At 59.7% G+C, this 56,443-nt stretch carries 55 protein-coding genes (1 of these 55 cut by a window edge); 16 read left to right on the top strand and 39 right to left on the bottom strand.

From position 1 onward, the window contains the following. The 16 genes in view from K3180_RS08575 to ndhC are tightly spaced (at most 27 nt apart) and all read right to left on the bottom strand, a layout consistent with a single transcriptional unit that may run on beyond the window. On the bottom strand, window positions 1–777 hold the 5' portion of the coding sequence (locus tag K3180_RS08575; protein ID WP_221539961.1) for an NADH-quinone oxidoreductase subunit M. Its footprint begins 768 nt before the window's first position; only the first 777 of its 1,545 coding nucleotides appear in the window; its start codon is at window positions 775–777; its stop codon lies off the left edge, out of view. Then, a complete protein-coding gene (nuoL, locus tag K3180_RS08570; protein ID WP_221539959.1) occupies window positions 777–2,855 on the bottom strand; it encodes an NADH-quinone oxidoreductase subunit L in 2,079 nt (692 codons plus the stop codon). Before nuoL ends, K3180_RS08575 begins: the two co-directional genes overlap by 1 nt. Window positions 2,856–2,861: 6 nt before the next feature. Further along, window positions 2,862–3,167: an NADH-quinone oxidoreductase subunit NuoK gene (gene nuoK, locus K3180_RS08565; protein WP_221539957.1), complete on the bottom strand. Its 306-nt coding sequence runs from the start codon at window positions 3,165–3,167 to the stop codon at window positions 2,862–2,864. Next, complete coding sequence (locus tag K3180_RS08560; protein WP_221539954.1) at window positions 3,164–3,784, bottom strand: NADH-quinone oxidoreductase subunit J; 621 nt, start codon at window positions 3,782–3,784, stop codon at window positions 3,164–3,166. The genes nuoK and K3180_RS08560 overlap by 4 nt, the downstream gene beginning before the upstream one ends. A gap of 27 nt (window positions 3,785–3,811) precedes the next feature. After that, window positions 3,812–4,300, bottom strand: coding sequence for an NADH-quinone oxidoreductase subunit NuoI (gene nuoI, locus K3180_RS08555; RefSeq protein WP_221539952.1), 489 nt, complete (start codon window positions 4,298–4,300; stop codon window positions 3,812–3,814). Then, window positions 4,297–5,352 carry an NADH-quinone oxidoreductase subunit NuoH gene (nuoH, locus tag K3180_RS08550; RefSeq protein ID WP_221539949.1) on the bottom strand — a complete coding sequence of 352 codons (1,056 nt, stop codon included), beginning with the start codon at window positions 5,350–5,352 and terminating at the stop codon, window positions 4,297–4,299. Before nuoH ends, nuoI begins: the two co-directional genes overlap by 4 nt. After that, complete coding sequence (gene nuoG, locus K3180_RS08545) at window positions 5,349–7,373, bottom strand: NADH-quinone oxidoreductase subunit NuoG (RefSeq protein WP_221539947.1); 2,025 nt, start codon at window positions 7,371–7,373, stop codon at window positions 5,349–5,351. The genes nuoH and nuoG overlap by 4 nt, the downstream gene beginning before the upstream one ends. Before the next feature lie 2 nt (window positions 7,374–7,375). Beyond that, entirely contained in the window at window positions 7,376–8,026 is a 651-nt protein-coding gene (locus K3180_RS08540) for a hypothetical protein (protein ID WP_221539945.1), read from the bottom strand. Next, complete coding sequence (gene nuoF / locus K3180_RS08535) at window positions 8,023–9,315, bottom strand: NADH-quinone oxidoreductase subunit NuoF (RefSeq protein ID WP_221539943.1); 1,293 nt, start codon at window positions 9,313–9,315, stop codon at window positions 8,023–8,025. Before nuoF ends, K3180_RS08540 begins: the two co-directional genes overlap by 4 nt. Then, entirely contained in the window at window positions 9,315–9,458 is a 144-nt protein-coding gene (locus tag K3180_RS08530; RefSeq protein WP_221539941.1) for a hypothetical protein, read from the bottom strand. Before K3180_RS08530 ends, nuoF begins: the two co-directional genes overlap by 1 nt. Continuing rightward, window positions 9,458–10,126: an NADH-quinone oxidoreductase subunit NuoE gene (nuoE, locus tag K3180_RS08525; protein ID WP_221539939.1), complete on the bottom strand. Its 669-nt coding sequence runs from the start codon at window positions 10,124–10,126 to the stop codon at window positions 9,458–9,460. The genes K3180_RS08530 and nuoE overlap by 1 nt, the downstream gene beginning before the upstream one ends. Beyond that, a complete protein-coding gene (locus K3180_RS08520; protein WP_221539937.1) occupies window positions 10,126–11,343 on the bottom strand; it encodes an NADH-quinone oxidoreductase subunit D in 1,218 nt (405 codons plus the stop codon). The genes nuoE and K3180_RS08520 overlap by 1 nt, the downstream gene beginning before the upstream one ends. Then, a complete protein-coding gene (locus tag K3180_RS08515; RefSeq protein WP_221539935.1) occupies window positions 11,340–11,882 on the bottom strand; it encodes a hypothetical protein in 543 nt (180 codons plus the stop codon). Before K3180_RS08515 ends, K3180_RS08520 begins: the two co-directional genes overlap by 4 nt. After that, window positions 11,882–12,787, bottom strand: a complete 906-nt coding sequence (locus tag K3180_RS08510) for an NADH-quinone oxidoreductase subunit C (protein ID WP_221539933.1) — start codon at window positions 12,785–12,787, stop codon at window positions 11,882–11,884. Before K3180_RS08510 ends, K3180_RS08515 begins: the two co-directional genes overlap by 1 nt. An 11-nt stretch (window positions 12,788–12,798) precedes the next feature. Continuing rightward, window positions 12,799–13,350 carry a NuoB/complex I 20 kDa subunit family protein gene (locus K3180_RS08505; RefSeq protein WP_221539931.1) on the bottom strand — a complete coding sequence of 184 codons (552 nt, stop codon included), beginning with the start codon at window positions 13,348–13,350 and terminating at the stop codon, window positions 12,799–12,801. 4 nt (window positions 13,351–13,354) lie between these two features. Beyond that, window positions 13,355–13,729, bottom strand: a complete 375-nt coding sequence (gene ndhC, locus K3180_RS08500; protein WP_221539930.1) for an NADH-quinone oxidoreductase subunit A — start codon at window positions 13,727–13,729, stop codon at window positions 13,355–13,357. A 172-nt stretch (window positions 13,730–13,901) separates the two neighbouring features. Between ndhC and K3180_RS08495 the strand changes: the two genes are divergently transcribed. Next, on the top strand, window positions 13,902–14,384 hold the full coding sequence (locus K3180_RS08495; RefSeq protein WP_221539928.1) for a YbjN domain-containing protein: 483 nt from the start codon (window positions 13,902–13,904) through the stop codon (window positions 14,382–14,384). A 62-nt stretch (window positions 14,385–14,446) separates the two neighbouring features. Here the strand turns inward: K3180_RS08495 and K3180_RS08490 are convergent, their stop codons facing one another. Further along, window positions 14,447–15,877, bottom strand: a complete 1,431-nt coding sequence (locus K3180_RS08490) for a coniferyl aldehyde dehydrogenase (protein ID WP_221540037.1) — start codon at window positions 15,875–15,877, stop codon at window positions 14,447–14,449. 89 nt (window positions 15,878–15,966) lie between these two features. On the opposite strand from K3180_RS08490, the gene K3180_RS08485 reads away from it, so the two are divergent. Next, a complete protein-coding gene (locus K3180_RS08485) occupies window positions 15,967–17,163 on the top strand; it encodes a thiolase family protein (protein WP_221539927.1) in 1,197 nt (398 codons plus the stop codon). Between the two features lie 108 nt (window positions 17,164–17,271). On the opposite strand, the gene K3180_RS08480 is transcribed toward K3180_RS08485, so the two are convergent. Next, window positions 17,272–17,736: an SH3 domain-containing protein gene (locus tag K3180_RS08480; protein ID WP_221539926.1), complete on the bottom strand. Its 465-nt coding sequence runs from the start codon at window positions 17,734–17,736 to the stop codon at window positions 17,272–17,274. Between the two features lie 84 nt (window positions 17,737–17,820). On the opposite strand from K3180_RS08480, the gene K3180_RS08475 reads away from it, so the two are divergent. Next, window positions 17,821–18,846 (top strand): 2-hydroxyacid dehydrogenase, encoded by a 1,026-nt coding sequence (locus K3180_RS08475; RefSeq protein WP_221539925.1) that lies wholly within the window; start codon window positions 17,821–17,823, stop codon window positions 18,844–18,846. A 43-nt stretch (window positions 18,847–18,889) separates the two neighbouring features. Then, window positions 18,890–19,318 carry a nuclear transport factor 2 family protein gene (locus K3180_RS08470; protein WP_221539924.1) on the top strand — a complete coding sequence of 143 codons (429 nt, stop codon included), beginning with the start codon at window positions 18,890–18,892 and terminating at the stop codon, window positions 19,316–19,318. Window positions 19,319–19,364: 46 nt separating this feature from the next. Here the strand turns inward: K3180_RS08470 and K3180_RS08465 are convergent, their stop codons facing one another. The 7 genes from K3180_RS08465 to K3180_RS08435 all read right to left on the bottom strand — a co-directional run bounded on the left by K3180_RS08465 (window position 19,365) and on the right by K3180_RS08435 (window position 27,257). Next, window positions 19,365–20,153, bottom strand: a complete 789-nt coding sequence (locus K3180_RS08465; RefSeq protein ID WP_247710428.1) for an enoyl-ACP reductase FabI — start codon at window positions 20,151–20,153, stop codon at window positions 19,365–19,367. 39 nt (window positions 20,154–20,192) lie between these two features. Then, window positions 20,193–21,422: a beta-ketoacyl-ACP synthase I gene (gene fabB / locus K3180_RS08460; protein ID WP_221539923.1), complete on the bottom strand. Its 1,230-nt coding sequence runs from the start codon at window positions 21,420–21,422 to the stop codon at window positions 20,193–20,195. A gap of 9 nt (window positions 21,423–21,431) precedes the next feature. Next, entirely contained in the window at window positions 21,432–21,941 is a 510-nt protein-coding gene (fabA, locus tag K3180_RS08455) for a bifunctional 3-hydroxydecanoyl-ACP dehydratase/trans-2-decenoyl-ACP isomerase (protein WP_221539922.1), read from the bottom strand. A 137-nt stretch (window positions 21,942–22,078) separates the two neighbouring features. Further along, complete coding sequence (locus K3180_RS08450; RefSeq protein ID WP_221539921.1) at window positions 22,079–22,777, bottom strand: class I SAM-dependent methyltransferase; 699 nt, start codon at window positions 22,775–22,777, stop codon at window positions 22,079–22,081. Then, a complete protein-coding gene (prfB, locus tag K3180_RS08445) occupies window positions 22,774–23,901 on the bottom strand; it encodes a peptide chain release factor 2 (protein ID WP_221539920.1) in 1,128 nt (375 codons plus the stop codon). Before prfB ends, K3180_RS08450 begins: the two co-directional genes overlap by 4 nt. Before the next feature lie 74 nt (window positions 23,902–23,975). Continuing rightward, window positions 23,976–26,483, bottom strand: a complete 2,508-nt coding sequence (locus K3180_RS08440; protein WP_221539919.1) for a penicillin-binding protein 1A — start codon at window positions 26,481–26,483, stop codon at window positions 23,976–23,978. A gap of 63 nt (window positions 26,484–26,546) precedes the next feature. Then, window positions 26,547–27,257 carry an N-acetylmuramoyl-L-alanine amidase family protein gene (locus tag K3180_RS08435; RefSeq protein WP_345719451.1) on the bottom strand — a complete coding sequence of 237 codons (711 nt, stop codon included), beginning with the start codon at window positions 27,255–27,257 and terminating at the stop codon, window positions 26,547–26,549. A gap of 591 nt (window positions 27,258–27,848) precedes the next feature. Here K3180_RS08435 and K3180_RS08430 point away from each other — a divergent pair. Beyond that, window positions 27,849–30,554 carry an Rne/Rng family ribonuclease gene (locus K3180_RS08430; RefSeq protein ID WP_221539914.1) on the top strand — a complete coding sequence of 902 codons (2,706 nt, stop codon included), beginning with the start codon at window positions 27,849–27,851 and terminating at the stop codon, window positions 30,552–30,554. A 54-nt stretch (window positions 30,555–30,608) separates the two neighbouring features. Here K3180_RS08430 and K3180_RS08425 read toward each other — a convergent pair whose 3' ends face one another. Together K3180_RS08425 and K3180_RS08420 are read right to left on the bottom strand one after the other, a co-directional pair. Beyond that, window positions 30,609–31,211 (bottom strand): class I SAM-dependent methyltransferase, encoded by a 603-nt coding sequence (locus tag K3180_RS08425; RefSeq protein WP_345719456.1) that lies wholly within the window; start codon window positions 31,209–31,211, stop codon window positions 30,609–30,611. 71 nt (window positions 31,212–31,282) lie between these two features. Further along, on the bottom strand, window positions 31,283–32,074 hold the full coding sequence (locus tag K3180_RS08420; protein ID WP_221539910.1) for a nucleotidyltransferase family protein: 792 nt from the start codon (window positions 32,072–32,074) through the stop codon (window positions 31,283–31,285). 111 nt (window positions 32,075–32,185) lie between these two features. Between K3180_RS08420 and K3180_RS08415 the strand changes: the two genes are divergently transcribed. The 3 genes from K3180_RS08415 to K3180_RS08405 all read left to right on the top strand — a co-directional run bounded on the left by K3180_RS08415 (window position 32,186) and on the right by K3180_RS08405 (window position 34,896). Beyond that, on the top strand, window positions 32,186–33,322 hold the full coding sequence (locus tag K3180_RS08415) for a CDP-alcohol phosphatidyltransferase family protein (RefSeq protein WP_221539908.1): 1,137 nt from the start codon (window positions 32,186–32,188) through the stop codon (window positions 33,320–33,322). Continuing rightward, complete coding sequence (locus tag K3180_RS08410; protein WP_221539906.1) at window positions 33,319–33,750, top strand: HIT family protein; 432 nt, start codon at window positions 33,319–33,321, stop codon at window positions 33,748–33,750. The genes K3180_RS08415 and K3180_RS08410 overlap by 4 nt, the downstream gene beginning before the upstream one ends. A 411-nt stretch (window positions 33,751–34,161) precedes the next feature. After that, window positions 34,162–34,896 carry a hypothetical protein gene (locus tag K3180_RS08405; RefSeq protein WP_221539904.1) on the top strand — a complete coding sequence of 245 codons (735 nt, stop codon included), beginning with the start codon at window positions 34,162–34,164 and terminating at the stop codon, window positions 34,894–34,896. Here the strand turns inward: K3180_RS08405 and K3180_RS08400 are convergent. Continuing rightward, window positions 34,856–35,605, bottom strand: coding sequence for a phosphocholine cytidylyltransferase family protein (locus K3180_RS08400; protein WP_221539903.1), 750 nt, complete (start codon window positions 35,603–35,605; stop codon window positions 34,856–34,858). The two genes, K3180_RS08405 and K3180_RS08400, sit on opposite strands and share 41 nt — an antisense overlap. Before the next feature lie 106 nt (window positions 35,606–35,711). Here K3180_RS08400 and K3180_RS08395 point away from each other — a divergent pair, with 106 nt between their 5' ends. Continuing rightward, window positions 35,712–37,061: a lipopolysaccharide biosynthesis protein gene (locus K3180_RS08395; protein WP_221539900.1), complete on the top strand. Its 1,350-nt coding sequence runs from the start codon at window positions 35,712–35,714 to the stop codon at window positions 37,059–37,061. Between the two features lie 7 nt (window positions 37,062–37,068). Here the strand turns inward: K3180_RS08395 and K3180_RS08390 are convergent, their stop codons facing one another. Beyond that, window positions 37,069–37,710, bottom strand: a complete 642-nt coding sequence (locus K3180_RS08390; RefSeq protein WP_221539898.1) for an HAD family hydrolase — start codon at window positions 37,708–37,710, stop codon at window positions 37,069–37,071. 122 nt (window positions 37,711–37,832) lie between these two features. On the opposite strand from K3180_RS08390, the gene K3180_RS08385 reads away from it, so the two are divergent. The 3 genes from K3180_RS08385 to zapE are packed head-to-tail and all read left to right on the top strand — an operon-like array spanning window position 37,833 to window position 40,184. Then, window positions 37,833–38,615, top strand: coding sequence for a succinate dehydrogenase iron-sulfur subunit (locus tag K3180_RS08385; protein WP_221539896.1), 783 nt, complete (start codon window positions 37,833–37,835; stop codon window positions 38,613–38,615). A 4-nt stretch (window positions 38,616–38,619) separates the two neighbouring features. Next, window positions 38,620–39,075, top strand: a complete 456-nt coding sequence (locus K3180_RS08380) for a PaaI family thioesterase (RefSeq protein WP_221540033.1) — start codon at window positions 38,620–38,622, stop codon at window positions 39,073–39,075. Continuing rightward, window positions 39,072–40,184, top strand: a complete 1,113-nt coding sequence (gene zapE / locus K3180_RS08375; RefSeq protein WP_221539894.1) for a cell division protein ZapE — start codon at window positions 39,072–39,074, stop codon at window positions 40,182–40,184. The genes K3180_RS08380 and zapE overlap by 4 nt, the downstream gene beginning before the upstream one ends. Here the strand turns inward: zapE and K3180_RS08370 are convergent, their stop codons facing one another. From K3180_RS08370 to K3180_RS08360, 3 genes are all read right to left on the bottom strand, one after another. Beyond that, window positions 40,185–41,393 carry an ExeA family protein gene (locus tag K3180_RS08370; protein WP_221539892.1) on the bottom strand — a complete coding sequence of 403 codons (1,209 nt, stop codon included), beginning with the start codon at window positions 41,391–41,393 and terminating at the stop codon, window positions 40,185–40,187. Window positions 41,394–41,480: 87 nt separating this feature from the next. After that, window positions 41,481–42,707: a pyridoxal-dependent decarboxylase, exosortase A system-associated gene (locus tag K3180_RS08365; RefSeq protein ID WP_221539890.1), complete on the bottom strand. Its 1,227-nt coding sequence runs from the start codon at window positions 42,705–42,707 to the stop codon at window positions 41,481–41,483. Beyond that, window positions 42,704–44,230, bottom strand: coding sequence for an acyl-CoA ligase (AMP-forming), exosortase A system-associated (locus K3180_RS08360; protein WP_221539889.1), 1,527 nt, complete (start codon window positions 44,228–44,230; stop codon window positions 42,704–42,706). Before K3180_RS08360 ends, K3180_RS08365 begins: the two co-directional genes overlap by 4 nt. 123 nt (window positions 44,231–44,353) lie before the next feature. Between K3180_RS08360 and K3180_RS08355 the strand changes: the two genes are divergently transcribed. Continuing rightward, window positions 44,354–44,656 carry an acyl carrier protein gene (locus tag K3180_RS08355; protein ID WP_221539888.1) on the top strand — a complete coding sequence of 101 codons (303 nt, stop codon included), beginning with the start codon at window positions 44,354–44,356 and terminating at the stop codon, window positions 44,654–44,656. Window positions 44,657–44,659: 3 nt separating this feature from the next. On the opposite strand, the gene K3180_RS08350 is transcribed toward K3180_RS08355, so the two are convergent. From K3180_RS08350 to K3180_RS08325, 6 genes are all read right to left on the bottom strand, one after another. Further along, a complete protein-coding gene (locus K3180_RS08350; protein ID WP_221539887.1) occupies window positions 44,660–45,850 on the bottom strand; it encodes a class I SAM-dependent RNA methyltransferase in 1,191 nt (396 codons plus the stop codon). Next, window positions 45,847–47,256: an NAD(P)H-hydrate epimerase gene (locus K3180_RS08345; RefSeq protein ID WP_221539884.1), complete on the bottom strand. Its 1,410-nt coding sequence runs from the start codon at window positions 47,254–47,256 to the stop codon at window positions 45,847–45,849. Before K3180_RS08345 ends, K3180_RS08350 begins: the two co-directional genes overlap by 4 nt. A 38-nt stretch (window positions 47,257–47,294) precedes the next feature. Continuing rightward, window positions 47,295–49,151, bottom strand: a complete 1,857-nt coding sequence (gene ilvD, locus K3180_RS08340; RefSeq protein ID WP_221539882.1) for a dihydroxy-acid dehydratase — start codon at window positions 49,149–49,151, stop codon at window positions 47,295–47,297. Window positions 49,152–49,251: 100 nt separating this feature from the next. Then, on the bottom strand, window positions 49,252–49,977 hold the full coding sequence (locus K3180_RS08335; protein ID WP_221540031.1) for an N-formylglutamate amidohydrolase: 726 nt from the start codon (window positions 49,975–49,977) through the stop codon (window positions 49,252–49,254). Then, window positions 49,977–50,789 carry a 4-(cytidine 5'-diphospho)-2-C-methyl-D-erythritol kinase gene (locus K3180_RS08330; RefSeq protein ID WP_221539879.1) on the bottom strand — a complete coding sequence of 271 codons (813 nt, stop codon included), beginning with the start codon at window positions 50,787–50,789 and terminating at the stop codon, window positions 49,977–49,979. Before K3180_RS08330 ends, K3180_RS08335 begins: the two co-directional genes overlap by 1 nt. 7 nt (window positions 50,790–50,796) lie before the next feature. Continuing rightward, the gene (locus tag K3180_RS08325; protein WP_221539877.1) at window positions 50,797–52,443 is read right to left on the bottom strand and encodes an electron transfer flavoprotein-ubiquinone oxidoreductase; all 1,647 of its coding nucleotides are present in this window, start codon (window positions 52,441–52,443) and stop codon (window positions 50,797–50,799) included. Between the two features lie 82 nt (window positions 52,444–52,525). On the opposite strand from K3180_RS08325, the gene K3180_RS08320 reads away from it, so the two are divergent. From K3180_RS08320 to moaB, 3 genes are read left to right on the top strand one after another with little or no spacing between them, the layout of a single operon-like run. Further along, window positions 52,526–53,311, top strand: a complete 786-nt coding sequence (locus tag K3180_RS08320) for a hypothetical protein (RefSeq protein WP_221539875.1) — start codon at window positions 52,526–52,528, stop codon at window positions 53,309–53,311. Then, on the top strand, window positions 53,308–55,020 hold the full coding sequence (locus K3180_RS08315) for a lytic transglycosylase domain-containing protein (RefSeq protein WP_247710426.1): 1,713 nt from the start codon (window positions 53,308–53,310) through the stop codon (window positions 55,018–55,020). The genes K3180_RS08320 and K3180_RS08315 overlap by 4 nt, the downstream gene beginning before the upstream one ends. A gap of 12 nt (window positions 55,021–55,032) precedes the next feature. Beyond that, window positions 55,033–55,560 carry a molybdenum cofactor biosynthesis protein B gene (gene moaB, locus K3180_RS08310; protein WP_221539873.1) on the top strand — a complete coding sequence of 176 codons (528 nt, stop codon included), beginning with the start codon at window positions 55,033–55,035 and terminating at the stop codon, window positions 55,558–55,560. A gap of 121 nt (window positions 55,561–55,681) precedes the next feature. Here the strand turns inward: moaB and K3180_RS08305 are convergent, their stop codons facing one another. Next, window positions 55,682–56,245, bottom strand: a complete 564-nt coding sequence (locus K3180_RS08305) for a hypothetical protein (protein WP_221539872.1) — start codon at window positions 56,243–56,245, stop codon at window positions 55,682–55,684. Window positions 56,246–56,443: the final 198 nt, after the last annotated feature.

Here is a 56,443-nt window from a genome sequence, read left to right as displayed (position 1 = left end):
CATGGGCAGGCTGAAGCGGATGAAACCATAACCACCGAGTTTCAGCAGGACGCCGGCAAGGATCACGGAACCTGCAGTCGGCGCCTGCACGTGCGCGTCGGGCAACCAGGTGTGTACCGGCCACATCGGCATCTTCACCGCAAAACTGGCAAAGAAGGCAAGCCACAGCCACAGCTGGGCATCGACCGGAAAATCGTACTGCATCAAAGCGGGAATTTCGGTCGTCCCCGCCTCGTTCACCATCCAAAGCATGGCGATCAGCATCAGCACCGAGCCGAGTAGCGTGTAGAGGAAGAACTTATACGAGGCGTAGATCCGGTTATCGCCGCCCCACACGCCGATGATCAGGTACATCGGGATGAGGCCAGCCTCGAAGAAGATGTAGAACAGGAAAAGGTCCTGGGCGGCGAAAACGCCGATCATCAGCACTTCCATCAGCAGAAAGGCTGCCATGTATTCGCCGACGCGCTTGGTAATCGAATCCCAGCTGGCAAGGATGCAGATTGGCATCAGGAAAACACTGAGCATAATCAGCATCAACGCGATGCCGTCGATGCCGAGTGCATACTGGAAGCCTGCGAAGATCTGCGCACGTTCGGTAAACTGCCACTGCGCACCACCGATGTCGTAGTTGAGCCACAGCAGAACACCCAGCGCGAGGTCGATCAACGTCGCTAGCAACGCGGCCATGCGCGCCGTCGAGGCGTTCACAAACAGACAGGCGATGGCCGCAACAAGCGGCACGGCGAGCATGAGCGAGAGGATGGGGAACTCCATCAGAACAGCACCCAGGTGATCGCGGCGACAAGCCCGAGCAGCATCACCAGCGCATAGCTATAAAGATATCCGGTCTGGAAGCGCTTGGCGCCGACCGAGCCCTTTTCGACGACCCAGGCAACGCCATTGGGGCCGAAGCGATCGATCGTGCCGATGTCGCCGAGCTTCCAGAACTGGCGGCCCAGCCAGAAGGCGGGGATCACGAAAAGATAATGGTAGAGCTCGTCGAAATACCACTTGTTGTAAAAGAAGCGGTAAACCGGGCCGAGCTGTTCGGCTGCTTTGCCAGGGATCGAGGTGTCCTTGATGTAAGCAAGCCATGCGGCAAGCAGACCAAGAAGCATCACGACAGTCGCCGTCAGCTTCACCCATGTCGGCACCGCATGGAGGCCGTGGATGAGGTTCTCGTTAAAATAGATGGAACCGGCCCAGAACGCTCCGTTCACAGCACCCGAAGAGCCGTCGATGAAAGCATCCCTGAACACATAACCGGCGAGCACCGCACCAATCGACAGCACACCCAGCGGGATCAGCATTGAGATCGGGCTTTCATGCGGATGATAGCCTGCAGTCCCCGCCTCGTAGTTTGGCGAAGGCACGGCGTGTGTTACGTCCTCGCCAGCATCTTCCTGCTTGGGCGCATTATGCTCGTCCGGCTCGTCATGCCCGTCGTGGACCGCGTGCTGGATATGATGGCTGTCTGCCCAACGCGGCTTGCCCCAGAAGGTAAGGAACATGAGGCGCCAGCTGTAGAAACTGGTCAGCAGCGCGGCGAGCGCTCCCATCCAGAAGGCGAAGTTGCCAAGCTCGGTCCCGCGCGCAAACGCCGCTTCGAGAATGGCGTCTTTCGAATAGAAGCCGGCAAAGCCGAACACGTAGAGGACCCCGACCCCGGTGATCGCCAGCGTACCGGCCATCATCGCCCAGAAGGTTAGCGGAATTTCCTTACGAAGACCGCCATAATAGCGCATGTCCTGCTCGTGGTGCATCGCATGGATTACCGAGCCGGCGCCCAGGAACAGCAGCGCCTTGAAGAAGGCGTGCGTGAACAGGTGGAACATCGCCGCCCCGTATGCGCCCACGCCGGCGGCGAAGAACATGTAACCCAGCTGCGAACAGGTGGAGTAAGCGATGACACGCTTGATGTCCCACTGCGTCGTACCGACGGTTGCGGCGAAAATACAGGTAGCGGCGCCGATGAAGGTCACCATGGCGAGCGCAACCGGCGCGGTCTCGAACATGGGAGACAGACGGCAGACCATGAACACACCTGCGGTAACCATGGTCGCGGCGTGGATCAGCGCGGAGACCGGGGTCGGACCCTCCATCGCGTCGGGGAGCCATGTGTGCAGGCCGAGCTGTGCCGATTTGCCCATCGCGCCGATGAAGAGGAGGATGCAGAGCACATCCATCGTCTGCACCCGGAGACCGAGGAAGCCGATTGTCGCTCCGCTCATTCCCGGCGCGGCAGCGAGGATTTCAGGGATCGAGACGGTCCCGAATACCCAGAAAGTCCCGAATATACCCATCATGAAGCCAAGGTCGCCAACGCGGTTGACTACGAAGGCCTTGATTGCAGCGGCGTTAGCGCTCGGTTTCTTGAACCAGAAACCGATCAGCAAATAGCTGGCGAGACCCACGCCTTCCCAACCGAAGAACATCTGCACGAGGTTATCGGCCGTCACCAGCATCAGCATGGCGAAGGTGAAAAGCGAGAGATAGGCGAAGAACCTGGGCTGGCCCGGGTCTTCCTCCATATAGCCCCAGCTATAGAGGTGGACGAGCGCCGAGACGGTAGTGATGACCACCAGCATTACCGCAGTCAAAGTATCAACCCGTAGCGCCCAGTCGAAGGACAGCGCTCCCGATTGTACCCACGTCAGAACCGGAACGACATCAGCCTCTGCGCTGCCATTTACGAACCCCAGAAAAATCGGCCAGCTCAAGGCGCAGGCGACAAACAGCGAACCGGTCGTGATCGCTTTCGCGAAAACGCTCGGCGCGCCCTTGTTGACGAGACCCGCCACGATCGCGGCGAGCAGCGGCAGAAAGACGATGAGGAGAATGGAGGTCTGCACGGATGCTTATCCCTTCATCCGGTTGGCATCGTCGACTGCGATCGTGCCGCGGCCACGGAAGTAGATGACGAGGATCGCAAGTCCGATCGCCGCTTCACCCGCGGCAACGGTCAGTACGAACATGGCAAAGACTTGCCCCACCAGATCGCCGAGGAAGGCACTGAACGCCACGAGGTTGATATTCACCGCCAGCAGAATGAGTTCGATGGCCATCAGGATAACAATGATGTTCTTCCGGTTGAGGAAGATACCGAGAACGCCCAGTACGAACAGGATCGCACTGACGATGACATAGTGTTCGATACCGATCACAGTTCGACCCCCTTACCGACGGTGGGCTGCTTCATTTGCGTCGCTTCATCTGGATTGCGGCGGTTCTGCTTGCCGATATCCTGATGACCGCGCTTGGTCTTGGGCGGTCGGTGCGTCAACACGATCGCACCGATCATCGCGACCAGCAGGATGAGGCCCGCTGCTTCGAACAGGAAAAGGTATTTGGTGTAGAGCAGTGCACCGATCGCGCCCGTATTGCTTTCCAGCATGGCAGGTGCGTCACTCGCCATCGGAGTGCCGAGTTCGATCGCGCCAACCTGATAGGCACCGATGCCCAGCACCAGTTCGGCAAGCAACACCAGAGCGATAACGATACCAAGCGGGAAGTTTCTTACGAACCCAGCGCGCAATTCGGCCACATCGATGTCGAGCATCATGACCACGAAGAGGAACAGCACCGCGACAGCGCCAACATAGACGATGACAAGCAGCATCGCGATGAATTCCGCGCCCACCAGCACCATGAGGCCGGCCGCGTTGAAGAATGCAAGGATGAGCCACAGCACCGAGTGCACGGGATTGCGTGCCGTGATCACCATCACGGCCGATGCAATGACGAGCACCGCAAACATGTAAAAGGCGATAGTCTGTATCATGTTGCCCCGGATTCGGTTGCGGCGCGGTTAGCGGTAGGGTGCGTCGGCTTCAAGGTTCGCGGCGATGGCCCGCTCCCACTTGTCACCATTGGCGAGCAGCTTGGCCTTGTCGTAAAGCAGCTCCTCGCGCGTTTCGGTTGCATATTCGAAGTTCGGACCCTCGACGATCGCATCTACCGGGCAGGCTTCCTGGCAGAAGCCGCAATAGATGCACTTGGTCATGTCGATGTCGTAACGTGTAGTGCGGCGGCTGCCGTCCTCGCGAGGTTCGCTCTCGATGGTAATAGCCAGCGCCGGACACACTGCCTCGCATAGCTTGCAGGCGATGCAGCGTTCCTCGCCATTGGGGTAACGGCGCAGCGCATGCTCACCGCGGAAACGCGGAGACAGCGGGTTCTTCTCGAACGGATAGTTGATCGTCACCTTGGGCTTGAAGAAATACTTCAGCGTGAGGGCATGTGCCTTCACGAATTCCCACAGGGTGAACGATTTTATGAGGTGCGCGACCGTACTCATGCGGCGGCTCCATAGTGGCCGGTGGCCATGAGCCAACCGGAAATGAGAACGACGAACAGCAGGCTGATCGGCAAAAATACCTTCCAACCCAGACGCATGAGCTGATCGTAACGATAACGCGGGACGGTCGCCATGACCCAGCTGAACATGAAGAAGAAGAAGAACGCCTTCAGCAACAGCCAGACGATGCCCGGCACGTAATAAAGCGGGGCCCAATCAATCGGCGGCAGCCATCCGCCAAAGAACAGCAGCGCGTTGAGCATGCACATCAGCAGGATGTTGGCGTATTCGCCCAGCCAGAAGAGGGCGAAGCTCATCGAGCTGTATTCGGTCTGGTAACCCGCGACGAGCTCGCTTTCGGCTTCGGTCAGGTCGAAGGGCACACGCTGCGTTTCCGCGAGGCTGGAGATGAAGAACATGACCCACATCGGGAAGAGCAACAGGTTGAAAACATAGCCGTTGACGATCCCGAAGCCGTGTCCCTTCTGCGCCATGACGATCTCGTTCAAGTTGAACGTCCCGGCATAGAGCACCACGCTGACGAGGATGAAGCCGATCGAGACTTCATAGCTGATCATTTGCGCAGCGGCGCGCATGGCGGAAAAGAACGGGTATTTCGAGTTCGAAGCCCAACCGGCCATCACCACGCCGTAAACCGACAGTGAACTGATCGCGAGGATGTAGAGGAGGCCGACGTTGATATTGGCCAGCACGGCGGTCGCGCTGAACGGAATCACCGCCCATGCCGCAAGCGCGACCGTAAAGGTGACAATCGGCGCTAGGATGAAGATGCCCTTATTCGCCGCGCTGGGGATGATGGTTTCCTGCAGAAAAACCTTCAGGCCGTCGGCAAAGCTCTGCAGCAGACCGAATGGCCCGACCACGTTGGGGCCGCGCCGCAAATTGATCGCCGCCCACACCTTGCGGTCGACATAGATGATCATGGCCACCGCCAGCATCAGCGGCAGTGCGATGAGCAGGATGCCGGAAATGGTGGCGACACCCCACGCCCATTCGTAGCTCATTCCGAGGGATTGGAAGAATTCGGTCATTCCGCAGCCTCCGCCAGTTCGCCGCCATGGAGGAGTTCTGCCGAGCAGCGATGCATCACCTCGCTGGCACGAGCGATCGGGTTGGTCAGGTAGAAATCCTTGATCGGATAAGCACTGATCGTACCCTCGGCAGTTGCCTTCTCATCCGCTTTCGGCAGCCCACCAAGATCCGCGAGACCTTCCTCCCCGAGCGAAGGAACTTCAGCAATCATTGCCGACTGCAACTGAGCGAAACTGTCGAAACCGACTTCGACCTTCAGTGCATCCGCCAGCGCGCGCAGAATTGTCCAGTCTTCGCGTGCGTCACCTGGCGCAAAGACGGCCTTTTCGGCAAATTGCACACGGCCTTCGGTGTTGACGTAGGTGCCATCCTTTTCGGCGTAACTCGCGCCTGGCAGGATAATATCCGCCGCATGCGCGCCCTTGTCGCCGTGATGGCCGATATAAACCTTGAGCGTATCGGCGAAGGGTTCGAAATCCATTTCATCCGCACCGAGGCTTATCACCACTTTGGGTTTTGCCTCGACGATATCCTTCATCCCGCCCTTTTGGGCGTAGCCGAGCATGAGACCGCCCATACGCGCAGCAGAGAAGTGCAGCACGTTGAAGCCGTTCCAGCCATCACGGACCAACTGGAACTGGTCGGCGAAGCGCAGGCCTGCTCCAAGCGCACCTTGCGCCAGGGCGGCACCGCCCATGATGATAGCCGGACGCTCGGCGGAATTGAACACTTCGGCCACTTCATCCGGAAGATCGCCCAGTACCGATAGCTCGTCGCCAAGGAATACCGCCGGATATGTCGTGTCCCAGAAGGGGCCGACGACGAAAACCTTGGCGCCGCGTTTCACCGCCTTGCGGAGGCGCACGTTCACGAGCGGCGCTTCCCAGCGAATATGGCTGCCCACGATCAGGATAGCATCGGCGGTCTCGATCCCGGCAAAGGTCGAATTGAAATTGACCGCTGCAAGGTTCGATACGTCGTAATCCATCCCCGTCTGACGCCCTTCGAGCAAGGTCGAACCGCACGCCTTGAGCAGCGCCTTGGCGGCGAACATCGTTTCGCAATCGACCATGTCTCCAGCGATCGCGGCTATGTCCTTGCCCGGCTTGGCTTTGGCGATGGCCTTAAAGGCCTCGTCCCAACTCGCCTCCTGGAGCTTCCCGCGCCCTTTTCCCGATTTCTGGCGCATGAATACCTTGTCGAGACGGCGACGCGAAAGGCCGTCTATCTGGTAGCGCGCCTTGTCCGAGATCCATTCCTCGTTGACGTCGTCGTTGATCCGCGGAAGCGCGCGCATAACTTCGCGCCCGCGACTGTCGAGGCGAATGTTCGCGCCGACGGCATCGGATACGTCGATGCTGAGCGTCTTCTTGAGCTCCCACGGACGTGCCTCGAATGCATAGGGGCGCGAAGTGAGTGCACCGACCGGACACAAGTCGATCACATTGGCAGACAGTTCGTGCTCAGCAGCCTGTTCGAGATAAGTCGTGATTTCCATGTCTTCGCCGCGACCCAGCGCGCCGATTTCGTCAACGCCGGCGATTTCTTCGCTGAAGCGCACGCACCGGGTGCAGTGGATGCAGCGGGTCATGATCGTCTTGATCAGCGGGCCCATATACTTCTCGGTCACGGCTCGCTTGTTCATCGTGTAGCGCGTCGCGCCGCGACCATAGGCGATCGACTGGTCCTGCAGATCGCATTCGCCGCCCTGATCGCAAATCGGGCAATCGAGCGGATGATTGATGAGAAGGAACTCCATCACCCCTTCCCGCGCGGTTTTGACCATCGGAGTATCCGTGCGGATTTCCTGCCCGTCCGTTGCGGGCAGCGCGCAGCTTGCCTGCGGCTTGGGCGGTCCGGGCTTTACCTCGACCAGGCACATGCGGCAGTTGCCGGCGATGCTCAGCCGCTCGTGATAGCAGAAGCGCGGAATTTCCTTGCCCGCAAGCTCGCAGGCCTGAAGTACGGTCGCGCCTTCCGGGACTTCGATTTCCTGTCCGTCTACGGTGACTTTAGGCATTCTCAGGAACCTTGAAGTTGGGCCGGAGGCATTGCCGTCAGCAGGCGATAATACGCTTCTGCGATGGCTGCTCTCACGTTTACGGGATTGATTTCGATAGACACGCCTTCGGGAAGGCACGGGCCAAAATCGGTGGCCATCTGCCGAATTGCGGCGATTTCGCCCTTTGTGCCGACCCGCGTTTCGTCCAGAAACTGGTAAGCTGTCTGCGGATGATTGGCCACATAGCAATAGGCGAATTCATGAATGGAGCGGATCTCTTCGGGCGCTTGCGACGGCAAAATCACGGCCTTGCGGATTTCTTCCTCGTCCATCAGGTTCAGCAGCCCTTCCGCCACCGAACCTCGCACATGGTTGCGGAGCATCGATGCACTGACGAAGTTGCCCATGCATCGGTTGGTGTTGCGATGAAAAAGCTCGGAAAAGGCCGCGTCTTCTTCCTTGGATCCCGGTGACGAAGTGATGAAGGTAATCGATTGATGATGTTTCGCATCGGCCAGACAAACGCCAAGGCGGCGGATCATGATCCAGTACTCGGCTTCACTCGCAGTAGTCGGGGCAGAGGAGAACCCTGAAGTTCCGGGCGATAGCTGCGCATATGCAGGCGTGGCGAATGCTAGCCCAAAGGCAAAGAGGAGAAGGAGGCGCTTCATTCCGCAGCCTCCGCGAACTGTGCGTTATGCTCTTCGATCCGCCGCTCGAGTTCCGGGCGGAAATGCCGGATGAGGCCCTGGATCGGCCAGGCGGCAGCGTCACCCAGCGCGCAGATGGTGTGTCCTTCGACCTGTTTGGTGACCTGCTGGAGCATGTCGATTTCCTCGATCGCCGCGTCGCCGGTCCGCAGGCGCTCCATCATACGCCACATCCAGCCCGTACCTTCACGGCAGGGCGTGCATTGGCCACAGGACTCGTGCTTGTAGAAATAGCTGATACGGCTGATCGCGCGGACGATGTCGGTCGACTTGTCCATGACGATTACACCCGCCGTACCGAGGCCAGAGCCGAGATCTTTCAACCCGTCGAAGTCCATCGGCGCATCCCAGATCTGCTCTGCCGGGACCAGAGGGACCGAAGAGCCGCCAGGGATCACAGCAAGCAAATTGTCCTTGCCGCCGGTGATGCCGCCGCAATGCTTCTCTATCAGTTCGCTGAATGGAATGGAGAGTGCTTCCTCGACCACGCAGGGCTTGTTCACGTGCCCGCTGATCTGGAACAGCTTGGTACCCTTGTTGTTTTCGCGCCCGAAGCTAGCGAACCAGCTTGCACCGCGACGAAGGATTGTCGGGACGACGGCAATTGATTCTACATTGTTGACTGTAGTCGGACAGCCGTAAAGGCCCGCGCCTGCCGGGAACGGAGGCTTGAGGCGGGGTTGCCCCTTCTTGCCCTCAAGGCTTTCGATCATCGCGGTTTCTTCGCCGCAGATGTAGGCGCCTGCACCGCGGTGCAGGAAAACATCGAAATCGTATCCGGATTTGGCGGCGTTCTTGCCAATCAGGCCTGCATCATAGGCCTCGTCGATAGCGGCCTGCAGCGTCTCGGCCTCGCGGATGTATTCCCCGCGAATGTAGATATAGGCCGCCCTCGCCCTCATGGCGTAACCGGAAACCAGCGCACCTTCGATCAGCTTGTGCGGATCGTGACGAATAATTTCCCTGTCTTTGCAAGAGCCTGGCTCGGATTCGTCAGCATTGATGACAAGAAAACTCGGGCGGCCGTCCTTGCTTTCCTTCGGCATGAACGACCATTTCAGGCCGGTCGGGAAGCCAGCACCGCCGCGCCCGCGAAGGCCAGAGGCCTTCACTTCCTCGATGATGTTGTCGTGCCCGCGAGCGATCAGGGCCTTGGTATCGTCCCAGTCGCCACGCTGCTGCGCTGCCTTCAGGCCCCAGTCCTGGAAGCCGTAGAGGTTGGTAAATATACGATCCTTGTCAGCAAGCATCAGAAGCCTCCCCCAAACACGAGGATTGCTGCGACAATCAGGATTGCGACCAGTGCGACTGTCTTGATGACGCCCTTCAGCACTTTCCAGGCAATCACGACCGCAAGGATCGTGAGGATGATCGTGATGATCGAGCTATCCATCACCATTCACTCCGGTAATCGTGATTTTCTTCGGTCATCTTCTCGAGCGAACTTAGCGCATTGGCTGGTTCGCTGGTGTGACGACCGGGCTCCTGCGTGCCGGTCTTCGGCTGCTTGCCTTCGGCCAGTTCATCGAGGATTTCGTCGAGACGCTCTGGCGTCAAATCTTCGTAATTGTCGTCGTTGATCTGGACCATCGGCGCGGTGGCGCAATTGCCCATGCATTCGACTTCGGTGAGGGTCCAGAGGCCGTCGTCGGAAACGCGGCCTTTCTCCATGCCGCGTTTCTTGCAAGTCTCGAACAATCCATCCGAACCGCGCAGCATGCAGGGCGTCGTGCCGCAGACCTGCACGTGGAATTTGCCCACCGGCTTGAGGTTGTACATAAAATAGAAGGTCGCAACCTCGAGCACGCGGATGACCGGCATATCGAGATAGTCGGCGACATATTCGATCACCGGCAGCGGCAGCCAGCCCTGCGTATCGGTTTCTTCGCCGACCTGTCGCTGGGCAAGATCAAGCAGCGGCATTACCGCCGAGCGCTGGCGCCCTTCGGGATAACGCGCAATCGCCTTGTCCGCCTTCGCGCGGTAGCTTTCGGTGAACTCGAAAGCACCCCAGCGCTCGCGCAGTTCTGGAGTATCGGCTGCGGGGTTACGGTCGGCCATTAGCGGTCGCACTCCCCGAACACGACGTCGATGGCACCAAGGATGGCGGTGGCATCGGGTAGCATGTGACCCTTCGACATGAAATCCATTGCTTGCAGATGGCTGAAGGCCGTCGGACGAATCTTGCAGCGATAGGGTTTGTTCGACCCGTCGCTGACCAGGTAGACGCCGAATTCGCCTTTCGGACTTTCGGTAGCCACATAAACCTCGCCCGCGGGCACGTGGAAGCCCTCGGTATAGAGCTTGAAGTGGTGGATCAGCGCTTCCATCGACTGCTTCATCTCGGCGCGCTTGGGCGGAGCAACCTTGCGGTCGTCGCTCGCGACCGGCCCTGATGGCATATCGCGCAGGCACTGCTTGATGATCTTCGCGCTTTCGTAAACTTCCTTCACGCGCACCACGAAGCGGTCGTAACAATCCGAATTGGTGCCGACTGGAATGTCGAACTCCATGCGGTCGTAGACATCGTAAGGTTGCGACTTGCGCAAGTCCCAGGGAATGCCCGCGGCACGAATCATCGGGCCGGAGAAGCCCCAGGCCACGGCATCGTCCTTGCTCACCACAGCAATATCGACGTTGCGCTGCTTGAAGATGCGATTGTCGAGCACGAGGCTCATCGCGTCTCCGAAGAGTTCGGGCAGTCGCGTGTCGAGCCATTCGCCGATATCGACGAGCAGCTTTTCGGGTACATCCTGGTGCACTCCGCCGGGGCGGAACCACGCGCTATGCATCCGGGCGCCACTCGCGCGCTCGAAGAAATTCATGCAGTCCTCGCGCAGTTCGAACACCCACAGGTTCGGAGTCATCGCGCCTACGTCCATGACGTGCGCGCCGATGTTGAGCATGTGGTTGCAGATGCGGGTCAGTTCGGCGAACAGGACGCGAAGATACTGCGCTCGCTCGGGCACCTCGACATTGAGCAGCTTTTCGATCGCGAGGACATAGCTGTGCTCCTGGCATAGCGGACTGCAGTAATCGAGCCGGTCGAAATAGGGCAGCGCTTGCAGATAGGTCTTGTGCTCTATCAGCTTTTCAGTGCCGCGATGTAACAGGCCGACATGGGGGTCGATCCGCTCGATGATTTCGCCATCCAGTTCCATGACCATGCGCAACACACCGTGCGCTGCGGGATGCTGGGGCCCGAAGTTGATCGTGTAATTGGTGATCGTTTCGTCGCCGGTGGTCGGCGATTCCTCGATGTGCAATGCACTACTCATGCGCAGATCCAGTTGCCGGAATAGTTTTGCGAATTGCCTGCCGCGTCGGTCACGACGACATTGGCCGGGCGGCTCTGGCCCTCGCCAGCAGCCGGCGCAACCTGGATGGAGAAGCCTTCGCCCGTAAACGTTGTACCCGACTTGATGCCAGCCAGACCGCCAGGTCCCGCATCCGTCATGACCAGCGTATCGCCAACGCGGACAACCGCCTTGCCGGGAAGAGTGGGTTCCTTCATTCCGGCTGCAATAATCATTTCCTGATTTCCGACCATGAAGGTGCAGCCGCCTTCGCGGGGCCCCAGATTTACCCCACCGATATCGCCAAGGCGCTGAAGCTGGGTAAGGTTCGCGTCAGAAGGAGGTGCGGCCACCGCAACGTTCGGTGCGTTTGGATCGGGCTGCGAGGGATCGAGTTGGGTCCCAGCTTCTTGCTGACCGATACGGTTCGCAAAGTCGTCGGCACTTTCCTGCACTCCTGCAGGTTCCTGCGAGCAAGCGGCGAGTGCCAAGATCGAAAGCGGCAAGATTACCAAACGCATTACTTGTCACCCTTCTTCTTGACTTGAGATTTGCTCTTCGCAGGAGCTTTTTTCCGAGCAGTCTTTTTCTTCAGAGGCTGTGTCGCAGCTGCTGTATCTTTGGCTTTGCCTTTGCGCTTGGCACGATCCGGCTGATCTTCGGTAGGCGCAGGAGCAGGAATGCCCTCGCCCGCATCCTCTTCGGCCGGGGCACCTGCACTGACCTTATCGGCTGCCTTTTCGTCGGTGTCCTTACCCGCTCCGGTATCGGAGGGCTTCTCCGTGACTTTGGGATCATCGACCGGTGATGTACTTGCCTTCTCGTCACCCGGAAGGACGTAATCCGCACCTTCCCATGGGCTCATGAAATCGAACTGGCGGAGATCCTGGGCAAGTTCGACGGGTTCGTAGACAACGCGCTTTTCGTCTTCGGAATAGCGCAGCTCTACATAGCCAGTGAGGGGGAAGTCCTTGCGGAAGGGGTGCCCCTCGAAGCCGTAATCAGTCAGGATGCGGCGCAGGTCGGTATTTCCATCGAACAATACGCCATACATGTCGAACACTTCGCGTTCGAGCCAGCCCGCATTCGGCCACAGAGTCGTGACGGTCGGCACCGGCGTATCTTCAGATGCAGTGCACTTGACCATGATGCGGCTGTTCTGCGTCAGGCTCAAGAGCATGTAGACAACCTCGAACCGTTCCGCACGGCCCGGATAGTCGACCCCGGCAATTTCCATCAACTGCTGGTAGTCATGAGCATCACGCAGGATACGCAGGGCATCTTCGACCGAGGCGCGATGCACCGTGAGCAGGAGCTCGCCATGCTCCTCATGAGCCTCGACAAGATGTTCCCCGAGCGCACCCGAAAGCGTGCTGGTCAGCCCGTCGATCTGGGTAAAGCGGGGCGCGGAATGAAGTGTAGCCATCGCCTGTTCCCTCAACGCTCGATCGTACCGACGCGGCGAATCTTCCGCTGCAACTGCATCACTCCATAGAGCAGCGCTTCGGCGGTCGGCGGACAGCCAGGAACATAGATGTCGACTGGTACGATCCGGTCGCAGCCGCGCACAACACTGTAGCTATAGTGGTAATAGCCACCGCCATTGGCACAGCTGCCCATCGATATGACGTACTTAGGCTCTGACATCTGGTCATAGACCTTGCGCAGTGCGGGTGCCATCTTGTTGCACAACGTACCGGCAACGATCATCACGTCGCTCTGGCGCGGGGACGCGCGCGGGGCGACGCCGAAACGCTCCATGTCGTAACGCGGCATGTTGACGTGAATCATCTCGACAGCACAGCAAGCGAGGCCGAAGGTCATCCACCACAGCGAGCCTGTGCGGGCCCACTGGAACAGGTCTTCGGTCGAAGTAACAAGGAAGCCCTTGTCATTCACTTCGGTCTGGAGCGCATTGAAATAATCCGCATCGGGCTGGCGCACTTCGCCGGGCCTTGCTGCAGGAGTGAGGGTCTGGGGGGTGTTCATGTCGTTACTCCCACTCCAGCGCGCCGACTTTCCAGGCGTAGGCGAAGCCGACGATCAGTTCGCCGAGGAATACCATCATGGTGATCCAGCCCGGCCAACCGGTCAGGTCGAGACTGACCGCCCAGGGAAAGAGGAAAGCCGCTTCGAGGTCGAAGATGATGAAGAGGATAGCAACGAGATAGAAACGCACATCAAATTGGCTGCGCGGATCCTCGAATGCGGGAAAGCCGCACTCGTACTCGCTGTACTTCTCCGCCGTTGGCTGGTGCGCCCCGGTCAGGCGCGAGACACCCATCGGCAGGAATACGAACAGGGCTGAAAGTCCCGCCGCTATAAACAGGAAGATCAGGATCGGAAGATATTGTTCGAGGTCGACCACGTATGATTCCGTCTGGGTGATGTTTGCGGGCCCGCCTCTAGGCCTCTCGCCAGAATGGTGCAAGGGCCAGACAGGCAGAGATTCGGGCGATTGTCACCTTGGCGATTGAATGCCTGTTAACATGTTGCCAACATGGCTGAATGAGGGATTCTTGCGAAGGGGGTAATTCCGGATGATCAAACAAGCTGTTTCGGGCGCTGCGCTGGCCGCGTCGCTGCTTCTCGCAGCACCGCTCGCCGCAAAAAACATCACTGCCGATGTATCCCAGATTGCGGAATTGCTGCACGAAGAAGGCTATCGCGCCACAATCGAGGGAGAAGGTGGCGATCACCATATTATGACCGGCATGGCAGGCTATAATTTCCTGATCCTGCCCTTCGACTGCGAGGAGGATGGTACGGGCTGCAAGTCAGTCCAGTTCTATACCGCGTTCACACCGGAGACGAAGCCGACGCTGGAGGAGATGAATAGCTATGCAGCGGAGAACCGCTTCGGCCGCATCTATCTCGATAAAGACCGCGATCCGGTAATCGAGATGGACGTGGATCTCGAAGCCGGAGGCATGTCGAAGGAGCTCTTCATGGACAACCTCGCCTATTGGGAGGCAATCATGGTTGGCTTCGCCGAATTTGCATATAGCAAGGACGCCGATTGAGCCGGAAGCGCGTCGCTCTATTGTATTTTCAAGGAAACGATGCGGCTGGCCGCGGACGATCCCTATTTCATCATCGTTTTCACCACCTTCCGGGTTGCAGGCCCATAGGGAGGCTTGAACCCGCCCAGCTTTGCCACGTCGATGCTGGGCTGGGTATAAACGCTTCGCGCATGGCTGAATTCACGGAAACCCTCCACGCCGTGGTAACTGCCCATGCCGCTTGCGCCGACGCCGCCGAACGGTAGGTCTTCCATCGAGACGTGGAAGATCACATCGTTGACCGTCACGCCGCCGCTGATAGTCCGGGTGAGCACCTTTTCGCGTTCGCCCTTGTCTTCACCAAAATAGTAGAGACCCAACGGGCGGTCGTTCTCGTTAACATAATCGATCGCCTCGTCGATCTGACGGTAGGTTTTGACTGGCAGGACTGGTCCGAAGATTTCCTCCTGCATTGCCTTCATATCATCGGTCACTCCCTTGAGGATGGTGAGCGGCATCTTGCGCGCATTGCTGGTGCCGAAACCCTCATTGCCAGGATTGACTTCGATCACCTCGGCGCCCTTGTCGCGTGCATCGGCAACCATGTCCTGCAACCGGTCGAAGTGACGGTCGGAAACAAGGCTGGCATAGTCGTCATTCTCGAGCAGGCTCGGGTACATTTTGGCCGTGCCTTGCCACACGCCATGTATCGCCTCGTCCTGCCTGCTTTCGGGGACGTACATGTAATCGGGCGCAAGGCAGATCTGGCCCGCATTCATCATCTTCCCCAAAGCGATCCGCTCGCCCGCCTTGGCGAAATCGGCACTTTCGCCAAGGAAGACAGGGCTCTTGCCGCCGAGTTCCAACGTAACGGGCACGAGGTGCTTCGACGCGGCTTCCATCACCTTGCGACCTGTAGCTGTCGAACCTGTGAAGACCAGATGATCGAAGGGCAATTCGGAGAACGCTGCGGCAACTTCCGGTCCACCGGTGAAGACGGCGCATTCGTCGGGCGTGAAGTATTCCGCGATCAGTTCCTGCATCATCAGGCTGGTCTTGGCAGTGAATTCGCTCGGCTTGATCATCGCCCGATTACCCGCGGCGAAAACCTGCATCAATGGGCCAAAGGTAAGATTGACCGGGAAATTCCATGGGCTGAGAATGCCGATCACACCTTTCGGCTCGTAACGCAGTTCCGCTTTCGCGCCTAATAAACCAAGCGGGAACTGCACGCTGCGCCGCTCGGGCTTCGACCATTTGTTGACATGTTTCAGGCAGTATTTGCCGAAATTCACCGTGCCCGCGATATCGGTAATCATCGATTGCATCGGAGAGCGGTTGCCGAAATCGCCGCTCATCACCTTGCACAGATCGTCGCCGTGTTCCTTGAGGAGCTTCATCGCGCGCTCTATGCGGCTCTTGCGAGCTTCGATCGGTTCGGGGCGCGCTGCGGTGAACACCGCGCGCTGCTTGCGTAGGACGTCTTCCATCTCGAGCTTGCGATCGTCCGCCATCATATTCTCCCCGGGTCTATGTTGCGCTGCAGCAGCACAAGTCCTATCTCGAGTGGCAGATATTCCAGACAACAAGGACCAGCACAAGCATGAGCCAGTTCAGCGCAAACGATCCCGTCGTCATCCTGTCCTACGCACGTACCCCGATGGGCAGCATGCAGGGCGCCCTCTCCGATGCATCCGCGACGGATCTTGGCGCCACGGCGGTAAAGGCTGCGGTCGAGCGTTCTGGAGTGCCAGTCGACAAGTTCGACCGCACTTACATGGGCTGCGTTCTTCCGGCCGGTCTCGGTCAGGCCCCTGCCCGCCAGGCTTCGATCAAGGCCGGTCTGCCCAAGTCGGTACAGGCGACCACGGTCAACAAGGTTTGCGGCAGCGGCATGCAGACGGTCATCATGGGTGCAGAGGCGCTCGCCAGCGGGACGATCGACTATGTCGTCGCAGGCGGTATGGAGAGCATGACCAACGCGCCCTACCTCCTGAAGAAGCATCGCAGCGGCGCGCGTATCGGCCATGACACGACCTACGACCACATGTTCCTAGACGGTCTCGAAGACGCTTACGAGGAAGGACGGGCTATGGGTAGTTTCGCCCAACGCACCGCCGACGAATACCAGATGACGCGCGAGGAAATGGACGAGTATTCTATCGAATCTCTGCGTCGGGCAAATGCCGCAATCGAAAGCGGCGCCTTTGCGAGCGAGGTAGTGCCGGTCACCGTTTCGACCCGCAAGGGCGAGGTGACGGTCGACACGGATGAGGCTCCCGGTCGTGGCAATCCCGACAAGATCCCGCAACTGCGCCCCGCCTTTGCCAAGGACGGCACCATCACGGCTGCCACCTCCTCGTCGATCTCGGACGGTGCGGCGGCGGTAGTTCTGACCCGCGAAAGCGTTGCTAAGGAGAACGGCCAGCAACCAGTCGCAAGGATCGTGGCCATGTCGGCGCATGCGCAGGAACCGGCGCAATTTACCGTCGCTCCGATCGGCGCAATCCAGAAGGTGCTGGATCAGGCTGGCTGGAAAGCGGACGATGTCGACCTGTGGGAAGTCAACGAAGCCTTCGCCTGTGTCGCCATGTTCGCCATGCGGGACATCGGCATCCCGCATGACAAGATCAACGTAAACGGCGGCGGCACTGCACTCGGCCATCCTATCGGTGCCAGCGGCGCGCGTATCATCGTTACGTTGCTCAACGCGCTCAAGAGCCAGGGTAAGAAGAAGGGCGTGGCCAGCCTGTGCATCGGTGGCGGCGAAGCCACCGCAGTGGCCGTGGAAATCGTCTAGGCTTGGCGCGTAGGACACGGACGCGATTGTCCGCTCTCGCGTAACTCTCTGAAATTCCGAAAGGGGCGGCTTACAGTCGCCCTTTTTCAATCCGTGCGACTGAAATTTTCAGGGTTCCCCGGCGCCCCAGAGGCTCTCCTGACGAACCCAGCCTTCACGTTCGCCGACAGTGAATTCGCACCATCCGTCATCGCAATCGCCCAGCCTTCCTACCACGCCCGGCTCCAATCGCCACTTCACCTTCGAAGCCTCATCATCATCTTCGTGCATGGCTGCAGGACTTTTCCCGATCACAAGTGCCCCCCGATCCGGATCGAGTAGTCGTGCTGCCACCCAGCCACGGGCCCCATCGGGATCCTCGATCAACCGCCATCCTTCCATCACGCGGATCACCTTCACCGGTAGTCCCCTGCGCCGGTAGACCCAATCGATCTTGTAATCGGCGCTCGGCCCGACACGCATGTTGATCTCGTCGGCCCGGAGGCTTGCCCAATATGGAACTTCGCGATCCTGTGCTTGGGCCGATGTGGCCAACATAAGTGCCGACAGGGCAAGAATTAAACGAACTATCATGCCCTCCCCCAATACCGGGAGCCTCACTCGCTCACAAGCATTGCTTGACCCTTCCAATGCGGAAAGCGTAGCGAGTTGGATTGCATGGTAACGACATCGACATCCGCATCCGATCCCGAGAAACGTCTCAACCGGAAACCGCGTGTCGTGGTGACCCGGCGCCTCGGGCCATCCGTCGAGGACCGCATGAGCGAATTGTTCGACGTGCGCACCAATGCGTCCGATATGCCGCTGACCCGTGACCAATTGCTGGAAGCGATGCAGGATTGCGACGTACTTGTGCCAACCGTTACCGACCGCATCGACGGGGAGATGATTTCGCAGGCTGGCGAGAATCTAGGCCTGATCGCCAATTTCGGTGCCGGTACGGAGCATATCGATCTGGACGCCGCCGCAAGGGCGAAGATCATGGTAACGAATACCCCGGGCGTCTTTACCGACGATACGGCCGATCTGACTATGGCCGGTATCATCGGTGTGCCGCGCAGAATCCGTGAAGGCGTGCAACTGATCCGCAGCGGCGAATGGACCGGATGGGCGCCTACCGCCATGCTTGGCCGCAAGCTCGGCGGTAAGACCCTGGGCATCGTGGGCATGGGGCGGATTGGTCAGGCGGTTGCGCACAGGGCACGGGCGTTCGGGCTCGAAATTGCCTATCATAACCGCAAGCGCCTGCCCGAGGCGATCGAACGCATGTTCGCTGCAAGCTGGGTCGAAGATCTCGATGATCTCGTCGCGCAGGCGGATATCCTTACGCTGCACTGTCCGGCCACCCCCGGAAACCATCACCTGATCGACGAACGACGTCTATCGCTGATGAAACAGGGTGCGAGCCTCATCAACACTGCGCGCGGCGACCTGGTCGACCAGGAAGCGCTTATCGCGGCGCTCGAAAGCGGCCATCTCGCCGGAGCCGGACTAGATGTGTATCCGGACGAGCCGAATGTCGACGAACGCTTGATCCGGCATCCGAATGTGATGACCCTCCCCCATATCGGGAGCGCTACTCGTGAAGGCCGGGAGGATTCGGGGCACAAGGTCATCGCGAACATTCGTATGTGGGCCGATGGACACCGACCACCGGACCAGGTGCTTAGCGGTCTCGGCTGACGGCTCTTGCTCCCCGCGCGCCATGCTGTAAGCGATTGCCGTCATGGATGAATTCGCCTCGAAAATCGAAGCACTCGAGCATTTGTGGATGCGAAGCTGGGTGCAGCGTGATCGCAACCAGATGAAAGCTTTGGCCGCGCGGGATTTCATTTTCCTGTTGGGCTCGAGAAGCCCCGCGATCCTCGACCGCGCGAGCTGGCTGGAAGCAGCGACCACGCGTTTTCGCTGTTCTGGTTATCGCTTTGACGAAGTCTACGTCCGCCGCCACGGACCCACCGCGGTTTTCGCGACCCGCATGACGCTCGACGCAACCATGGGCGATCACGAATGGTCGGGCGAAACCTGGCTGATGGACTTGTGGCAGAAATCGAAGGTCAGGCGCAAATGGCGGATCGTCGAGCGTACTTTATCCCGGCCAGATACGGACGAAAAAATGCCCGATGCTATCAGGTCGATGCAATTGTGGCGTTAAACCCGGCCTTAGTTTGAGCTCGCTCCGTGTCCGAGGCCAGCGCCGCTCACAGATTGTCGTGTTGCGGCATGCCCAGAACGTGGAAGCCGCCATCCACGCGGATAATCTCGCCGGTCGTGCAGGCCCCAGCGTCCGAACAAAGGTAGACTGCCGTGCCGCCCACCGCCTCCAGCGTGGCGTTGGCGCGTAGCGGCGCGTTGGCCTCGGTATGCTTGAAGGTTTTGCGCGCACCGCCGATGGCCGAGCCGGCCAGCGTTTTCATCGGCCCGGGGCTGATCGCGTTGACGCGAATGCCTTCAGGCCCAAGGTCGTTGGCCAGATAACGTACCGCCGATTCAAGCGCCGCCTTGGCCACGCCCATCACATTGTAATTCGGCGCTACGCGGTTGGAGCCCATGTAGCTCAGTGTCAGCACCGTGCCGCCATGTTCCACCATCATCGGATGGGCGCGGCGGGAGATTTCGATCAGGCTGTAGGCGGAAATATCCAGGGAATTCCTGAAATTCGCCCGCGAGGTGTCGAGAATGCGGCCCGTCAGTTCCGACTTATCGGAATAGGCGATGGCGTGGATCACGAAATCCAGCCTACCCCATCGATCCTGCAAGGCACCGAAAGCAGCGTCGAGCGAGGCATCGTCGGTGACATTCACATCGAGCAGGAAATCCGAACCAACACTCTTGGCAAGCGGTTCCACCCGCTTCTGGAACGCGTCGCCCTGATAGGAAAAAGCGAGCTCAGCGCCTGCGTCGGAACAAGCCTTGGCGATCCCCCAGGCGATTGACCGATCATTGGCCACACCCATCACAAGACCGCGTTTTCCTGCCAGAACGCCCATTCTCAATCTACCTTAACTATAGTGATCACAACCTTGATTTCACCCGTGAAATTTCGACAGCAGCATTGAACCATTAGTGCCGCCAAATCCGAAGGAATTGGTCATCACCGTATCGAGTCCGGCATCCGCGACCATCTCGGTCGCGATTTCTTCCGGTTTCAGTGCCGGATCGAGTGTTTCGACATTGATCGAAGGAATGATGAAATCATGCTCCAGTGCCAGCAGGCAGTAGATCGCCTCCTGTGCGCCAGTAGCCCCCTGGCTGTGTCCGGTCATAGACTTGGTCGAACTAACCGGCGGGATCGCACCTTCGCCAAATACCCGGCGCACCGCCTCTATCTCGCCTACATCGCCCACGGGCGTCGAGGTGCCATGCGCGTTGATATAGCTCACCTTGCGATCCTCGCCGAGCGTGCGAAGCGCGCCGCGCATGGCACGCTCCCCGCCCTCGCCCGAAGGAGCAACCATGTCAGCCCCGTCCGACGTAGCGCCGAAACCGGTAACTTCGGCGTAGATTTTCGCGCCGCGTGCCTGAGCATGCTCGAGGCTTTCCAGAACCACAATGGCACCGCCACCGCTGATCACGAAGCCATCCCTGTCCGCATCGAAAGCGCGCGAGGCACGTTCTGGCGTGTCATTATATTTGCTCGACATCGCGCCCATGGCATCGAACAGGCACGACAGCGTCCAGTCCAGTTCTTCGCCACCGCCGCCGAACATCACGTCCTGGTTACCCATCGCAATCTGTTGTGCCGCCATGCCGATGCAATGCAGCGAGGTGGAACAGGCCGAAGTAATGGAAAAGTTCATGCCCTTGATCTGATAGGCCGTGGCAAGGTTGGCACTCACGGTGGAAGACATGCACTTGGGCACAGCAAACGGTCCGATGCGCTTGGTCGCGCCAGTCTTCAGCACCGTCTGGTGGGCCGCAAGCATAGCCGAGGTGGAGGGGCCGCCCGATCCGGCGATAAGGCCGGTCATCGGGTTGATGACGTCCTTTTCCTCCAGCCCGGCATCGGCAATGGCCTGCTCCATGGCAATATGGGCGTAGGCCGCACCGGGCCCCATGAAGCGCAGGGTGCGCTTGTCCACATGCTCGGAAACGTCGAGGTCGACCGCCCCAGCAATCTGCGAGCGGAAGCCATGTTCGGCCATTTCTTCGTTGAAGGTGATGCCGGATTTGCCCGTTTTCAGCGCGGCCAGCACTTCGGCGGCATTATTGCCAATCGAGGAGACGATCCCCAGACCGGTTACGACGACTCGACGCATGTTATCCTCTCACGCCTCTGACAAGGCGACTTTCATATCTTTGACTTGATAGATGACTTCGCCATCGGCCTCTACACGGCCGTCGGCCACACCCATCGTCAAGCGACGGGTTTGAATCGCCTTGGTGAAATCCACGTAATAAGTGAGCATCTTGCGGTCGGGCCGCACCATGCCCGTCAGCTTGACCTCACCGACACCGAGCGCATAGCCGCGCCCTTCCCAGCCACGCCAGCCCAGGTTGAAGCCGGTAAGCTGCCACAGCCCATCCAGGCCAAGACAGCCAGGCATGATCGGATTGCCGGGGAAATGGCATTCGAAGAACCACAGGTCCGGCTTGATGTCGAATTCCGCGACCACATGGCCCTTGCCATGGGGGCCGCCATCGCCGGAAATATCGGTAATCCGGTCCATCATCAGCATCGGCGGCTCGGGCAATTGTGCGTTGCCAGGACCGAATAACTCGCCCCGCGCGCACTTCAGCAGATCGTCACGGTCAAAACTGGTCGGGAAATTTGCCATCCCAGACGGTACTCCTCACCTTTGCGTACTATTTGAGGCTGCGCCTAGCACCCCGTCCTGACACTGAAAAGGGCGCAGGAAATTTCGTTTGATTGGCAGCGCCTGAGTTGGCGAAAGAGGCTTTCGGGCAGGGTATGTCAGGTGTTGGGACAAGCAGTGATCGCTTCAGGGTCGGGACGCGTTTCGGCGCGTTCGAAGCGTGCGAAATACCCGTTAAGATCGGGACGCTCGACGAACTCCACGAGCTTGAATCCCACCTGTTCGAACTCGCAAAACAGCAGCTTCGGCGCAATGCCGTGCTGATCGGTAGGTCGATCGATATCGACCACAATGACCTGCCCTTCGCTTCGCAAGGCAGGCCACATGCGCCAGAGGAACTCGTAAGGCTGGCCAATCTCGTGATACATGTGGACCATGAAGATGCGGTCGAAGCTGTTGTCGGGCAGTTTAGGATCAGCAAGTTCGCCACGACGGATCGAGACATTGTCCAGCCTGTAGCGTTCGACGCGGCGGCCGAGGCGATCCAGGGCCCTCTGGTCGATATCCTGCGCAAGCACACGACCATCGGCACCGACCCGGTCGGCCAGGCGAACAGTATAGTAGCCGTTGCCCGCACCGATATCAGCCACGGTCATGCCTGGCGTGATTTCGGCAAGGTCCATGACTGTCTGGGCCTCTCCGCGGCTATCGCGCTGATCCTCGGTAGAAAACTGGTTGGATCCAATCTCCGACACTGGCCGATCAGGTTCGGGAAACAGCGGTTCGTCTTCCGGCTGCTCCACACACGCCGACGCCAGCAGCGAAGCAAGAAACAGGAACGGCACACGCCGCGTCACTCGGTATCCTCCACCTCGATCTTCTCGCCTGTCACGCGCTGGGCGAGCGCAGCCGAAATGAAAGGGTCGAGCGCGCCGTCGAGCACATCGTCGGGAGTGGGCGACTGTACTCCGGTCCGCAGGTCCTTGACCATCTGATAGGGCTGAAGAACATAGCTGCGGATCTGGTGCCCCCACCCGATCTCGCTTTTCTCCTGATACTCGCCCGATGCCGCAGCCTCGCGCTCTGCCATCTCGCGCTCGAATAGCCGCGCCTTGAGCATGTTCATGGCCGTAGCCTTGTTCTTGTGCTGGCTGCGATCGTTCTGGCTCGCGACGACGATGCCGGTAGGCTGGTGCGTTATGCGCACGGCAGAATCGGTCGTGTTGACGTGCTGTCCGCCTGCGCCGGACGCGCGGTAGGTATCGATCTTGAGGTCGGAAGGATTGATCTCGATATCGATATCGTCGTCGATCACAGGATAGACCCAGACCGAACTGAAGCTGGTGTGACGACGGGCCGAACTGTCATATGGGCTGATGCGGACGAGGCGGTGCACGCCGCTTTCGGTCTTTGCATAGCCATAGGCATTCTCTCCCTTGAGAAGCAGAGTCGCGCTTTTGATCCCGGCCTGATCGCCGGCCTGGTATTCGACCGTCTCTACCTTGAAACCGCGACGCTCCGCCCAGCGGCCATACATCCGGAAGAGCATCTCCGCCCAGTCCTGACTCTCGGTACCACCGGCGCCGGCGTGGATTTCGATGTAGGTATCGTTGCCGTCGGCCTCTCCCGACAGCAGGGCCTGTACCTTGTCGCGGTCGGCACGATCCGCCAGCGCTGCGAGGCTCGTGAGGCCATCCTTGACCACCTCGTCGTCGCCCTCGGCATCGCCCATCTCGACGAACTCGATGGCATCGCCCATTTCGCTTTCGATCTCACGGACCGTATTGATCGCGGTTTCGAGACGCTTTTGTTCCTGGGTGATGGCCTGAGCCTTTTTCGGATCATCCCAAAGGGTGGGATCCTGCACGCGCGCGTCCAGCTCGTCCAGGCGACGAAGTGCACGCTCCCAATCCAGCGACTGGCGTACGAGAGCAAGTGCAGCTTCGATACGGTCGATATAGGCCTGCCCTTCGGCACGCATAATCCAATTCCTCAAACGATTAGTCCGCCCACCTAGCGCTCGGACGACGATTGTAAAGTTAGGTCTAGAGCCAGCTAGTAAATGCCGCCCTGATCCTCGACGAAGTCAGAGGGCTGTTCGAACCGCCCTTCGGTGCGGCTTCCGCGCACGCCCTCTCGCGCTCGGCGGATGAGGTCAAGAATCTCGCTACGACGGGCAGCCAGTTCATCGGATCGGGTAGAACGCGCTGGCTCGGTATCGGGTTTGAACGCCTCCCAAATAACCGCGGCCGTCGGATCGTTACTCGGCGATCCGTCGAATACGCGTTTGCCGGTACGCCGGTCGATCTTGACCATTCGGATGCCGGGCGGTGCGATAAAATCATCCGAAGTCCAGCGCTCACGCGTCTGTTCGATGAACTGTTTCATGATTGGCGCAGCGGTATTGCCGCCCTGTACCCATCCACCAAGATTGCGAGGCTGGTCGAAGCCTACATACATGCCGGCGATAATATCGGGTGTGCCGCCTACGAACCAAGCGTTGGTCGGGCCATTTGTAGTCCCCGTCTTTCCGAAAAGCGGCAGTTCGAGGCTGCGCAGACGAACGGCTGTGCCGCGGGTCACTACGCCCTGCAGCATATGCACCACCTGAAAAGCCGTGCGCGGGTCCAGCACCTGTCTTCCGCCCGGCTCGAAGCGAGGCATCGGTTGTCCGTCCCACTCGTCCATGTTGCAACTTACGCATTCGCGATTGTCACTTCGATAAATGACCTTGCCGCGCCGGTCCTGCACATAATCGATGACCGATCCCTCATGCTGGCGGCCCCAATTGGCGAGCGCAGCATAGCCATTGACCATTTTTGCAACGGTCGTGTCGCCAGCTCCCAGTGCGAAGGAATAATAAGGCTCGTAATCACCGATGCCGAGCCGCTTGATCGTCTCTGTGACATTCTGCATGCCGGTGTCGTCGGCAATATGAACCGTCATCAGATTCCGGCTCTGTTCAAGGCCCCAGCGCATGGTGTGTTCACCGCCACCACCGCCACCGAAATTCCGGAAGCATTTTTCACCGAGGTTGGCACCTTGCCAGACGCAGAAGGTCTGGTCGGGCACCATAGTGGCAGGAGTCATACCGTGATCCAGGGCAGCTGCGTAAACGAAAGGCTTGATCGTCGAGCCTGGCTGGCGCAGCGCCTGCGTCGCACGGTTGAAGCTGCCGAGACGACTGTCGAAACCACCCTGCATAGCCAGAATTCGCCCTGTCTTGGGCGACGCGGCAAGAAACGCACCCGACACTTCCGGCACACCCCTTATCCGATAGCCGCTGTCTGATTCCTCTACGGCGACGACATCGCCGATTTTTATAGAGGATGGGGCACCCGATAGATCGTGATCCTCGCCGTTGGTCAGGCCGATCTTGGGCGAGGAGCCGGTTTCGGTGACAACACCGATGCGCCAGTTCTCGTAATTGATCGAAATGTTGGAGGAAAGAAGCTGTCCGTGCAGGTCACCATTGTCCGGATTGAGTGTCGCGATCGGGCCGGTGTACCCACGGTTACCGTGATAACGCAGAAGCTGCGCGCGCAACGCGTCACGGGCAGCGTCCTGCAATTCGACGTCCAGCGAGGTACGTACCCATAGCCCGCCTGCATAGACACTGTTCGACCCGTCATCTGCAGTTTCCCCGAACCGGTCGATCAACTGGCGGCGAACTTCTTCCAGAAAATAGCCTGCGTCCGCAGAGCGTTCAGTGCGCTGCTGTACCAGACCGAGAGGCTGTCGCTTGGCTGCTTCTGCTTCCGCCGAGGTTATGAAATCATTCGCAACCATCTGACCGAGAACGAAATTTCGACGCTCGATCGCCAGATCCTCGTAGCGTGCTCGACCATAGCGCTCAGGCGCTTTGGGAAGAATGGCAAGAAACGCGGTTTCATGCAGATCCAGATCGTCGACGTCCTTGTCGAAATAGGCGCGGGCTGCGGCCTGAACACCAAAGCTGCGGCGACCGAGCGGGATTTCATTCAAATAGAGCTCAAGAATCTCCTGCTTGGTCAGAACCTGTTCAATGCGCTGTGCGAGAATCATTTCCTTGAGCTTGCGGGTGACCGAATATTCGTCTCCCAAGAGAAGGTTCTTCGCCACTTGCTGGGTGATGGTCGATCCGCCCACGGCTCGCTCGCCGGAACCGAATTTCGTGGCGTAATCGGCCACGGCGTTCAGCGTTCCCGTGAAATCGACCCCGCCATGACTGAAAAAGGTCTTGTCCTCGGCCGAAAGGAAAGCCTCGATCATCTGTTGCGGGAAATCGACGTATTGCAGCTGCACGCGCCTCTCGCGTGCATAGGAGTGCACAATCTCGCCATCCACGCCGCGGACTACTGTGGGCAGCGGTGTCTCATATTCGAGCAGCGAGTCGGCTTCCGGCAAATTTCGCGCAAGCGAAGCCCAGGCTAGCACCAGGAAAATGAGACCGATGCCGATGAGATAGGTGAGCACACGCAGGCGCCGACTTTCATGCCAATTATCGCGCATCCATGCGAGAAAACGCGCAGGATCACCCGTCAGGCGCTGTCGGACATATTCCAGTTTGGGAATGGCAACCATAATTGCGGTCGGCCTTAGCACGCGCTTTCTGGACAATGCCAGAACAAGAATCTCGCCCTGCGATCAATTGTCCTCTTGGCGTGCCAGGTAAGCTCCAATCGCTCGAGCCATAACCTCAGCGAAAGCAAGTCGTCCCTCTTCGGAAGCGAGGCGCATTGTGTCGCCCTCGTTGGAAATGAAGCCGCTTTCGTAGAGCACGGAAGGAACGTCCGGAGCGCGCAGGACGGCCAGCCAAGCCGAACGTCGCGCCTGCGGATGAAACTGGATAATGCCCTGCCCTTCCCGCTCGATCAGCGATGCGAACAGGTTCGATTGCTCCTGGGTTCGTCTCTGCGAAAGTTCAACGAGGATATCGCTGACCCCCTCATCCTGCCGTGACAGGTCCACACCATCGAGCGTGTCGGAAGCATTCTCGCGTTGGGCGAACAGGGCTGCGGCTCGGCTCGAAGCTTCCAGCGACAACGTATAGATGCTCGCTCCTGCGACCTCATTCTGGCTGCCCGCACTATCGGCATGGAGCGACAGGAATAGATCCGCATCGAGACGCTGAGCTATGCGGTACCGTTCTTCATGAAGCAGATAGGTGTCGTTATCCCGTGTGAGCGCAACCCTGGCTATGCCTCTGTCCTCCACCTCGTCGCGCAAAGCTCGTGCCAACTCCAGGACGAGATCCTTCTCCACATAGCCGCGAGCCGATGCTCCCGGATCATGACCGCCGTGCCCTGCATCGATAACGATTAAAGGCAGCGAGGAGGCACCCTTGATCTCAGGCAAGTCTACAGGGCTATTTCCACGCGGCAATTCAATGCGAGCTACGAACCCTGCACCGTGCCCGACGACACCTGCACCCCACGCAAGCATCACCAGCCCTCCGATCAAGGCAAGAGGCAACAGCGTGATCGCTAAAAGCGGGAATGGGCCTTTCATTGTAGGCCTATGGTTAGGGGTGAAGGCACGAACGGCGCAATATAGTTGCCGAGTGATACCCACGGTGCTAGCGAACAGGTACTCGGAAAATCCGTGCCTCCGATCGGCGCGCTCCATTCGCGACGAAGAGGGTCACTCTCCCGAGGATGCCGTCGCCATTCCGGCCGCGGCTTCGATAGTACAGGTTGATGCAGGACACGCTTCTCTCCCTTCCGGCCGACAGTATGCAGGCGGTTCACCGTCTTGCCGTGCCGTGGATACGGACGGGCCGTAAATCGGTTCAGGGCGGCCTCGCAGACACGAATCACCAGCTTCTCGCCCATGCGACTTGCTGGCTTCCAAATGCCGCAAACCCTTCGGGGGAAAGCGGATTTCCTACAATAAGGCGCAGCAGGTTTGGCGGGAGTAGCCCGCCCCGCAGCGCATGGAGAATTATCAATGGCAACGCGCATGTTAATCGACGCGCGCCACCAGGAAGAAACCCGGGTGGCGGTCCTCAAGGGAAACCGGATTGAGGAATTCGATTTCGAATCCGCCGACAAACGGCAGATCAAGGGCAACATCTATCTGGCGAAGGTTACACGGGTAGAACCGTCTCTTCAGGCAGCCTTCGTCGACTTTGGCGGCAACCGACACGGTTTTCTCGCCTTCAGCGAAATCCATCCTGATTATTACCAGATTCCGAAGGAAGATCGTGAAGCCCTGCTGGCAGCGGAAGCTGAGGTCGCCGAGGAAGAACAGCGTCTGCGCGCCGAAGAAGAAGAGCGGGGCGAAATGCCCGGTGACGAATACGACGCCGATGACGAAAGCTCCGAAGCCCTTGCTGAAGATCTCGCCGAAGACGGTCTCGAAGAGGTAGATACCTCCGACAAGGACGATGTCGCTACGATCGAGGAAGGTCAGCTCGACCGGGACGAGGACGAAGAAGACGAAAGCGACGAGGACGAAAACGGAGGTCGCTCGAAGGATCGTGGGCGCCGTGGTCGTGGACGCCGTCAGGGCAAAGGGCGGAGCCGCGCCCAGGAAGTCGACGAAGCGCGCGCGAAACGCATGGCACTGCGCCGCAAGTACAAGATCCAGGACGTCATCCAGCGCCGCCAGGTTCTGTTGGTGCAGGTCGTAAAGGAAGAGCGCGGAAACAAGGGCGCAGCTCTAACCACCTATCTCAGCCTGGCCGGCCGCTATACCGTGCTGATGCCGAATAGCAGCCATGGCGGGGGCATTAGCCGAAAGATCAATTCGGCGAGCGACCGGAAGCGCCTGAAGCAGGTGGTAAGCGATCTCAAGCTGCCCAAAACCATGGGCTTGATCGTGCGCACTGCCGGTCTTTCCCGCACAAAGACCGAAATCAAGCGCGACTTCGATTATCTTGCCCGGCTTTGGGACGAGATTCGCGAGAATACCCTTGCGTCCGCCGCCCCTGCCCTGATCCATTCGGATAGCGACCTGATCAAGCGGGCTATACGAGACATCTATAATCGAGAAATCGAGGAAGTCGTCGTCGAGGGCGAAGAAGGCTACAAGTCGGCCAAGGCTTTCATGAAAATGCTCATGCCCAGCCATGCCCGGCGCGTGAAGCAATACGCCGACCCCGTACCGCTGTTCCAGCGCTACGGCGCCGAAGACCAGCTCAAGGCGATGTACGACCCGGTGGTCCAGCTCAAGTCGGGCGGTTACCTCGTGATCAACCCAACTGAAGCACTGGTTTCCATCGACATCAACTCCGGTCGCTCCACCAAGGAGCATAATATCGAACAGACCGCGCTTTCGACCAATCTGGAAGCGGCCAAGGAAATCGCCCGGCAGTTGCGCCTGCGCGACATGGCCGGCCTGGTGGTCATCGACTTTATCGACCAGGAGCATCATTCGAACACTCGCAAGGTCGAGCGGGCTATGAAGGACGCGCTCAAGAACGACAGGGCGCGGATCCAGGTGGGACGCATCTCCAGTTTCGGATTGATGGAAATGAGCCGTCAGCGCTTGCGCACTGGAGTGCTTGAAGCGACCACGCGTGAGTGCCCACATTGCGACGGTACTGGCCTTGTTCGTACCGCGAGTTCTGCAGGCTTGTCGGCGCTGCGCCTAATCGAAGAAGAGGCAGCCAAGGGCAAAGGCACGAAAATCCGCCTTGCCGCCAGCACCGAAGCGGCGGTCTATCTGCTCAACGAAAAGCGCGCGGAACTCGTTGAGATCGAAGACCGCTATGGCGTCATAGTGGAAGTGGTTCCAGAAGGTGAAGACGAAGGCGCAAAGATGAGCGTCTCGAGCCATGGGCCGAAGCCAAAAGACACACCGAAATTTGAAGCCCTCGTAGAGGACGACGTCATTGAAAGTGACGACGCGGACGAAGACGATGATGTCGATAGCTCCGACATAGAAGATAGCGAAGATGATCGGCCACGCAGAAAGCGTCGTCGGCGTCGTGGTGGCCGAGGTCGCAACAAGGATCGCGATCAGAGCGACGAGTCCGGTGAATCCGAAAGCGACACCGACCAGGAAGGTGATTCCGAAAACGAAAACTCGGACGATAAGCCGAAAAAGCGTCGTCGCCGTGGTGGCCGCCGCCGGGGCGGCCGAGGTCGGGGCGAGAACGGTAACAACGAGCAGAAGTCAGACGGCCCTGAGAAGCTTGAGGAAGTTTCCGAGCAGGTGGCCGACGATATGGCTGTAGTCGCGGGCCCCGACGATGCTCCGCAAGCTGCCGAGGAAAAGCCCAAGAAACGTGCTCCACGGCGCAAGAAGAAGGTCGTTGAACCTACCGAACAAGAGGCTGATGAAGCCAAGACCGAAGAACCGGCGGCAGAGAAGCCCAAGCGCACTCGCAAGAAAAAGGCTGATAGCGAAGCTGTAGATGAGGTCGCGGAAGAGACTCCGAAGCCCAAGCGCACGCGTAGGAAAAAGGCTGAAGTCGAAAACGAAGCACAAGCGGACGCTGCCGAGGCAGTGGTAGAAAAGCCCAAGCGTACTCGTCGCAAGAAAGCGCAAGAAAAGTCGGATGATACGCAGACTGCCGGCAAATCCAAAGCCGAGGATTCCGTATCTACACCCACTCCGAGCGCACCGCCAAAGGTCGAAGACAACGCCGAGCCCAAGGAGACTGCCGCGCCGAAACGCGGTTGGTGGCAACGCACCTTCGGCGAATGACAAACGTTTCATCCCCGGTCGGCATCCGAGTCGCCCGGGGATGGAGGCAAAGGTTCAGGCTCCTGCCCGCCGGGCCACTCCCCATTCCATCCAACCCAGGGCTTTGGGAGTGCTTTCGAGATAGGCTTGGCCGAAGGGCTCGACTTCGAAACCCGCACCACGCAACGATGCGCCGATCGAACGGGTCAGATGGCACCCCCCGGCAAACGGGCTCCAAAACGGTTCGATCCGTTTCTGCCATCGCGCGACACCGGCATCCGGTGCCTTGCCATGCTCCAGAAAGAGCAACTTGCCTTGCGGTTTGAGGATACGGCGAAGTTCGCTCAATACCTTCTCGGGGTCCTGAACCGAACAAAGCGTATATGTGCACACGGCAGTGTCGAAACTACCGTCGGGAAAGGGTATTTCCTCACCGACACCTTCGCGAATATCGCTTTCGAAGCCCATCGCTCGTGTTCGCTCGCGCGTACCATCGAGCAATTTTGGATGAGGATCGATACCCGCGAAGTCGGTTACCTTCGCCCTGTCATAAAGCGCCTGATTAAGCCCGCCGCCACAACCCAGTTCGAACACGCGCCCTTCGGCCAAAGGTATTACTTCCCGGCGCCGCTTCTCGATTCCCTTTTGACCACATGCAAATGTGATCAGGCGCGGCATTAAATGCGCATCGTAAAAGCGCTTAATCCCCATAGTCTCTCCCGCGCGATTCGCACGAGGTGAGCTTAGCGCTAAATAGATTCTCCGGTAGTAGCGGATTTCCGTTGCCGCAGAATTTCCTGAACTGCCACCAAATCTTCGAGTTTGTCTACGTCAACTGCAGCAAGGCCATCGCTCGCAGCAACGAGTGATGCCCGGATCCCAATCCTGCTACCGAGCCTCGCAAGGCCCTCTGACAAGCTCAGCCTCCGCAAAAGCATCTGGAATAGAGTGGGCACGCCGAGCCGGGCGGCAATCAACCAGGGCCTTTTGCGATCGGCCTCGACTTTCGCCCAGACGTCGATCGCGTTGCTGGCGTCCGCAGTCCGAAGATAGAAGAGATTGCATCCAGACCATTCGCCGTCGGAGAACCGAATATATGTGCGCCTGGCCGACGGCAAAGCCCGCTCGACCACCGAACGTTCCGCCATCATCACCGAAAGATCGGCGACATCAGGTGTCTTCTCGATAAGTTCCCTTACCCATTCGGGCCGTAAAAGGGCATGATCGCAGGTGGTCAAAAGCAGCGGCGCACCAAGCGTGTCGAATGCTGAGCCAACGCTCTCGCTCGGTCCCGATCCAGCGTACAAAACCTCTGTATCTAGAGCTCGCGCCAGATCGGCGACAGGCCCGACGTCACAGCTGACAGCAATGCGCTCGATCCCTGCGTCGCGGAGGGCCGATACAACCCGTTCCAGCAATGTCGTGCCGGCAAGATCGATCAGCCCCTTGTGTTCGACACCAAGCGACCGCGCAAAAGGATCGCCGCCAGGCCGCGTGCCGGCCAGAACCAATGCAGCGGGAGAATCTTTTAGGGCAATCATTGCTGCTCTCTAGCCGCGTGCAGTGTCCCCGGACAGAGCCAAGTCCAAGTTTCAGCTGTCTGGAATTGCCTCCCATTGCCGTGCACGCACTGGCACATTAATCGGTATCGCATGAGCATTACACCGCCCAGACCCGTGATCGAGACAGTCGGAAGCAATCCCACTCGCCTGTGGGGCCTGACAATGCAGGAGCGCCATCGCAGGATCGGTGCGGCAAACGGGTATGACGGTGCGACCGCCGACGCCGTTCTACTGGTCAACTCAAGCTATGTAGCCGACCCGGCCTGGGTCCGCCATGTTGCGGCCACGCCGGGCCTCGTCCTGACAATCGATGGCATACCTGCCTTGGCTCATGCAACTTCCGTGAAAGAGGTCGATACCCTTCGGAGCGCCATGGCCCACCAGACCGCAGCACCAGCAAGCTCGGGCCTTCTTTTCCTGCGCTATGAAGACGGCCCAACCATCGAGAACAAGCAGCTCCGTAAACGTGAAACGCCGTTTCTTACCAAACTGGAGCCATCCACCGTTCGTGCCATCGAACGCGCAAGCTATTTCGGCGCTTACAAGGGCGTTACCGATGTTCTGACCAAGTATTTGTGGCCGGAATGGGCGCTGGTGCTAACCCGCTTCGCGGCAAAGATCGGAATGACTCCAAATATGGTCACTGCAATCGGAGCAGTTCTGTGCGTAGCAGCAACAGTGGCTTTCGCCCTTGGGCAATACTGGGCAGGCATGGCGATGGGCCTGGCTTTCATGGTGCTCGATACGGTCGACGGCAAGCTGGCCCGCTGTACCATCACATCCAGTTGGTGGGGCAATGTCTTCGACCACGGCATCGACCTTGTTCACCCGCCCTTCTGGTGGTGGTTCTGGGCGACCGGACTGGTCTATTGGGGCCTCGAACTCGATGTAACGACCTTCTGGTTGGTCCAGGGCGCGATTCAGGGAGGCTACGTCGTCCAGCGACTGATCGAAGGGGCATTCATCGCCCGCAATGGCGGGATGCACATTCATGTCTGGCGGCGCTTCGACAGCCGGTTCCGGCTGTTCACCGCCCGGCGTAATCCGAACATGATCATCCTCTTCGTCTCATTGCTGTTCGGTCGGCCCGATCTCGGGATCATTGCAGTTGCATGGTGGACTGTTATCTCGCTTCTCGTGCATATCGTACAGCTGGTGCAGGCAGAGATTGCGCGCGCGAAAAAGGGCGCGCAGCTCACCAGCTGGCTGGCGGAGGACGGCGCATGAACGCAACTATCGAAAAGTTCGGCTTTCCCACGACCCTGCTGCACGAGCTGGAGCATTGGATGATCCTGCTTCGCCCGACCCAGCCTACACTCGGCAGTCTCATCCTGGCGGCCAAATCAGATGCCACCGATTTTTCGGCCCTGCCCGCCCAAGCACATGCCGAACTGGCCGATGCGACCAAGGCGATCGAAAGCGCACTTCACACATTCGTCGACTACGAGAAGATCAATTACCTGATGCTGATGATGGTGGATCCCAATGTCCATTTTCACGTCATTCCGCGTTATGAGGGTATCCGGGAATTCGGGGGTCTCGTATTCCCGGACCTCGGGTGGCCGAAATTTCCCGATCTGGGCGCTTCTCAAGAACTCGATGCGGCTACCCGAGACAGCCTGATCGAAAAGCTCTCCGCTCTCATGGCCAGGTGAATTTCAATGGGGTCAGAATCCGTGCGCCTGAATGTGATCGCAATTGGCGGGCGGCATCAGCTTCTACATATAATACCTCTCGCTCTCGAGCTTTCCCGGCGCAATATGATCGACTGCCGGATCTTCGTTGCCGATGACGATGAACGGAATATTGTGCTGCAATTGGCCAGTCGGCTCGCCATCGATGCGCCAGACATATCGGTTATGTCACTCGGACCTGTCGGGTCGAAACTGCCCAAGAAAATTGCTCGCCTTTGGAAGTGGCGAAACGAGCTGCGCTCTGCTGACGCCCTGCTTTCGGCTGAACGGACGAGCACGATCTTGAAGCGCCTGCCTGGTCGCTGCCCTCCCTTCCTTCACATACTGCATGGCGCTGGCGATCGGGAGAAAGGCTTTGAGCCGCGCCTCGGGTTGTTCGATTTCGTTTTCACCGCTGGCGAGAAGGACCGTCAGAGAATAATCGAGGCAGGCCTGCAGGATGAAAGCCGCGTTGCGGCGATTGGCGGAATCAAGATTGCCGTCACTCGCGCGCTGCCGCCGCCTCCCAAGCTCTTCGCGAATGAACTTCCGATTGTGCTCTATAATCCCCACTTCTCCCGGAAACTAGGCACGTTTCATCAAGTGGCGGAACCAATGATCCGCCAATTCGGTGGTACCGATAGATACAATCTTGTGATTGCGCCTCATGTCAGGCTGAAATCGACTATGACTCCCTCCGAAGTCGCTGATTGGAATTCACGCAGCGGAGAAAACATACTAGTCGACATGGGATCCGACCGCTCGAATGACATGACCTACACGAGATCGGCCGACGTCTATATCGGCGACGTCAGTAGCCAAGTTTACGAATTCATTATTCAGCCTCGCCCATGCGTCTTCGTCGACGCGAACGACACCGATTGGCGGGACGATCCGAATTACCGGATGTGGCAATTCGGCGAAGTGTTGTCACCTGACGCCGACTTTGTCGCCGCAGCAGACGATGCAATCGCGCAATTCAGCCGGTTCTATGATCTTCAAGCAAAATCGCTGCGTGACACATATGCCGGCCTCGAACAAAGCTCGGGAAACTTGTTGAAAAGCGCGGCCGATCTCGCGGAGACGGTTATCGTACAGCTAGGCTCCAACGGTCGGTCAAGGCAGTAGCGATTTCGATGTCGTTCAGGAAATCGACCTCGGCCCACTCGAGTCCTTCAATCGACTTGGTACCGACCTTGCCGGTGTCGGCGATCATGTCGATCACTTTCAAATACCAGTGATTGACCCCGTCTGGCGTGCGCATGGTCTGACGCACGGTTTCGCGGAAAAGTTCGGCTCCCTCGCCTCGAAAGGCGAGGAAACCGATCGATTCAGCATTGGTCACCTCAGCCGTCAATGTCTTGCCGATGCGGGCCAGGCGTCCATTCTCACCGCGGCTGACTTTCATATCGTCACTGTCGTAGGCATCTTTAATGTCTACGGAAACGGCGATAGGCCAGTCGGACCCTTCCAGAACGCGATTTACGATCTCTTCGGATACCAGAGTATCGCCGTTGAGGATCACGAAGTCGCCTTTCATCTCCTCGCGCACGATCCAGCAGGAACCGAGGTTATCGGCCACCTTAAAGAACGGATTGAAATGACAAGTGATCTCGACGCGCGGATCTCCGACTTTCTCCAGCAGATCTTCAACCATGTCGGTCATGAAGCCGGTCACGACGTCGATCCGTTTGATCCCGGCGCGCGCTAGCATCTCGACCTGCCATTCGATCAGGGTCTTGCCCGAGAACTCAATCAGGCACTTGGGTCGCTCGGCAGTAAGTGGCAGCAAGCGCGAGCCCTGGCCCGCGCTCAGAAGGATAGCGTGTTCAATCATGCGCCGCGCTTTAAGCGCAGTCTACAGGCGCCGCAACGCTCCTGTTGTGTCCATTGCCGCATGCCAGCTTGCGCCTTGCCGAGCGCTCGTTCAAAGCGCGCACTTCATGGAAGAAACCGCCGCTCATCAAGGTGCATCCCGCCCGCTGCTGGCCCGAATGTTGACCAATGTCGCTTGGCTTATCGGCGGCAAGGGCTTCGGTGCCGTCTGTTCGCTGATATATCTCGCGATACTCACCCGTTCTCTCGGTCTCAAAGATTTCGGACACTTCGCCCTCATCTTTGGAACTTCGCAGGCGTTGATAGCGATTGTGGGCTTTCAGAGCTGGCAAACAGTAGTCCGTTTCGGCGTGCAGCACATACACAGCCAAGATTGGGCCGGATTCGGCAGGCTCAGCATGATGGCTTTCATCCTCGATGTGATTGGCGCGGTGTTCGGTTGCGTAATCGCCTATGTCGCCTTTTACCATTTTGCCGCCGAGCTCGATCTCAATCCCCGATTTATCGACACCGCTTTCTGGTTCAACGTAGCAGCGCTCTGGGCACTCGTATCCGCGCCTACGGGGATCGTGAGAGCACTCGATCGCTTCGATGTCGCCGTCTATGTCGAAGCGCTGGTACCTGCGGGCAGGCTGATCGCTGCGGCGGTAATTGCATTCACCGGCCCTAGTGTTTTGTTGTTCCTCGTCGCCTGGGCGGTAATCGACCTGCTCGAAGCGGCAGTTTACTGGATTGTTGCGCGCAGGCTAAGTCCCAAGGCGATCCGCCTGAAATACCTGCCTCAAGCGTTCCAGGCCCGGCACGAAAATCCCGGACTGGTTCGCTTCTTCGGCATAACTTATCTCAGCGCCACGCTCGAAGCGATATTCAAGCACGGGCCGCTGCTTGCAGTGGGTTATCTGGTCGGAACGAGCGCTGCAGGGGTCTATCGCCTGGCCCATCAACTGGCGCAGGGTCTGGCCAAGCTTTCGAGCTTGCTCAGCCGCGCAGCCTATGCGCAGATCGCACGTGCCAGCGTCTCGTCGGCGGCGCAGGAATTTCGCGCGCTCGCCTCGCAGACCACGCGGTTGGCAGCTATTGGCGGAGCCATGGTCGTGGTTATGGTGGCGGCGGTTGGGGGACACCTGCTCGCCCTTCTGGGCGGCGAAGAATTCCGGAATGGCTACACTATCCTGCTTCCACTGGTGATCGTTTCCAGCATCGAGCTTGCCGGGGTGGCTTTCGAGCCTGTCCTGCATGCGACCGGACGCGCGCGCATGTCGCTCGTCGCGCGTTTCGTCACAGTGGCGACGGCCGCGATTGCGATCCTTTTTCTGGCCCAGCACTATGCCGAGCAAGGCATAGCCTGGTCACTCGTCATCGGCGCTCTGGTGGGCTATTTCGTGATGGGGATGATGGCGATCGTCACGTTGCGCACCGTGGTTGCGAATATTCCTGAAGGTGAAAAGACTACCTGATCCCGCGTTAGTCGCTCCAGCCGATAACGCGCCACCCGTTCGTTTCCGCGCGTTTGCGTTTGCTGGCACTTTGCGTGACGAAGACCGGATCATCGGCCTCCTGCAAGAGCGGAGCGTCGGCAAAGCTGTCGCTGACGAACCGCGTTTTCCGCCCTGCGGGCTTGTCGTCGAGCCAGAGCGCAACACGCTTGCGCTTTTCATCGCCGTAGCAGTTTCCGCCCGGAATCTTTTCGCCATCCCATCCCGTCGCGATAACATCTTCAATGCCCAGCTTCTCGGCAAAGCCGCGAGCATAGAATTCGAAAGCGGCCGTCGCGATGACGAGGTGTGCGCCTTCCTTTCGATCGGTCTCGAGCATGGCAATCACACCCTCCACCCATCCGCATTTGCGGAGATGATGGGTCGCGAATTCCCGCCCCGCCCGTTCCAGAGCTTCGACCGGCTGCCGGCCAAGCATCAAGTGCATGCCCATGGTCTTCAGTCTGGTGCGATCATAGAGGCCTATCCGGTATCCGATCATCATCGCGATCCATACCGGAAAGAGCAGCACGCGCACGGGTGCCAGCCTTTGCGCGGCAAAGAGAAGGAACGGCGTAAATGTCGCTCGCCGCACTAGCGTCTTGTCGAGATCGTAGATCGCCACCTTCATCACGCAGCTCCGTGACAGGTCGGCCATGACGCTGCAAGACCGGCTATTCCTCGCTGCGCCCCTTGCGCCATGCGTATCAATCACTAGAGAGAACGCACACGCAGACAGGATCGATAAATTCAATGGCGACCTTCACTCTCCCGAAGAACTCCAAGATAAACGGCAAGGGCCGTACTCACAAGTCGGACGGTGCGGGCCGAGTGAAGAAATTCAAGATCTATCGCTACGATCCGGATACGGGTGAAAATCCGCGCTACGACACGTTCGAGATCGATCTGGACGCCTGCGGCCCGATGGTTCTCGATGCGCTGTTCAAGATCAAGAACGAAATCGATCCTACGCTGACGTTCCGCCGCTCCTGCCGCGAGGGTATTTGCGGATCGTGTTCCATGAACATGAACGGCAAGAACGGCCTTGCCTGCACGACCGCGATCGAAGATCTGAAGGGTGAAATCCGCATTACCCCGCTTCCCCACATGGAAGTGATCAAGGATCTCGTCCCCGATTTCACGCATTTCTACGCGCAATACGCCAGCATCCGTCCTTGGCTGCAAACCGTCTCCACCACGCCGAGCGGCAAGGAGCGTCTCCAGTCGCCCGAACAGCGTGAGAAGCTGGATGGCCTCTACGAGTGCATCCTGTGCGCCTGCTGTTCGACCGCTTGCCCGAGCTATTGGTGGAACAGCGACAAGTTCCTCGGCCCGGCAATCTTGCTGCAGGCCTATCGCTGGCTTGCCGACAGCCGTGACGAGATGACGGGTGAGCGTCTCGACCAACTCGAGGACCCGTTCCGCCTCTACCGCTGCCATACCATCATGAACTGCGCGAATGTCTGCCCCAAGGGCCTCAGCCCGGCAAAGGCCATCGCCGAAACCAAGAAGATGATGGTCGAACGCGCGATCTGACGTGCTGACCGACGACGTATTCGAGCATGGTCCAGACCCGGACAATCCGGGCTGGCGGCATTGGAACCTGAAAGACGAAACACTGTTCAACGGCGCGGTAATGGGGAAGCTCATCACGCGTTTGGATGAAGACGGACGTCATGCGCGGCTGCGAATGTTTCCCGAGCGTCGTCACGAAAACCTGCAAGGCATTATCCACGGCGCGGTCACGCTGTCGCTGATCGACATCTCGCTGTTCACGACCATGCACACCCTGGGCAGCGGCAATGCCGGGCCGTCGGTAACGCTGGAGCTTTCGACGCAGTTTACCGGAGCGGGCCAGCCCGATCGCCCGCTGGACGCGGTGACAGAGATCGTCCGTGAAACCCGCGGCCTCGTATTCGTGCGAGGGACGGTCGAGCAGGAGAGCAATGTCGTCGCATCATTTTCGGGTATCGTGAAGAAGATGCGCCCGAAATGACCGGCATGCTCGCGCGGTACGAGAAGCTGGTCGCGGCGGGAGAGCTTCGTAGCGACCCCGATCAGCGCAGGGCCGCAGAACGGCTGGACCGATTGCAGAAGGACCTGGAGGCAGAAACCTCCGGTGGCATACTGAGCCAGCTTTTCCGTCCGAAGAAGACGCGTCCGCAAGGCGTGTATATGTGGGGCGGCGTGGGGCGCGGCAAATCCATGCTGATGGATCTCTTCGTCGAAACTCTCTCTATCGAGGAAAAACGCCGGGTCCATTTCCATGAGTTCATGCTGGAAGTCGACCGACTAATCCGAGAGGAGCGAAAGAAGGAAGCAGGCGATCCGATAGCTCCGGTCGCGGCGCAGCTTGCGCGTGATATCCGCTGTCTCGCATTCGATGAAATGGTAGTGAACAATACCGCCGATGCCGCGATCATGGCCCGCCTGTTCACTGCCCTGATCTGCGATGAGGGCGTAGCGGTTGTCACCACCAGCAATCGTCCACCATCCGACCTTTACAAGGATGGCCTCAACCGTTCGCTCTTCCTGCCATTCATCGAACTCGTCCAGGCGGAGATGGACGTGATGCCGCTCAATGGGCCTACCGATTACCGGCTCGACCGCCTCGGCGATATCGACAGCTGGCACACACCTCTTGGGGACGAAGCCACGGCGCAAGTCCGCGAGGCTTTCTTTCGGTTAACCGATTACAAGCCCGAGGATGCCGAGCATGTCCCAAGCGGGCAGCTCGATCTCGGCGGTGGACGCACGCTGCATGTTCCCAAGAGCCTCAAGGGCGTGGGCGTATTCAGTTTCAAGAGGCTATGCGGGGAAAACCGCGGCGCCGCAGATTATCTGGCAATCGCGCATGCCTATCACACGGTCATCGTGGTCGGCATACCGCGCCTTTCGCCCGAGAACCGCAATGAGGCGATCCGTTTCACCAAGCTGATCGACGCGCTGTACGAGAACAGCGTGAAACTGTTCGTCACGGCTGCGGCAGAGCCCGAAAATCTCTATGTCGCGGGGGATGGAGCATTCGAATTCGAGAGGACGGTCAGCCGCCTCAAGGAAATGCAGAGCGCTGAATACATGGCACGCGGCCACGGGGTGGAGTGATCAGGCCGCGCTGCGCGTAGCGCTGTTCTCGAAATAGTCGATCATCATCGTCAGCACGTGGCGCAGCGAGCGCTCCTGTTCGTCGAGCCGCGCCTCGATTGCCGCGAGGCGCTGAAGCGTATCGCCATCTTCTGGCGACTGCGAAGCCTGCTGCGAAAGGTTGGAAATCTCCTTGCGAACCGAAGCGATCGCCTGATCCCGTTCGGCGAATGCCTGTTCGATCGCCTCGATCTGCGCGTCTATGAGCGCGGAATTCTCGGATTGGGGCAAGGTTTCACCTCCATTAAGCTGTTCTGGCGCTTGCGGTGGTCCGGAATCGGTCCCGAACTCCTCCGCCTTCCGCGAAGAAGGCTTTTTGTGCTGCGGGGTATAATCTCCCATCGGAGCCTCCTCTGGCACCTTCCCGTTGATCTCGTCGATCACCGTATCGACAAGCGGCAGGTCGATAATTTCGCGCTGTTGCATCGCGCCCTTCATCAGAACGCGCGACATGATACGGTTGATCAGGCGCGGGATTCCGCGACTTTCGCGGTGAATGCGCTTCCAGACGTCGCCTTCGAAGCGCGGCCGGACCTTGTAGCCGACATGTTCGAGCCGGTGCATCACGTAAGGCTCGATCTCCCCCGGCTGCATCGCTTCGAGATGGTGTGAGGCAATAACACGCTGACGGAGTTGTTCGAGCTGGTCCCATTCGGCGAGAAGTTGCCTGAATTCGGGTTGGCCGAGCAAAAGCATCTGGAGCAGCGGCTTCGCGCCGAGATGGAAGTTCGACAGCATGCGCAGCTCTTCGAGCGCACCGATGGTAAGGTTCTGAGCCTCGTCGACGACCAGCAGCACCTTGCGCCCTGCCCGCGCCTCGTCCTGCAGGAACAGTTCGATGGCGGACAGCGCGCCTGCCTTGTCGCTATGGTCGATCTCGAGACCGAAGCTGTGCGCGGCCATCGTAATCATTTCTTCGCTGCCGAGCGCGCTGGTGACCACTTCGCCCACCGTCACGCTGTTCCGATCGAGACGGTTTCGCAAATGTCCGACAAGCGTCGATTTGCCCGCGCCAACTTCGCCGGTAATGACGATGAAGCCTTCACCCTGGGCCAGGCCATAGCCGAGATAGCTGAGCGCCTTCTTGTGCGTCACGCTTTCGAAATAGAACGAGGGATCCGGCGTGAGCTGGAAAGGCCGCTCGCTGAAACCGTAAAAATCCTCGTACATATGTCGCTCTTGTGGTCCTGATCCTGCCGCGCGGGCGCCTGTGCGACCCTTACCCCTCAAATATGGTTAAAGTGTTTATAGCGGGTCCTATACCAGCATTTCCGCAGCAGGTCCCTGCCCGAGGAAGGCGGAGGGAGACGCGCTGGCGCCGTAAGCTCCCGCGCAGAACACGGCGACGATATCGCCTATTTCTGCGCGAGGCAGGTGCGCTTTGTCGGCAAGCCGGTCCAGCGGAGTACACAGGCATCCCACGACATTGACGACTTCGACCGGTTCGGCGCCGAAACGCGATGCTATCGCAAGCGGATAGTTGCGCCGGACCACCGTGCCGAAATTTCCGGAAGCCGCAAGCTGGTGATGCAATCCGCCATCGGTGATCAGATAGGTCTCGCCATGGCTTTGCTTCCGGTCGACAATCCGGGTCAGGTAAACACCCACCTCGCCCACGATATAGCGGCCGAGTTCGATATAGAGTTCCGCCCCGGCCAGTGTTTCCGGAAGGCTTGCGAACCGCTCAGCCAGCGCCTCACCGACGCGGGTGATATCCAGCGGTGTGTCGCCGTGGAAATAGGGAATGCCGAAGCCGCCTCCCATATTGAGCTTGGGTAGATCAAGTCCCGCTTCGCCGGCAATCCGGTGGGCCAGGTCTAGCGTGTTCGCCTGTGTCTCGATCACCGCATCGGCATCCAGTGCCTGGCTCCCGGTGAAGATATGCAACCCCCGCCACACGCAGTTTGCGGCGACAATCTCTCGCGCAAGAGCGGGAACCCGGTCGGCATCCACTCCGAAAGGCTTTGCTCCGCCGCCCATCTTCATGCCCGATCCCTTGAGCTCGAAGTCGGGATTCACGCGGATGGCGAGCCGCGGCGCTATGCCTAGCTTCTCTCCGATGGCGAGTGCGCGGCGTGCCTCGTTCTCGCTCTCGAGGTTGAGCGTGACACAGGCAGAAATCGCGGCTTCAAGTTCTTCGTCGCGCTTGCCCGGTCCTGCGAAACTCACGCGTTCGCCACTTACTCCTGCCGCCCTGACCATCTCCAGTTCGCCGCCCGAGGCGATGTCGAGTCCATCGACCAGATCCGCCACATGCTCCAGCAACGGCGGGAAACTGTTCGCCTTGATCGCATAATTTATCCGCAAACGCTCGGGCATTACTTCGCGCAGGCTCGCCACGCGATCGCTGATCATCGAGCGGGAATAAGCGAAAAGCGGGGTTCTGCCGGCCATGTCGACCAGTTTGCTCGCCTTCTGCCCCGAAACGCCCAGCTCGCCATCGACTGTTTCGAAGCCTTCAGGAACTGGACCGAGCGGCTTCATGTTTCGAGCTCCCTGACAAGTGCAGTCCGATCGATTTTGCCATTGGGGTTCAAAGGCATGGCCTCACGCCAGTGGATGACCTGAGGCTGCATGAAATTGGGGAGTTCGCGCGCCAACTGCTTCTTCAATTCGTCCGAACCTTCATCATTCCCGCGCACCACCAGATGGATCGATTGTCCAAGCTTTTCGTCGGCCAGGCCCAGCGCAACCGCTTCGCTGACAAGTCCTGTTGCCAAAGCAACGCTTTCGATTTCCTGCGGACTGATCCGGTTGCCCGAGCTCTTGATCATCGCATCTCGCCGGCCAACGAAATAGAGCAGGCCGTCCTCGTCCATCTTTACCCGATCCCCAGACCAGACGGCGGTTCCCCCGTATCGCGATTCCGAAGGGGCCGGCTTGAAGCGCTCTGCCGTCCGTTCGGCATCACTCCAATATCCTTGAGCAACCAATGGGCCGCAATGAACCAGTTCCCCCTCTTCTCCCGGTTCGCACAGGGCCCCTTCGTCGTTCACGACGAGAATTTCGGCGAAGGGGATGGCCTTGCCCATCGAAGTCGGGTTCGCCTCAACAAGGCTGGGATCGAGGAAGGTCGAGCGAAAAGCTTCTGTCAGGCCATACATTGGAAAAATATTCGTTTCCGGGAAGATGGAGCGCATTTCTGCGATCAATTCTACCGTCAGCGCACCGCCGCTATTGGTTACGCGGCGCAAGGACGTCACCGCTGATTTGGGCCAATCCGCTTCTATCAGTTGTACCCATAGCGGCGGAACTGCGGCCAGTGTCGTCACCCCGAATCTTGCGCACGCCTTCGCCACGTCCCGGGGAAAAAGGTAGTCTAGCGGGACCACGCTTCCACCGGCATACCAGGTCGATAACAGCTGGCTCTGTCCATAGTCGAAACTCAGCGGCAACACGGCCAGCGTCACATCGTCATTCACCAGCCCGAGGTAGTGTGCCACCGACACTGCCCCCAGCCACATGTTGGCATGGCTCAGCATCACGCCCTTGGGCTTGCCGGTCGATCCGCTGGTGTAGAGGATTGCGGCGAGTTCTTGCGGATCGCGCCCGGAAGGCGGCTGACTGACGCCAGTACGCTCTGCCTCATGCCATGCAGATGCCTCTTCAACTGTGGCGCAGCTATCTGAAATGTCGCCTTCTTCCAGAGAGTTGATGCGCGAATCTGTCGCAATCAGTAAGTTTGCTCCGCTGTCCGCCAAGATATGGGCGACCTGCGCCCGCTTGAGCAGCGGATTGATCGGAACGTGCACCATTCCCGCCCGCGCAGCAGCAAGCGGCAGTAGGCAGGTTAGCTCGCCTTTCGCTGCCCAACTGGCAACACGGTTGCCCTCCGCCAGCCTGGTGCCGAGCCACCCGGCAAGAAGCGCAACCCTTCCTGCCAGTTCGCCGTGGTTCAGCGTGCGGTCTTTCAGGATCAGTGCCGGCCTGTCGGATTCTCCCCGCTCAGCAATGTGGTCCAGCGGGTGCGGCACCGGATCAAGGGGCGTGGCGTTGGATAAGGACATCACGTATCGCTATCACGCGATAGACACCATAGTGCAAGAGCACCTTGCGAACCCCATTCTTGCGCGACAGTAGGTGCGCAGCTAAGGGCAAGCCCTTTCAGCAGCAGGGTTCACAGATTGAGCATGACCGGCCAGACCGCCACCGCAGGACCGATCGGCCCGAGCCGCCGCGAGATCGACGAGAAGTTGCGCGCCATCCTGGTCGACGTTCTGTCGCTCGATGCGCAGCGGGTCGAGGGGTTCGACAACGACACCGGACTGTTCGGACATCTGCCCGAGCTGGATTCCATGGCCGTCGCCACGCTGTTCACCGAAATGGAAGATCGCCTCGGCATCGTGATCGAAGACGAGGACGTCGATGCCGAAATGCTGGATACCTACGGCGGGCTGCTCGCCTTTGCCGAAGCGAAGTGCATCGAGGGCTGACCCTTACCGAGTAAAATAGCTGGTCAGTTCGACATGGGTCGACCAGCGGAACTGGCCCACCGGGCGAAGCTTCTCCAGTCGGAAACCGGCCTCTACCAGCGCCTTCGCATCCTTGGCCCAACTGGACGGGTTGCAACTTACATAGGCAACTCGCTTAGCCTCGCTGGCTGCAATCTGCGCGACCTGTTCCCGCGCGCCCGCGCGTGGAGGATCCAGCACCACCGCTCCGAAACGGCCGATCTCCTCGGCGGTCAGCGGATTGCGGAACAGGTCGCGGTGCATGGCATGAACGGGCACCCCATGACCATTGGCAGCACCCTTGCAGGCCAGGAACGCGTCGCGCGCCGCTTCCACCGCCAGCACTTTGGTAGGACCGGCAAGCGCAAATGCGAAGGTGCCAAGACCGGAGAAAAGGTCGGCAACGGTCCTGGCTCCCGCGACGAAGTCCAGAGTATCGCTCACAAGCAGTGCATCCCCGTCACGCGTCGGCTGGAGGAAGGAATTATGCGGCAAGCCCACGGGAACACCGCCCAGGGAAATGGTAACGGGTTCCGGCTCCCACACCGTTTCCGCGCCATAGCCCTGGTCGAACGCGAGCCTTGCAAGCCCGTGAGTGCCGGCAAATTCGAGCAACGCCTCGGTGGCCGCCAGCCCTTCAGCAGCGAAATTCTTGAGGAAGCAGTCGACCCCCTGATCGGCCAGCGTCAGGCCAATATCGATGGGCTGCCTACCTGCATGATCGGCGATCAGCTTCCGCAAAGGAGCAACGAGCGCGAAAAGTTCCGGCGCCAGTATGTGGCATTCGCGCATATCGACGATGCGATTGCTCCGCCCTTCCCGGAAGCCGAGCACGGCAGCCTTTCCCGCCTTGAGCCCGTGAAGCGTCGCACGCCGCCTGGTCCGCGGTGGCGAAAGATGCGTGGGCAGGAGCTGCCCGACCTGAATGTCCTGAGATTCTGCCGCAAAACCGACCCGTTCGGTAACAAATTGCCGCAAGGCCGCTTCGTCGGCCTGCTGGATCTGGCAGCCGCCACAGGTCCCGAAGTGGCGACAGGGCGGATCGACATGATGCGGTCCGGGGATGATGGTGCCGTCTTCCGAAACAACATCACCGGTGATCGCGCCTGCAACATGCCGCCCGGTTGCGGTCACCCCATCGCCCTTGGCGGCAATTCGCGTGATCTCTTCGCTCACAGGAAAGCCTCCAGCGCCGGCTTGACCGCACGGGCAAGATCGCCCGCAGTAAAGGCTGCGCCCGCTATGCGGGCCGCCTCGTGATGCAGCCAGACGGCCTCTTCGAGCGCACGAGCTGCATCCCCGTGTACTGCAAGCCGCGAGGCCGAAATTCCCGCGAGCACGTCGCCGGTCCCGGCTGTTGAAAGCCAAGCGGACCCACATTCGAAAAAGCGGGTCTCCCACTGTCCAGCGAGAACAGTATCCGGGCCCTTGGCGAGCACGGCCATCCCTGTCTGTGCGTTCAGAGCCTCGGCCCTGGCGATCTTTCCTTCCACATCGATCCCGAAAGCCTCGCACAACTGCGCCAGCTCCCCCTCATGGGGCGTGACGGCAATATTGGAGGTGTCGATGCCGGTTAGCATCGACAGACCGAGCATGTGCAACGCATCCGCATCAAGGACCATCGGACGCTTCGCCGCGAAAGCCGACGAAAGCCTTTCCCGCGCGGCGGAATTTCTTCCAAGGCCGGGGCCGATCAGCAACGCCCCGATCCGCTCGTCCCCCAGCGCCTTGGGCAGTGCCCCATCGTCGACCACCAGTTCGGCAGGCACATCGGGATGGGAGCGATCGCTCAGCAGCTTGACGTAGCCCGCACCGCTGCGCAGCGCGGCCTGCGCTGCCAGAAGGGAAGCGCCCGGCATTTCGCCCGCGACAATGGCCAACAGGCCGCGGCGATATTTGTGAGCATCCGGGGCGGGTGGATCTATCCGCGGCGGCGCGCTCAGACGCGGCAAGCCGCCGGGAAAGTCGAGGCCGATATCGACGAGCCTTTTCTGTCCCATGGAGGCCATGGCCGGCATGATGAAATGCGCCCGCTTCCATGCACCGAGGGCAATGGTCAGGTCATAATGCACCCCCGGCCCGAGCTGCTCGCCAGTGTCGCTGGCAATGCTGCTCGGGATATCGATGGCGATTTTATACCCGCTTGCTTCACCGAGCTGCCGCAGTAGCGTGGCAAAGTTCCCCTCGACCTCCCGCGTCAGTCCATAGCCGAACAAACAGTCTATATAGACCTGGCAGATCGGGAGTGCGCCGCTCTCAATCTTCCCCGAATAATATTCTCGCGCCCTATTCGCCGTTTCGGTCCCCGGCGGCTTGGGGGCTACCACCTGTACAGAGCTGCCGAGCCGCCGCAAATGTTCGGCAATTACATAACCATCCCCGCCATTGTTACCCGGTCCGCAAAGGACGCAAACGGATCTCCCCGCGGCTATACGAGCTATCCAGCGGCCAGCACCCTCGCCAGCAAGCTGCATCAGTTCCCATTCGGAAGTCCCGGCTTCCATCGCTGCACGTTCGGCGGCGCGCATCTGGTCAACGGTAAGAACCGCGCAAGTGGCAGGCTTTATCAACTCAGCTGGCATACCAAGCGGCTGCCACGCCGCGCTGTTCCTAGCAAGGCTTAGCGGCGTTTCAGCTGTGAAACATCCCTGACCGCGCCGCGAGCTGCGGAGGTGGTCATCGCGGCATAAGCTTCGAGTGCCTGGCTTATCTTGCGCTGTCGGGGTGCCGCCGGGGACCAGCCATTCTTGCCCCTTGCATCCATATCGGCGCGACGTTCTGCAAGCACCTCGTCACTGACCGCGAGATTGATAGTGCGTTCGGGAATAGATATCTCGATGATGTCGCCATTCTGGACCAGGCCGATCTCCCCGCCTTCGGCCGCTTCGGGTGAGACATGGCCGATAGACAGGCCGGAAGTGCCACCGGAGAACCGCCCGTCCGTCAACAGCGCACAGGCCGCTCCCAGCCCCTTCGATTTGAGATAGCTCGTCGGATAGAGCATTTCCTGCATCCCAGGCCCGCCACGTGGTCCTTCGTAGCGTATGACCACCACATCGCCTTCGATCACCTGACCAGTCAGGATGGCAGTGACGGCGTCATCCTGACTTTCAAAGACCTTGGCCGGACCGGAGAAAGTAAGGATGCTTTCATCTACCCCTGCCGTCTTTACGATACAGCCGTCGCGGGCGATATTGCCATAAAGAACCGCAAGACCGCCGTCTTTGCTGAAGGCATTCTCGGCATTGCGGATCACCCCGTTCTCACGATCGACATCGAGGCTTTCCCAACGCGCCGACTGGCTGAAGGCTGTCTGCGTGGGCACACCGCCGGGCGCAGCGGAATAGAATTCGCGGACCTTGTTGTTTCGGGTGCGGCCAATATCCCAATCGTCCAGCGCGTCTCCCAGCGTCGGGCTGTGCACAGTCGGCAACGCCGTATGGAGCAGCCCCGCCCTTTCCAACTCGCCGAGGATAGCCATGATACCGCCCGCTCGGTGGACGTCTTCCATATGCACATCGCTCTTGGCGGGAGCGACCTTGGAAAGGCACGGCACCTTCCGGCTCAGCCGGTCGATATCCGCCATCGTGAAATCGACGCCTGCCTCATGCGCCGCAGCGAGAAGGTGCAGTACCGTGTTTGTAGAACCTCCCATCGCGATATCGAGGCTCATCGCATTCTCGAAGGCTTCGAAAGTCGCGATCGAACGGGGCAAGACACTTCCCTCGTTCTCTTCGTAATACCGCCGGGCCAGAGTGACGATCAGGCGCCCTGCACGCTCGAACAGGCCTCTGCGGTCTGCATGGGTGGCGAGCGTCGAACCATTGCCCGGCAGTGAAAGTCCCAGCGCTTCGGTCAGGCAGTTCATCGAGTTGGCAGTGAACATGCCGGAGCAACTGCCGCAGGTCGGGCAAGCAGAGCGCTCGATGGCGGTCACTTCGTCGTCCGTGTAGCTTTCGTCGGCAGCAGCGACCATGGCATCCACCAGGTCCAGCGCGACCTCCTTTCCCTTCACCACGACCTTGCCCGCTTCCATCGGTCCGCCGCTGACGAAAACCGTGGGAATGTTGATGCGCAGGCTCGCCATCAGCATGCCTGGGGTAATCTTGTCACAATTGGAGATGCAGACCATGGCGTCGGCGCAGTGGGCATTGACCATATATTCGACGCTATCGGCGATCAGATCGCGGCTGGGCAGAGAATAGAGCATGCCGTCATGTCCCATAGCGATGCCGTCATCCACCGCGATGGTGTTGAACTCCTTGGCCACACCACCCGCTGCCTCGATCTCGCGCGCGACCAGCTGTCCGAGGTCCTTCAGGTGAACATGGCCTGGCACGAACTGGGTGAAACTGTTGACCACCGCGATGATCGGCTTGCCGAAATCCTCGTCCTTCATGCCCGTGGCACGCCACAATCCGCGCGCGCCGGCCATGTTGCGGCCGTGGGTAGTAGTGCGTGATCTGTAATGTGGCATAGCGGGCCTCTCTGATCCGAAGCCGCGACCCTAGCAGACCCGGGGTGACGGGATAACAGGCCAGGCAGCGAGAATTACCGCAGAGCGCCCAAGATGGGCTTTAGACCTCCAGCGCTACACGTCCCAAGACATCCGCCAGCATCTGCGCCCAACGCGCCTGACCGGCTTCGGTGGCAATCTGGTCCTGCCGGATTTCGATAGTGCAATAAGGGATGCCGCTCGTCTCGGCATGCCGGTCCATCGTAGCGTTCAGCTGCTTGCCCGAATAAGGCTCGTTGTCGCCCACCGTAAGCCCCTGCTCCCCGAAGAGCCGAATGGCATGGCGCGCAGCGCGATCATCCTGATTGTAAAGCAATGCGACTTCCCACGGACGATCTTCATCGCTCGTCTCGAGGCTGGGCGTGAAACTGTGCAATGCCACCAGCATACGAGGTTTCAGCTTGTCGATCATCTGGCCAAGGGCCCGGTGATACGGACGGTGAAACAGGCTGAGACGAGCCTCGACATCTGCGCCGATGTTGCCCGGTATCAGCCAACCGTCACTCTCCACCGGAACTACGCCGGGCTCATCCTCCCGACGGTGAAAATCGCACACAAGGCGGCTGACGCAGGCAATGTGTGCGGGCATGCCGTGGCGGCGGGAAAGGCGCTCGGCTATACCCTCCACCCCGATATCGAGCGCAATATGCTCGTTCATGAGCTTGGGATCGATGCCAAGCTCGATGCCTTCCGGCACAAAGTTGGAAGCGTGATCGGCGACGCACATCAGGCCACCGGGACGAATATCCTCTACGCCGACCTGGCGATACGGCAGATTGTCGATCATCATCGAAGATTACCCTTTAACTGCCACCAGCCCGGATGATCCGAAGCGATTTTGGCTGCGGCTTCGTCACGTGCGGAATTACTGACGTAAAGAGCGAAACACGTTGCTCCCGAACCGGACATACGGGCGACAAACGGCTCGGTTCCGCGCAACGCGTCAAGGACGTCCGCGATTTGGGGGCAGGCGGAAATCGCGGGCGCCTCGAGATCGTTGCGACCCTCCAGCGCGATGTGCCGGGCATCGCCCAAGGGAAGCGGACCGCGATCCTTACCGTCCCAAGCCATGAAAACCGGCCCGGTCTCCAGCGGAATACGCGGATTGACCAGCAGGATCGGCGTGTCGGCGAGGCTGTCGTCCACAATTTCAAGCTCGGTCCCTGTTCCGCGCCCGATGCATGTGCGGCTCTCCACGCAAGCGGGTACATCCGCCCCCAGTCTGGACGCGCGCGCTGGCCAATTGTCGGGCAGGCCGTGCGCCTGTTCAACTATCCTGAATATGGCCCCCGCATCTGCCGAACCGCCCCCCAGCCCTGCTGCAACCGGCAGGTTCTTCTCGAGCATTATGTCCAGCCCGTCGGGCCGCGGAAGTTTCCCCAGCGCCTGTATCACGATGTTGTCGAACGGGTCGCTTAGGAAACCCGAAAACTCACCGACTACGGTGAGACTGTCACAGGCAGCAGGAGATGCGCGCAGAACATCGCCCGCATCGACAAAGGCGAACAGCGTTTCGAGTTCGTGATAGCCATCCTCGCGCCGCTTGCGGACATGCAGCGCGAGGTTGATCTTGGCGTATGCGATTTCGGTGATGGCCACCTAGAGATCACATATTCGGATAGTTCGGTCCGCCGCCGCCTTCCGGCGTGGTCCATTCGATATTCTGGTTGGGATCCTTGATGTCACAGGTCTTGCAGTGGACGCAGTTCTGCGAATTGATCTGGAACTTAGGCTCCTCGCCTTCTTCCAGGATCCACTCATAGACCCCTGCCGGGCAATAGCGGGCGGAGGGGCCGGCAAAGACTTCCAGCTCGCTTTCACGCTGCAACTCGCGGTCGCGCACCTTGAGGTGCACCGGCTGGTCTTCCGCATGATTGGTGTAGCTGAAGCTCACATTGGTCAGCCGATCGAAGCTGATCTTTCCATCCGGCTTCGGGTAAGCGATGGGTGCGTAAAGGTCGGCGCGCTCTATCATCTCGTGGTCACGGTGATGCTTCATCGTGATCGGCAGCCCGATCTTGAGCGTGCGCATCCACATGTCGATCCCGGCCAGCACCGTACCCAGGTCTTCGCCATATTTGGCAACGGCGGGCTGCGCGTTCTTGACCTTCTTGAGTTCGGTCGCGATCCAGCTGTCACGCACGGCGGCATCGTAATCCATCAGCTCGGTGTGCTCATCGCCTGCCGCAATCGCCGCGGCGATGCTTTCGGCAGCCAGCATGCCGCTCTTCATCGCGGTATGCGTCCCCTTGATGCGCGGCACGTTCACGAAACCTGCCGAACAGCCGATCAGCGCGCCGCCGGGGAAAGCCAGCTTGGGGACGCTTTGCCAACCGCCTTCGTTGATCACGCGCGCGCCATAGGCCACGCGCTTGCCGCCTTCGAGCAGCGCTGCAATCTCGGGATGATGCTTCCAGCGCTGGAATTCCTGGTAGGGCGAAACGTAAGGGTTCTTGTAATCAAGGGCGGTCACGAACCCGAGCGCGACCTGTCCGTTGGCCTGGTGATAAATGAAACCACCGCCCCAGGTGCCCGTCTCGGAAAGCGGCCAGCCCTGCGTGTGGATGACCTTACCCTGTTCGTACTTCTCGGGCGCGACGTCCCACAACTCCTTTACGCCCAGGCCATAGACCTGCGGCTCGCAATCGGCCTCCAGGTCGAACTTGGCCTTCATCTTCTTGGTCAGATTGCCGCGCGCACCTTCGGCGAAGAGAGTGTACTTCGCCTGGATTTCCATGCCCGGCTGGTAGTCGGGCTTGTGGCTGCCATCCTCGGCCACGCCCATGTCCTGCGTAACCACGCCGGCGACCGCGCCCTTGTCGTCGAACAGCACTTCGGCGGCGGGGAAGCCGGGAAAGACCATCACGCCAAGCCCTTCGGCCTGCTCGGCCAGCCAGCGGCAAGTGTTGCCAAGCGAGGCGGTGTAATTGCCATCATTGGACATGAAGGGCGGCAGGAGGAATTCGGGCAGGTCCGACTTGCCGCTTTCCGAAAGCACCCAGTGGTGGTTCTCTGTCACCGGAGTTTCCGCCAGCGGGCAATCCATATCGCGCCAATTGGGGAAGAGTTCGTTCATGCCCTTCGGGTCGACCACGGCGCCGGACAGGATATGCGCTCCGATTTCGCTGCCCTTTTCCAGCACGACGACCTCGAGCTCTTCGTTGATCTGCTTCAGCCGGATCGCCGCTGAAAGGCCTGCCGGGCCGCCGCCGATGATGACGACGTCGCAGGGCATCGATTCGCGTTCGCTCATGTCTCTCTCTTTTCGTCGCGTAAACTGTGGGATTGCCTTGATTGCTGGGCGGTTTGAGGTCAAGACCCAGACCGGACGGAATATGATCGCAGATACGCCGGGAACACGCGAATTATCGCCTGCAGAGGCGCTGGAAGCAGCGCTCGACTGGTGGCGCGAAGCGGGCGTAGAGGACGAGTATAGCGACGAGGCAATCAAGTGGCTCGCCGAACCGGAAGAAAAGCACGCCGTAGCGTCGCCGACGCCCAAGAAGCCGCCGGAAGAGCCGAAGCAGACGCCGATCGAACGGGCCTTCGAAGGGTCCGCCGCCGCCGCGCACATCGGCGGTCCGGTCGAAGCCTATCCGCAAACCCTCGAAAATTTTCGCCAATGGTGGATGAGCGCCGAAACGCTGTCCCCTCTCGGTCCCGAACGGAGGCTCCCGCCGCGCGGGGTTGCCGGGGCGAAACTCATGATCCTCGTTCCCGAACCACTGGAAACCGATACCGAGCAGCTCCTCTCCGGCGCTCCCGGTCGCTCCCTTTCGGCCATCCTTGCTGCGATGGGGATAGGGGAACACGAGGCCTATCTTGCCAGCGCTCTGCCCGCGCCCTTGTCCCTGCCCGACTGGTCCGATCTGGCCGTGCACGGGCTGGCCGACATCACCCGGCATCACGTGACCCTCGCCGCGCCGCACCGGGTACTCGTGTTCGGCCGTTCGCTGGCACCGTTGTTCGGCGTGCCGGTCGAAAGGGCACGCGAACCTGCGGTCGTGAAGGCCGGGGAAAAGACCTTGCCTCTGATGCTCGCGCCGGAACTGGCCGAACTGGCTCGTTCCGCGCCGCGCCGCCGCAATTTCTGGAACCGTTGGCTGGATTGGACCGCATGACCTTACGCCCCCTCCTCCTCGCTGCCGCCGCTACCCTCGCTTCGGCAAGCCCTGCCGCCGCCCAGTCGGACAGCGTGAACTATTTTTCCCGCACGCATTCCTCGGCCCTGCCCAGCCTGCTGCAGCAGGAAGACCGTTTCTATTATCTATCGCTGTTCGAAGCGATCGAGGCGCAGAACTGGGACCGCGTCGAACTCATGTTCTCGCAGCGTCCCGACGGACCGCTGCACGGATCGGCACTGGCCACCTATTATCTCGACCCCAAAAGCCCTCGTATCGAGCTGTCCCGGATCGAGGACTGGCTGCGCCGCTATCCGAACAATCCGCAGGTGGAAGGCATCGTCCGGCTCGGCCAGACGCGGGGCCTTTCGTGGATGCCCGATCTCCCCCGTGAAAACTCGCTCGCGCGGCAGCCCGGAATCACCCGCCGGACCCTCCCTTCGACCATCGAAGACGGGTCCATGACTGCAAATGTGCGCGCAGCCATTCTCGAACATATCCGTAACGATGATCCCGACGGCGCAAGGCTGCTGCTCGACGGCGTCGATGCCTCGCTATCGGGGCAAGCCCGGGCGGAATGGCGCCAGCGCGTCGCATGGAGTTACTACATCGAGAACCGCGATGCCGAAGCCTATGGCATGGCGCAGCAGGTCTCGCAGGGTTCCGGGCCGTGGGTGGCAGAGGGCGACTGGGTGGCGGGCCTTGCCGCATGGCGTCTGGGCGATTGTTCACGGGCGGGCGAATTCTTCAATGCCGCCTCTTCCGGAGCGACCAATCCCGAACTGAAGGTTGCCGCCCACTACTGGGCTGCGCGCGCGCTCGTGCGGTGCCGTGAGCCCCAACTGGCCCAGGCCCACCTGCGCAGCGCGGCACGGTATGATGAAACACTCTACGGAATGCTCGCGGCAGAGCAGCTCGGAACGGACCTGCCGAGTGATCACACCGCACCGGATTTCACGCAGGAGGACTGGCGCCGCCTGTCCGACGAGCCTGCCGTGCGCGAGGCGATCATGCTGGCCGAGGTCGGTCGCCGCGATGTCGCGGACGAAGTGCTCCGCTGGCAGGTACGATATGGCAATCCCGACGATTTTGCCGCCCTCACCCGTCTCGCCCGTGCGCTCGGGCTGGCCGGGGCGCAGACTTTCATGGCCTATAACGCGCCGCGCGGCACCGCCTCGCCGCCCAACCTGCGCTGGCCGGTTGCGTTCGACACGCCGCATGGCGGCTGGCGTATCGATCCGGCACTGGCCTTCGCCCACGCCCTGCAGGAATCTAATTTCCGCGAGCGGGTGGTAAGCCCCGCCGGGGCGATCGGACTCATGCAGATCATGCCGATCACGCGCCGCGAATATGCCGCTTCGATCAATATGAGCGCTGGCGCGGACCTCAAGGATGCCAAGACCAATCTCGCCTTCGGTCAGCGCACTCTGGAGGCGCTGGCACAGGCAGGATATACCCGGGGTCACCTGCCCAAGATCATGGCCGCCTACAATGCCGGCCCCACGCCGGTGGCGCGCTGGAACAGCGAGATCAACGACCAGAACGATCCCCTGCTCTGGATGGAATCCATCCCCTATTGGGAAACCCGCGCCTATGTTGCCATCGTGATGCGCAATTACTGGATGTATCTGCGCCAAGCAGACGCCGCCGCGCCGAGCCGGACGGATCTTGCCGAAAACGACTGGCCGCAGTTTCCTCACACCCGATAGAAGGACCCGCTGATGGCTATCGACGAGAGCCTGCCGTTCAAGCCGATCAACATCGCGCTGCTGACCATCTCCGACAGCCGCGCGCCGAAGGACGATACTTCGGGCGATATCTTTGCCGACCGGATAAAGGGCGCAGGGCACACCCTCGCCTCGCGCGAGATCAGCCGTGACGACAAGAATGAAATCGCCGCCCATCTCCACCGCTGGATCGATGACGAGCAGATTGATGCCATCATCACCACGGGCGGAACGGGGCTGACCGGGCGCGATGTGACTCCCGAGGCGCTGGACCGGGTGAAAGACAAAGACATTCCCGGTTTCGGCGAACTGTTCCGCTGGCTGAGTTTCGAGACCATCGGCACCAGCACGATCCAGAGCCGCGCCTGCGCAGTGATCTCGCGCGGGACCTACATCTTCGCCCTGCCCGGATCGAACGGCGCGGTGAAGGATGGCTGGGACAAGATCCTCGCCCACCAGCTCGACAGCCGCCACCGCCCGTGCAATTTCGTCGAACTGATGCCGCGCTTGAGGGAGCGCTGAATCGTCAGCCCAAACGCGTACGCTTCCCACACCGGTCGCAAATACCTGATCTGTCCGATTTTAGGGTGGATTTGCGACTGTTTGCTTCTAGGCATCTGTTACCGGACTCGGGCTCTTTGGCCTAATGCGATGCCGAACGTCGCTTAAAGTAATGGAACGGTGACCAGCTCGACACATAGGTCCAACCAGCTTTCCTCATCTCTGCTCGCATCTCGTCGGCCATCCAAACTGCTCCGATCCGCCTCTGGTATTCCCAATGGTGGTCGGTCTTGCGGAAAATGAGCTTGAGCAAGCCAGCGTCGATCAGCTCGTGGCCGTTCTCGCCCTCTTGTGTGAGAATGCGCATCTCGTTGAAGGCATGGGCTCCAAGCCGAACGACCTTTGCACCCTCAACCTGACTTGCGTCATCATCGGCATCGTCGAGCCTGAAACGCTGCTGCGCAGCCTGTTTTGATATCCCAAGCGCATTTCCGATGTCTGTCCAGCTCAGCCCCGACCTTCGCGCAGCATCTACCCAGCGTTGTAAGTCAAGCCGCCCCTCGTCTGCTACCAGATGGGCTGCCGTAATGGCATCCTTGAACTCTTCGGCGATCTCGCCGGTGAAAGGTGGTTGGCGGTTGTTTGCCCACTCCATCATTACTGATGCTGTGTTTTTTCTGATTTCTTGCTGCTCTACAATGTTCACCACAAATCTCCGTCAATGAGTTCCTGACGAACCGTCAATCTCTTATTGACGATAGCGTGTCAACAGATAGTTGACGGTAGTCGCCGTATTTGAACTTTGGTGGAGGGCGACGCTCACGTCCGCAATTGATGACGTGGACGGCTCTCCATCCTCGGGGGATAATTTCCCTCCAGTGAGTCGGAAAGGAGAGCAGAGATG

Origin of the sequence: Qipengyuania huizhouensis (assembly GCF_019711635.1) — a bacterium.
GTDB classification, from domain to species: Bacteria; Pseudomonadota; Alphaproteobacteria; order Sphingomonadales; family Sphingomonadaceae; genus Qipengyuania; species Qipengyuania huizhouensis.
Note: the sequence above shows the minus strand (reverse complement) of the source record. Positions and strands in the feature narration are given on the sequence as shown.

Excerpts from the sequence above, each read along its gene's own strand:
- K3180_RS08355 (WP_221539888.1), top strand. The coding sequence starts at position 44,354 with ATGACCGGCCAGACCGCCACCGCAGGACCGATCGGCCCGAGCCGCCGC.
- K3180_RS08470 (WP_221539924.1), top strand. The coding sequence starts at position 18,890 with ATGGATGAATTCGCCTCGAAAATCGAAGCACTCGAGCATTTGTGGATG.
- K3180_RS08510 (WP_221539933.1), bottom strand. The coding sequence starts at position 12,787 with ATGGCTACACTTCATTCCGCGCCCCGCTTTACCCAGATCGACGGGCTG.
- fabB (WP_221539923.1), bottom strand. The coding sequence starts at position 21,422 with ATGCGTCGAGTCGTCGTAACCGGTCTGGGGATCGTCTCCTCGATTGGC.
- K3180_RS08430 (WP_221539914.1), top strand. The coding sequence starts at position 27,849 with ATGGCAACGCGCATGTTAATCGACGCGCGCCACCAGGAAGAAACCCGG.
- K3180_RS08490 (WP_221540037.1), bottom strand. The coding sequence starts at position 15,877 with ATGGCGGACGATCGCAAGCTCGAGATGGAAGACGTCCTACGCAAGCAG.
- K3180_RS08505 (WP_221539931.1), bottom strand. The coding sequence starts at position 13,350 with ATGAACACCCCCCAGACCCTCACTCCTGCAGCAAGGCCCGGCGAAGTG.
- K3180_RS08315 (WP_247710426.1), top strand. The coding sequence starts at position 53,308 with ATGACCTTACGCCCCCTCCTCCTCGCTGCCGCCGCTACCCTCGCTTCG.
- K3180_RS08345 (WP_221539884.1), bottom strand. The coding sequence starts at position 47,256 with ATGCCAGCTGAGTTGATAAAGCCTGCCACTTGCGCGGTTCTTACCGTT.
- K3180_RS08520 (WP_221539937.1), bottom strand. The coding sequence starts at position 11,343 with ATGAGTAGTGCATTGCACATCGAGGAATCGCCGACCACCGGCGACGAA.
- K3180_RS08425 (WP_345719456.1), bottom strand. The coding sequence starts at position 31,211 with ATGCCGCGCCTGATCACATTTGCATGTGGTCAAAAGGGAATCGAGAAG.
- moaB (WP_221539873.1), top strand. The coding sequence starts at position 55,033 with ATGGCTATCGACGAGAGCCTGCCGTTCAAGCCGATCAACATCGCGCTG.
- nuoG (WP_221539947.1), bottom strand. The coding sequence starts at position 7,373 with ATGCCTAAAGTCACCGTAGACGGACAGGAAATCGAAGTCCCGGAAGGC.
- K3180_RS08560 (WP_221539954.1), bottom strand. The coding sequence starts at position 3,784 with ATGATACAGACTATCGCCTTTTACATGTTTGCGGTGCTCGTCATTGCA.
- K3180_RS08410 (WP_221539906.1), top strand. The coding sequence starts at position 33,319 with ATGAACGCAACTATCGAAAAGTTCGGCTTTCCCACGACCCTGCTGCAC.
- K3180_RS08540 (WP_221539945.1), bottom strand. The coding sequence starts at position 8,026 with ATGAAGCGCCTCCTTCTCCTCTTTGCCTTTGGGCTAGCATTCGCCACG.
- K3180_RS08420 (WP_221539910.1), bottom strand. The coding sequence starts at position 32,074 with ATGATTGCCCTAAAAGATTCTCCCGCTGCATTGGTTCTGGCCGGCACG.
- K3180_RS08390 (WP_221539898.1), bottom strand. The coding sequence starts at position 37,710 with ATGAAGGTGGCGATCTACGATCTCGACAAGACGCTAGTGCGGCGAGCG.
- nuoI (WP_221539952.1), bottom strand. The coding sequence starts at position 4,300 with ATGAGTACGGTCGCGCACCTCATAAAATCGTTCACCCTGTGGGAATTC.
- K3180_RS08530 (WP_221539941.1), bottom strand. The coding sequence starts at position 9,458 with ATGGATAGCTCGATCATCACGATCATCCTCACGATCCTTGCGGTCGTG.
- ilvD (WP_221539882.1), bottom strand. The coding sequence starts at position 49,151 with ATGCCACATTACAGATCACGCACTACTACCCACGGCCGCAACATGGCC.
- K3180_RS08475 (WP_221539925.1), top strand. The coding sequence starts at position 17,821 with ATGGTAACGACATCGACATCCGCATCCGATCCCGAGAAACGTCTCAAC.
- K3180_RS08335 (WP_221540031.1), bottom strand. The coding sequence starts at position 49,977 with ATGATCGACAATCTGCCGTATCGCCAGGTCGGCGTAGAGGATATTCGT.
- K3180_RS08385 (WP_221539896.1), top strand. The coding sequence starts at position 37,833 with ATGGCGACCTTCACTCTCCCGAAGAACTCCAAGATAAACGGCAAGGGC.
- K3180_RS08400 (WP_221539903.1), bottom strand. The coding sequence starts at position 35,605 with ATGATTGAACACGCTATCCTTCTGAGCGCGGGCCAGGGCTCGCGCTTG.
- fabA (WP_221539922.1), bottom strand. The coding sequence starts at position 21,941 with ATGGCAAATTTCCCGACCAGTTTTGACCGTGACGATCTGCTGAAGTGC.
- prfB (WP_221539920.1), bottom strand. The coding sequence starts at position 23,901 with ATGCGTGCCGAAGGGCAGGCCTATATCGACCGTATCGAAGCTGCACTT.
- K3180_RS08370 (WP_221539892.1), bottom strand. The coding sequence starts at position 41,393 with ATGTACGAGGATTTTTACGGTTTCAGCGAGCGGCCTTTCCAGCTCACG.
- K3180_RS08495 (WP_221539928.1), top strand. The coding sequence starts at position 13,902 with ATGATCAAACAAGCTGTTTCGGGCGCTGCGCTGGCCGCGTCGCTGCTT.
- K3180_RS08325 (WP_221539877.1), bottom strand. The coding sequence starts at position 52,443 with ATGAGCGAACGCGAATCGATGCCCTGCGACGTCGTCATCATCGGCGGC.
- K3180_RS08465 (WP_247710428.1), bottom strand. The coding sequence starts at position 20,153 with ATGGGCGTTCTGGCAGGAAAACGCGGTCTTGTGATGGGTGTGGCCAAT.
- nuoE (WP_221539939.1), bottom strand. The coding sequence starts at position 10,126 with ATGGCCGACCGTAACCCCGCAGCCGATACTCCAGAACTGCGCGAGCGC.
- K3180_RS08485 (WP_221539927.1), top strand. The coding sequence starts at position 15,967 with ATGAGCCAGTTCAGCGCAAACGATCCCGTCGTCATCCTGTCCTACGCA.
- K3180_RS08395 (WP_221539900.1), top strand. The coding sequence starts at position 35,712 with ATGGAAGAAACCGCCGCTCATCAAGGTGCATCCCGCCCGCTGCTGGCC.
- K3180_RS08415 (WP_221539908.1), top strand. The coding sequence starts at position 32,186 with ATGAGCATTACACCGCCCAGACCCGTGATCGAGACAGTCGGAAGCAAT.
- K3180_RS08365 (WP_221539890.1), bottom strand. The coding sequence starts at position 42,707 with ATGAAGCCGCTCGGTCCAGTTCCTGAAGGCTTCGAAACAGTCGATGGC.
- K3180_RS08320 (WP_221539875.1), top strand. The coding sequence starts at position 52,526 with ATGATCGCAGATACGCCGGGAACACGCGAATTATCGCCTGCAGAGGCG.
- K3180_RS08480 (WP_221539926.1), bottom strand. The coding sequence starts at position 17,736 with ATGATAGTTCGTTTAATTCTTGCCCTGTCGGCACTTATGTTGGCCACA.
- nuoH (WP_221539949.1), bottom strand. The coding sequence starts at position 5,352 with ATGACCGAATTCTTCCAATCCCTCGGAATGAGCTACGAATGGGCGTGG.
- nuoF (WP_221539943.1), bottom strand. The coding sequence starts at position 9,315 with ATGCTTGCTGACAAGGATCGTATATTTACCAACCTCTACGGCTTCCAG.
- K3180_RS08440 (WP_221539919.1), bottom strand. The coding sequence starts at position 26,483 with ATGGTTGCCATTCCCAAACTGGAATATGTCCGACAGCGCCTGACGGGT.
- zapE (WP_221539894.1), top strand. The coding sequence starts at position 39,072 with ATGACCGGCATGCTCGCGCGGTACGAGAAGCTGGTCGCGGCGGGAGAG.
- K3180_RS08515 (WP_221539935.1), bottom strand. The coding sequence starts at position 11,882 with ATGCGTTTGGTAATCTTGCCGCTTTCGATCTTGGCACTCGCCGCTTGC.
- K3180_RS08360 (WP_221539889.1), bottom strand. The coding sequence starts at position 44,230 with ATGTCCTTATCCAACGCCACGCCCCTTGATCCGGTGCCGCACCCGCTG.